Here is a 44,740-nt window from a genome sequence, read left to right on the forward strand (position 1 = left end):
CCGCGCGCGACGCGGCCGGTGGTGATACCGGGCCGGATGTACTTCGCCCTCGAGTCGAAGGTATGGACCGGCGGAATGGCCCTGTACGACCCGCTGGACCCGGGTCGCACACCCGGCCGGGCCTACCTGCTGACCCTCGGGCAGTTCGCCGACCTCGCCGCGCAGGAGATGCACCGCGCCCCCGGGCTCGACCTCGACCTCGACCTCGACGACATGGCGACCACCGGGCGGGTGACCCTCGGCCCGGGCCGCTACGAGACGGTGGTCCGCGTCGGTACGGCCGACGGCCTGCCGATACTCACCCTGACCACGCCGTCCCGCAGCGCCGACGTGCCGTGGAACGCTCCCGCCGCCGCATATCTGCACCACCTGAGCGCCGGTCTCGGCGAGGCGCACGGTTGGTCCCGCCGGCGCGCCGCCCGCTACCTCGCCGGCTGCCCGGGCGCGGCCGGTACCTGGACCGAGGACACGATCGCCGCACTGCCGAGCCCACCGGACCCGCCGAACCCGCCCCGCCCGCCGGGTTGACCGTCCCTCAGCGATAGTCCGGATTCTCGAAGTCGTAGCGGCACCCGGCGTCCCACCCCGCCCGCTGGTTGCCGTACGCCGGCACCCCGCCCGCGTCCTTGAGCAGCCGGGCCAGGTGCAGCAGATTCCAGGTCATGAAGGTGGTGTTGCGGTTGGTGAAGTCGTTGTCCGGACCGCCCGACCCGGGATCCAGATACGACGGCCCCGGCCCGGCCTCGCCCATCCACCCCGCGTCCGCCTGCGGCGGAATGGTGTAGCCGAGATGCTGAAGGCTGTACAGCACGTTCATCGCGCAGTGTTTGACGCCGTCCTCGTTCCCGGTGATCAGACAACCGCCGACCCGCCCGTAATAGGCGTACTGCCCGGCCTCGTTGAGCAGGCTCGAACACGCGTACAGTCGCTCCACCACCCGCTTGAGCACCGAGCTGTTGTCGCCGAGCCAGATCGGCCCGGCCAGGACCAGGATGTCCGCGTCCATCACCCGCTCGTACAACTCCGGCCACTCGTCGCTGGGCCACCCGCGCTCGCGCATGTTCGGCCAGACCCCGGTGGCGATCTCGTGGTCCACCGCCCGGAACTCGTCGACCGCGACCCCGTGTCGGGTCATGATGCCGCGGCTGATGTCCACCAGGCCCTGGGTGTTGCTGACCTCCGGGGAACGTTTGAGGGTGCAGTTCACGAACAGCGCTCGCAGGTCGTCATAACGCGCGGGCGGTGGTCCGAAGTCGGGCATCGAAGGCTCCTCGTGTCTCGTGTCTCGTATCTCTTGTCTCGACGGCGGTGAACGGGGGTGACGCCGGCCGGCGCGGCGGACGATCCAGGACGTCCCGGCGCCGGCCTCTCGCATCCGATCACCCCGGGACGGCATATTCCCCCGCACCTCGCCCACCGCCGCGCCCCGACCCACCCGCTCGGCGCAACACCGGCTCCGGCCGACTCCTCGCCCGCGGTCCCGATCCGGCATCGTCCCTCGCGATGTCCACGGATCGGTTGATCACGGCGAGCCGGTGGTCTTGGATGGCCGTGTATCGCGCATGTATGGCGCGTATCGCATCGGTGACTCGGGGGTTACGGCATGACGACCGATTTCGACTCGATACTCAATCCGGGGCTGCCCCGGGTGAAGGTGGACGGCAGTACGTTCGCCGCCACGAACAGGCCGGACCCGCGCCCGGGTTGCGCACCGCAGGCACCCGACGTACATGTCGAGCCGGGCGCATTGGACACCGCCGCCGGCCGACTGCGGGAGATCGCGGGGGACTTCCGCACCACCGGCCTCAAGGGCGTCACCGCACTCGAACCGGTGACCAAGGCGCTCGACGGTTTCGAGCTGGCCAAGGCGGTGGACGCCGCGCACACCGCGTGGCACGACCGCACCATCGCGGTCGCCGACACCCTCGCCGGCCGGGCCGGGAACCTGAACACCGCGGCGACCACATGGCGCAACACCGAGGGATCCGTCTGCACGACCTTCGGAGGCTGACGTGGTCGATTTCATCCACCTGCGCGACGTCGACCTGGGCACGCTCGTCACCGCGGCCGAGGTGTGGGCCACGCTGCCCGACCGCATGCACACCCGGCACGGCGACGTGGACCGCGACGTGGTCTCCCCGCTCACCGGCGGCGCCTGGAAGGGCGCCGAGGCCACCGCCGCGATCGGCGAACTCCGGGCCATGTCCGGCCAGATGGAGGACGCGCACACCGAGGCGACGGCGCTGCGCACGGTACTGCTCGACGCGGCGAGCGACCTGAGGACCGCCAAGGAGCACCTGACCAAGGCGATCGCCGACGCGGCCGACCAGAAGTTGACCGTGGACGACAACGGCGGCGTGCACTGGACCGCGCCGTCGTACGCGCGCAACCTGCCCCCCGACGACTACGACGCGGTGACCAAACCGCTCAAGGAGGCGGCGCAGGGCATCTCGGACCGGATCGGCAGGGCGCTGACCGAGGCCACCGCCGCCGACCAGCGCGCCGCCTTCGCGCTGAACGCGGACACGCGCGGCGACGATCCGAAGAGGTTCAACGGCAAGGCGGTCGGCGCGGGCCCGGCCCAGGACGCACGCCGCGCGACCGACCTGGTCAATCGACTGATGATGCTCAGCCCGGCCGAGCGCGGCGAACTGCGCAACCTGCTCGCCGCCAACGCCGACGATCCGGCGTTCAGTACCCCGTTCCTGAACCAACAGGGTCCACGCGGCACGCTCTGGCCGGCGGGGATGATCGCCAAGCTCGGCGGCGGCGATGCACCCAAGGGCTTACAGGAGGACCTGAGGGCGATCCAGGCCGACCTCGGTCGGGTGCTGGCCGCCGGTACCGGAAAGGGCCCCGGGCCACACGTCGATCGGGCGTGGGTCGACGAACTCATGCGGGCCGGCCGGGAGAAGACCGACATCGGGCTGTATTCGTTTCGGCCCTACGGATATCAACTCCTGGGCACCCTGCTCGACACCGGGCATCAGGACACCGATTTCCTGCGCCTGATCGGCCAGGACATGCGCGCCATGGAGCGGGACGATCCCGCCGTATGGATGAAGAACACCCCGTCGGGCGCGATGTACAACGGGTTCCGACTCGACATCGCCGACGGACACGGGGCGGGGCTGGACCCGATGACCGGCCTGATGGCCGCCTTCGGCAACAACCCCGAGGCGTCGAAGGAGTTCTTCGACCCCGCCAAGCACCCCGGCGAGGTCGGCTACATGCTCAAGCGGCACTGGTTGCCGGACTGGGCCGGCGCGGGCCCGATCCCGGAGGGGTACAACCCGCCCGGACTCGACCAGTTGGGCCGGGCGTTGGAGGCCGCCGCTACCGGACAAACGCCCGGCGGCGGCTACGGACTGCCCGGCGGCCCGCATCCCCCGCACGACGAGACGATGCGGCAGATCATGCGGGACACGGTCGCCACGCTCGGCGGCGACGACGGCCTGCGCGGCAAGTTCGCGGCCAACCTGCGGGACAGCGTCGGCAACATGGTCGCGTCCTGCATGGGCGACGGCGTGTACGACCAACTGGTCGCCAAGGACGGGCAGAACGGGGCGATGTTCCACGACCGGGACCTGATGCGGGTGATCACCGGCGCGGGCAACGACCCCGAGGCGTTCGCGGTGATGCACGGCGCCACCGTCGAGCACGCCGCCGGCGTGCTGGCCGCACACCCGGTGGTCAAGGCGCCGGGGGCACTGCCGGCGATGGACGTCGAGGCCCGGCAGGCGTTCAACGCGCTGGGCACGATGGACGGTCTGCGCGACGAGTCGATCGTGGCGGCGCGCGAGGCGGGGGTCACCGAGGCGACCTGGAACCGCAAGTACCAGACCCTCGCGAGTGCGCAGATCCTGAGCTACATCCCGCACGTCGGCGTGCCCGCCGGCCGGATGATGGACATCTACACGGCCCACGCCCTGGCCGCCGACACCGCCGCCCTCGAACACGGCTCCGGGCTCAGCCGGACGGAGAACTACTGGAGCGGCTGGTCGAGTTCGCAGGCGATGGCGGAGGAGTACGCGCGGGCGAACACCACCAGCGCGGAGGAGATCGCCGACCTGGCCGAGGACCGCCGGGCCCAGGCGATGGACACCGCCGCCCGCCGGCTGGCCCGCAAGTAGCCCGATCGAGCCCGCCGCCCACTCCCCCGGGCGGCGGGCTCACCCGGGTCCGGCAACGGCCTCGGCTGGTGAGGCGGGCGATCCGGGCGGCACGAGCCGGCCACTCGTGCCGTCGACGCGCACGTGGGGGCGGTCCCAGGGACGGTCGGCGGCCAGGTGCGCGGCCTCGGCCGTGCGCCACAACCGCCAGAACCAGGCAAGCCCCGGCCCGTCGCGCTCCAGCGTGCGGGCGGCGGCGACCTCGGCCGGGGTGTCGACCATGATGCGCAGCGCGGTGACCGTATCGAGTTCCCGGCGGGCCGCGCCGACGCCCTCCAGGATCACCACCGGGGCGGCCGGTATCTCCCGGTAACCGCCGATCCGATAGGCGGGCCAGTCGTAGATGTCGCACCGCGCCGCCTCGTGCCGGGCCAGCGGCGCCAGCAACTGCTCGCGCAACCGCGGCAACCAGCCGAAGAAGTCGCCGGGCCGGGCGAAGTCGTCCAACCGCACCACGGGCGCGCCGGGCAGGTGCGCGGCGAGCGTGTCGGCGAACGTGGTCTTGCCCGAGCCGCCGATCCCGTCCACCACGATCAACCGGGTCCGGCCGACGGACGGCGGGAGCGCCACGGCACACGCGGCCAATCGGGCGGCCGTCGCACACCGGCGCGGATCGAGCCGTTCGGGCCGTTCGGTGGGCATCGGCGCAGCCTACCCACCACCAAGACCAGGCCCGCCGGGGGCCGGCGACCGCGCACCCCGGTCCAGTACATTTGTACTTGTACATCTGTACAACTCGGTGGGGAGGGCGCATGGCCTGGTTGTTCCTGGGGTTGGCGATCTCGTGTGAGGTGATCGCGACCAGTCTGCTCAAGAGCACCGACGGCTTCACCCGGCTGTGGCCGACGCTGGCCTGCCTGGGCGGCTATGCCGGCGCCTTCTATCTCCTGACGCTCTCGCTGCGCCAGTTGCAGGTGGGCACGGCGTACGCAATCTGGTCGGGGCTCGGGACGGTGGCGATCGCCCTGGTCGGCGCGGTGTTCCTGAACGAGCCGATGACGCTGCTCAAGGCGTTCGGGATGGCCCTGGTGATCGCGGGCGTGGTGGTGCTGAACCTGGGCGGTGCGCATTGACCGCGACCCGGGATCCGGAGGGCCGCCGGTTGCGGATCGTCCGCGGCGCCGTCCAGGCCATCGCCGAGGTGGGTGTCGGCAACACCACGCACCGCCTGGTCGCGGCGCGGGCCGAGGTCCCGCTGGGGGCGACCACGTACTACTTCGCGTCGCTCGACGACCTGGTCGCCGCGGCGCTGGAGTACGCCTCGGCGGAGACGGTGCGGATGGTGGACGACTGGGCGGCGCGGATCCGGGGCAGCGACGACGTGCCCGGCGTGCTCACCACGCTCACCGCCGAATACCTCGCGGACCGCCCTCGGGCGCTGGTCGAGTACGAGTTGTATCTGGCGGCGGCACGCAGCCCCGAGTTGCGCGGTTTCGCGCGGGCGTGGGTCGAGGGGATCGGCGGCTTCCTGGCCGACCGGTTCGGACCGCCCGCCGCCGCGGCGGCGGTCACGCTCCTGGACGGCACGATGTTGCAGGTGCTGACCCTGGGCACGCCGCTGGACGAGGAGCAACTGCGCTGGTCGCTGGCCCGCTGTCTGACATCGTGAGCCGGCCCCGGGCCGACGCGGCGATGCTCGGGCGGGTCGTACGCATGCGGTAAGGTCACAGACCAGCGAAGGGGAGTAGCCCCGCGAACCGGTCGTCGACATGCTGGAGCCCTCGGGTTCCCGGTGGCCGGGCCCGATCATCACGGGTGGGCGAGACCTTCGGCCAGGCAACGACGCGTCCGCGAATCTCGCGGACGCACCCCGTCGTGCCGGGCCGAGTGGTCCTCCAATCCGCCGAGCGGCGCTTCGTGAAGACCCGGGGCCCGGCTCTCGCAGAAAGCCACCCGGAATGCACCTCGACCTCCTGGCGATCCTGACCGCCTTCGGGCTGATCTTCCTCGCCGAGCTACCGGACAAGACCATGTTCGCGTCGCTCGCCATGGGCACCCGCATGCGCCCGCTCTACGTCTGGTTCGGTACCTCGACCGCGTTCGCCGTGCACGTCGCGCTCGCCGTGGGCGCGGGCGGTCTGCTCGGGCTGCTCCCCGGTTGGATCGTCAAGCTCGTCTCCGCGGCGCTCTTCGGCTTCGGCGCGTTCATGCTGCTGCGCGGTGGCGCCGACGACGAGGACGCGGACGGCGGCGGTGCGCGGATCACCGGGTTCCGGGCGGTGTTCTCGACCGCCTTCATGGCCGTGTTCATCAGCGAGTGGGGCGACCTGACCCAGATCACCACCGCCAACCTGGCCGCCACCAACGGCACCTGGTCCACCGCGATCGGCTCGGTCGCGGCGCTGATGTCGGTGTCCGCGCTGGCGCTGCTCGCCGGGCGGTTCATCGCCAAGCGCATGCCGTTGCAGACCGTGCAGCGGATCGGCGGGGTGTGCATGCTCGGCCTGGCGATCTGGTCCCTGGTCGAGGTCTTCGCGGGTTGACCCGGCGGGCGTTCAGGCCCGGGCGGCCGGGTCGTCCTCCGACTCGGGGGTGGTGCGGCCGAGCAGGCGTTCGTAGCGCTGGCGGGCCGCCTGCGGGGTGCCCAGGCCCAGGCCGAAGGCGATCTCCTGCCAGGTCATCTCGCGCCCCCGGGCCATCCGGAGCAGCCCCGCCTCCAGGTCGTCCATCTCGCCCCGGGCCATCGGGATCAGGCTCAGCGCGGCGGTGATGTCGGCGTGGTCGACCGCCGGCTCGCCGTCGGCGGGCTGCGCGATACCGCTGAGCAGGAACGACACCAGCCGGATCGCCTCGTGCGGGCCGAGCATGTACGGATGCACCTGCCGCGCGCGCTGCTCGTCGGTGGCCGCGTGCCGCTCGGCGATCCGGAACAGGGATGCGTGTACCCGCCGGGCCCGCGCCTGTTCGGGGTCGGGCGGGCTGAAGGGATCGTGGGATTCGGGGGTCGCGGGCATGTCCGGAGTCGAAGGCATGGTCACAGCATGCCGAGACACACGGATCGATGTCAACAGATCATGTCGCATGATTCGTGTTGAACAACTTGTTCACATGGTGCCGGGGCGTGGGGGCGCGGTGCGGCCGGCCCGATGCCCGGAATGTGATGTAGCCCGCATGGATAAAACGGACATAAATTATATAGCCGACTTCGGGTTGCAATTCATTTCCGGTGACCGGTGACGGATCTCGACTATTTTCCGTTACCGCTCCGTCACGCCACTCTCCGAGATATGCCCTCGTCATCGCGGGTGCTTCCGACCGAAGCCGGCCGAGATGTCGCCTTTATTCCGCCTTTACACTCCGGGCAAACTCTGCGATTCGGTTGTGATCTCCCCATCGCATTGCCTACCTTTCTCGCCGATTCACCTTTCGGGTGAACCCTGCCGCCGGTACGCCGAATCCCGTCGCCGGCAGCGGGATGTCTACAGCGAAGAATCCGACGGGAGCGGGGGAACCAGGTGAATCGCCGTGGCCGGGATCGTTCCGGTGACGGCTAGGGGTGAAGTCGCGTGAAGCGACCGGGCTGCTCCAGTCCGAATCCGACAGCTCACCTCGTAGGCGACAGGAGAGGACCCCATTTCATGCTGTCCGCAAACGCTCGCCACCGAGCCGCCCGCCCCGCCAACGTCCGCCGCTTCGTCGCGGCGGTGGGCATCGCCGGCATGGGAGCCGTCATCCCGGTCGCCGGCGCCGGTGCGGCCCACGCGCAGGTCCCCACCACCGACCAGGCCCCCACCGGCGCCTCCGCCGTGCTGTCGGCCACGCCGACCGCCGCGGTCGACAGTGCCCCGGTCCAGGCCGAGGTCGCCGCGCCCGCGGCCGCCACGGCCGCGGAGAAGGCCCGCTACCTGGTCCAGGCCGGTGACACGCTGTCCCAGCTCGCGCTGACCAACAAGGTCTCCGGCGGCTGGCAGAGCCTGTACCAGCTCAACCGCGACGTGCTCCTGTCCGGCCCGGACCTGATCGAGATCGGCCAGACCCTGCGGCTGACCGGCTCGGCGCCCGCGCAGCCCAAGGCGGAGGCCCCGGCCAAGCCGAGCATCCAGGTCCAGCCGAAGACCACGGTCACCGGCAAGACCGCGCCGAAGCCGACGAGCAAGCCGTCGGTCGACGTCGCCGCCAAGCCCGCCGCCAAGCCCGCCACAGGTGGCTCGAAGGGCAACCAGGCGCCCACCGGCGGTTCCTCGAACGCGTCGAGCAAGGCCCTTCAGGCCGTCGCCTTCGCCAAGGCGCAGGTCGGCAAGCCGTACGTGTACGGCGCCACCGGCCCGAACGCGTACGACTGCTCGGGTCTGGTCCAGGCCGCGTACAAGGCGGCGGGCATCTCGCTGCCGCGCGTGACCAACGACCAGTTCGCCGCCGACCCGCACGTGTCGATCGCCAACCTGCAGCCCGGCGACCTGGTGTTCTTCTACTCGGGCATCAGCCACGTCGGCATCTACATCGGCGACGGCAAGATGGTGCACGCCGCCAACTCGCGCAAGCCGGTGGAGATCGCCTCGATCAACACCATGCCGATCGCCGGCGCGACCCGCCCGAACTGATCGCGCGGCCCGGCCGCGGCGGCGCCCGGGTGACCATCGCACAGCGGTGGCAGTGACAGCAGTGGCTCTGCGCCGTGCCCCCGACCGTGGTCGGGGGCACGGCGCCGCCGCATGTCCGGTGCCCACGTGTGCCCGGTGCCCGCACGTGTGCCCGGTGTCTACGTGCGCGTCCGGTGCCTACTCCTGCGTGGGGCGCGGTCGCGCGGTGAGTACCGCCATGTCCAGCGGCAGCGGTCGCAGGTCGAGCAGTTCGAAGCCGCCCTCGGCCAGCAACGCGCGGTACTCCGCCACCGTGCGCTCGCGGCCTCGGGCGTTGGTCATCATCTGGATGTCGAAGCGCAGCGGCAACACCGATTCGCCCGCCTCGACGATCGGCCGTTCGACGATCGCCAGGCGTGCGTCGACCGGCATCGCCCGGGCCAGGGCCCGCAACACGACCAGGCACTCGGCGTCCGCCCAGTCGTGCAGGATCCGGGCCAGCAGGTACACGTCTCCGCCGCCGGGCAGCGGATCGACGAAGAAGTCGCCGACCACCAGGTCGCACCGGTCCTTGGCGGCCGATGCGGCGAGCAACTCCCGGGCGGCGTCGACCACATGCCCCCGCTCGAAGAGCACCCCGCGTGCGGTCGGATGCTCGCGCAACACGCGTAGCAGCAACTCCCCGTCGCCGCCCCCGACATCGACCACCGTCGCGGCCGGCGGCAGATCCAGGGCGGCCGGCACCGCGTCGAAGACGATCGTGCCGAACGCCATCGCCTCCCGAAACAGCCGGGCGTCGTCCGGGTGTTCCGCGAAATATTCGAACGACTCGCGGCCGTGCACCCGGGTGAACGCGTCCTCGCCGGTGCGCACCGTGTGCTCCAGCCCGAGATACGACGTGAAGAACAGACCGCTGTACAGGTCCGCCAACGCGGCCAACGATCCGTCCCGATCGGTGCGCAGCAGCGCACCGCGCTCGGTGAGCCGATAGTGCCCGTCCGCCTCGGCCCGGAACACCCCGTGCCCGGCCAGCAGGCGCAACAGCCGCCCCAGGCGGTCCGGTTCGGCGCCCGCCTCCTCGGCCAGCGCGGCCACCGACCGGGACCCGTCGCCGAGGTGGTCGGCCAGGCCCAGCCGCGCCGCGACACCGATCGCCTGGGTCACCCACGCGCCGGTGACCAGGTGCAACATCTCCCGGATCGGGTCCTCGCCCGGCGGATCCTCGTGCACCGGCGAACCGACTCGACCGGCCGCCGGGTTCGGAGCCGCATGGCGCCGCAGTACCTCGGGATACGAACCGGTGGCCAGGATCTCCAGGCGGCGCGGCCAGCGGTCCGAGGCCGGTTCGCCGGTGCTGCGGAAGTACAGCACGAAGGTGTCCTCGTGCGGATTGAAGCCGCCGCCGTCCCGCAGTACCTCGTCCCGGGACACCAGCAGGTCGTGCAGATCCAGGAGGGTGACCGGGGTCGGCTCGACCACGCGGAAGGCGAAGTGTGTCTCGCCGTTGCGGGCGCGCTCCTCGGCCCGTAGTCGGGCGAAGTCGGCTCCCGGGACCGGTGCCACGGCGAACAGTTCGAGGTTGCGGCCCTCGCAGGCGGCGACCCCGTCGCCGGGCAGCGAGCATCGCACGATGTGTACCTCGACCGAATCCGCGCGCAGGCCCAGGCGTTCGGCGATGCGGTCGCGAACGACGGTGCTGGGCACGACCTCGGTGGTCCGTAATCCCCAGTGCGGCAGTCGGTCGAGCAGGTCGCCGAGCCGCTCCGGGAAGACGAGCAGCGCGGCGTGGTCGAAGCGGCAGTGCCGGGACACCATGTCCACGACCGCGTCGGGAACTCCCGGCGGCAGCGCGGCGCGGAGAATGTCCGCCGCGCCGTGTCCGCACACGTGGTCGATCAACGCGCGGATACGGTCGGCGTCCGGATCGGACAGGTGCTCGGGGGCGATCCCGGTCGGGACGGCCGTCGAAGGTGCAGGGTTCATCGAAGCTCCGTTTGTCCGTGGTCCGAGGGGTGGTGCGCGCGCGTCCCGAACGGCCCGGCGGAGGTGCGCGGGTCGGGGCGGGGCGCCCTGTGGAGGCTTGGGGATTCGGAGGGGTGCCCGGGGAGGCCGATCCGGGGGCGGCGGGGCGTCACGTCGTCAGGTCGCCGATCGGGTCGTCCCCGGCCAGGGCGCCCCGGACCAGGCCCGGCGGTACGTCCAGCAGGTCGACCAACGCCCGGGCGTGCGGCGCCAGTCGGGCGCACGCGGCGTCGATGCGGACCGACAGGGTGCGTACCTCGTCGGCGGTGAGCAGACCGGCGGCCAGGAGCCGGCCGTCGTGCGCCGCGACTTCCTCCAGGACCCGGACCAGGCACAGGTCGTCGAGCACCGGCTCGGCCACCCGGTGCCCGAACATCGGGCGGGCGTCGCGGATCAGCGCCTCGACGGTGATCCGCGACGCGTGCGCCTCGCCCAGGCGCTCGGCGGCATCGGCGCAGTCGTTGCGCAGGACGAAGGGGTCGATCCCTCGCTCGGCGCCGATCCGCAGCCGCTCGACGAGTTCTTCGTGCAGCAGTCGCTCGCGGGCGCGGAACAGGCCCGCCCAGCCGCCGCGTTCGAGGGGCGCGGTGGAGGGGCCAGGGGCGTCGGGGGCGTGGGGTGCGTCGGGCGCGGCCGGGGGCTCGTAGTCGACGCCGGTCGCCATCGACCAGCCCGCGTCGAGGAGGATCAACTGGTTGTCGCCGCCCGCCGCGTTGAAGGCCATCGCCAGGCCCTGGTAGTCGATCAGCCGGTTCTCCGCGAAGAAGCCGAACGCGCCGCACGCCCGCCGACAGCGCGACACGGCCTGTTCGGCGAGTCGATCGGTGGTCACCTTGAGCAGCGAGGCGGTGCGCATCGTGGCCGGGGGCAGACCCCGATCGGCCCCCCGGTGCACCGGCAACCGCCAGCACAGGTCGGTCGCCGCGCGGGCCAGCACCGTCGCGGTCAAGGCCGCCGCGTGGGCGCCGAACAGTGCGCGCTGCTGGTTGCGGTGGGCCAGCGCGGGGGTTTCCGGATCGAAGCGGCCGACCGTGCGGCGCCGGTGGGCGTGGGCGAGGGCGATCGCGGTCGCGGCGCGCGTGACGGCGGCCATCCCGGTCGCGATCGCTCCCCACGCGAACCTGCTCTGGCCCTGGCTGCGCCGGCTGCGGGCCGCCGGGTCGAGCGGGTCGTGATGGCCGTCCGGTGCGGTGATCGTGGCCCCGTCGCGCAACCAGCGGTCGGCGGGAACCCGAACGTGGTCGAAGCGTACGGCCGCGTAGTCCAGCGGCAACAGACCGGTCGGCGGTCGCGGCGTGATCACCACCCCCGGGCACGGGCCGACCTCGTCCCGCAGCGGCACCAAGAACAGCCCGGTGCCCCGGCCGATGCCGTCCACCACGATCCGCGCGCCGACGACCGCCACTCGGGGCACACCGGAAAGGCCCACGTTGGGCGGGTACTTGCTCGCCTCGGCGTCCGGGGTGTGCAGGTCGAACGCCTCGCCGGCCGGGTCCCAGACCGCCTCGGTGCGGATGCCGGCGGAGCTGTTGCCCCGGCCCACCTCGGTCATCAGCGCGGCGCCGATCGAGGGGCCGAGGGCCAGTTCGGCGATGTCCCGGGGGCTCGCCCCGAAGTCCAGCGCGGGGCCAAGGGTCATGCAGTGGTGCAGGAACATCACGTGGAACACGCTCGGGTCGACCATCGCGGCGAGTTCGAGCAGTTCGCGCAGGTACGCGGGATGGCGCAGGAGCGGATCCTCGCCGGATATGCGCTCGTGCAGCCACCGCACCCGACGATAGGTCAGCGCGTCCCGGACCGGCCCGGCGATCGCCGCGTCGGGTCCCGCCGGCGGATCGAAGAGCACGTCGGCGAACAACTTGGCGGGGTCGGGGAAGGCGGGCTCGGTGGGCGGAACGGGGGCGTTTCCCACGGCTGTTCGCCGGGCGGGCTCGGTCATCCGGGTGGCTCCTGACACAAGGGGTGGCCGCACGACGCCGGGAGCCGGCGGTGCGGTGGTACGACGGGCGGACGGGGTGCGGACGGGGGTGGTCACCGATCTGCCGCGTCGAACGGGAGCCGGAGCAGCCAGGATTCGACCGCCGCGACCACCGGTGCGGAATGCGCGTCGAGCACCGAGAAGTGGTCGCCGGGCACGTCCACGCGGGTGTGCGGAAGCGCCCAGTCGGCGGCCCCGACGAGCGGTCGTTCGGCCCGGAGCAGCAGCGTGGGCGTGCCGATCGGCTCCGGTTGCCGGGTGGTCAGGATGCGGAGGTAGGCCCCGGTCGCGGTGAGCCGGGTCGGGCCGGCGTCGATCGGGTCGGCGGCCTCGGGGCGGGCGTCGGTTCCGGCGTCGGCGTCCGTCCCGGACCCGGCCCAGGGCGCGGCAAGGATCGTCGGCAGCGCCGTGGCGAGGAGGTCGGGATCCGGTCGCGAGGTGTCGAGCAGGACCACCCCCGCGGCCGGCCGGCCGAGCGCCTCCAGGCGGCCCGCCACCGCGTGGGCGATCAGCCCGCCGGAGGAGTGGCCGCACACCACGAACGGCGCCGAACCGTCGCGGCGTTCCAAACCGGCGACGTGTGCCGCGACGAGGGCGTCCAGGTCGCGCGGCAGCGGTTCGCCGGCCAGGAAGCCCGGTTGGGACAGGACGTGGACGGTACGCACGCCGGCCCAGTGGGCCACGAGGCGGGCGTACTCGTGCGGCCCGCTCATCGGCAGCACCGAGGGCAGCCAGATCAGTTCCGGGTGCGCCTCGCCCCGGGCCCGGGTGCGGTCGATCGAGGCGTGCGCGGGCGCGCCAAAGGCGTCGAAGGCGGGTCGCAGTCGCGAAGCGCTCGCGAGGATGTCAAGGGCGACGGCAGCCTGTCCGTCCGCGCACGCTCGGCGCACCAACCCGTCCAGCCCGTCCGGCAGTTCGGCGGAGGCCACGGCAGGCGGAGCGGCGGCCACGACCCGGGTCCAGACGTAGCCGGCGAGTCGGGTCGGGGTGGGGAGGTCGAACACGACTGCGGCGGGCAGCCGGACACCGAGCAGGTCGGTCAGCCGGCGGCGCAGGCGGGCTGCGGCGAGCGAGTCGAACCCGTGTTCCTGGAAGGCACGATCGGCCGGGATCTCGTCGGCGTCGGGATATCCGATCACGTCGGCGGCGATCCGCCGGACCAGGTCCGACACGGCGATCCGGCCCTCGGCTTCCGGGAGGGCGCCAATACGGTCGGCGGTTCCGGCGGTGTCGGCGTCGGCGGGTCGGTCGGGCGTGGGCGGCAACGGGCCGGCGGGCGTGGACGTGTCGGGCAACCAGTACCGCTCCCGCCGGAACGGGTAGGTGGGCAACTCGACCAGGTCCCGCGCCTGCCCGGGGCAGACCGATCGCCAATCGACGGACACACCCTGGACGTACGCGTCGGCCATCGACAGCAGGAACCGACGCATTCCGCCGTCGCCTCGGCGCAGGCTGCCCACGGCCACCACGTCCCGTCCGGCCGCCTCCGCGCTCTCGTGTACGGCGTGGGTGAGCAGCGGATGCGGACTGGGTTCGACGAAGCAGCGGTGGCCGTCGGCCAGCAGCTTGCCGACGGTGGTGTCGAACGCGACCGGCAGGCGCAGATTGCGGTACCAGTACTCGGCGTTCATCCTCCGCGTGTCCAACCGGCCGGGGTCGACCGTGGAGTAGAGCGGGATGTGCCCGGCGCGCGGGGTGATCCCGGCGAGTTCGGCGCGCAGGCGGTGTTCGGCTTCGGCCACGTGTGCCGAGTGCGAGGCGTAGTCGACGGGGAGTCGGGCCACCCGGACGTCCTCGGCCCGCAGTTCGGCCAGCAGCGCGTCCACCTCGGGGGCGTCCCCGGCGAGTACCACCGAACGCGGCGCATTGACGGCGGCGATGCTCACCCGGCCGTCCCGAAGCGCCGCGCGGGCCCGGAGTTCAACGGCGGACAGCGCGACGGAGGCCATCGCGCCACCCGCGAGTTCGCGCACCACCCGCGCCCGTACGGCGACCACCCGGGCGGCGTCGGCGAGCGACAATGCTCCGCATATGTACGCGGCGGCCACCTCACCCTGGCTGTGTCCGACCACGGCGGCGGGTCGTACGCCGTACGCGCGCCAGAGTTCGGCCAGCGAGACCTGCGTGGCGAACAACACCGTCTGGATCACCTCGACCCCGTCCGCCGGCGGACCGTCGGCGGCGCCGCGCAGGACGTCGAGCGGGGACCAGTGCAGGTGTTCGGCCAGGGCCGCATCGCAGGCGGCCATCGAGCGGGCGAACTCCGATGACTCGGCAAGCAGTGCGTCGACCATGCCGGCCCACTGCGACCCCTGGCCGGGGAACACGAACACGGCCTCGCCGACCGGCCCGGCGATCCCGCCGACCAGGTCCGGCGTGTCCTGTCCGGCGGCGAACGCGCGCAACGCGGCGCGGTAGGCGGCCGGTTCGTCGGCGACCACGACGGCGCGGTGCTCGAAGCCGGTCCGGGTGCGGGCAAGGGTGTGGCCGACGGCGGCCGGCACGCAGTCGGCCCGGACGGTGGGGTGATCGGCCAGCCGTTCGGCGAGTACCCGCAGCGCGGCCGGGGTCTTCGCGGACAGGACCCAGGGCACGGGCCGGCCCGGCGCGGCGGGTCGTGCGTGCGGCGCGTCGTCGGCCGCGTCCGCCTCCGCCACCAGCACATGGGCGTTGGTGCCGCTGATTCCGAACGCCGATACACCCGCGATGCGGGGGCGGTCGGGGGACCTCGGCCACGGGGTCGCGGCGGTCAGCAGCCGAACCGTGTCGCTCGTCCAGTCGACGTGGGGGGTCGGCGCGTCCACGTGGAGTGTGCGGGGCAGTACGCCGTGACGCAGCGCCAGTACCGTCTTGATCACCCCGGCGATCCCGGCGGCGGCCTGGGTATGGCCCAGGTTCGACTTGATCGAGCCCAGCCACAGCGGTGCGGGCGCGCGGCGCCCGGTGCCGTAACCGGCCAGGATCGCGCGGGCCTCGATCGGGTCGCCCAAGGGGGTTCCGGTGCCGTGTGCCTCGACCGCGTCCACCTGGTCGGCGGTCAACCCGGCGTCGGCCAGGGCCTGGCGGATCACCTGCTCCTGGGCGCCGCCGTGGGGTGCGGTCAGCCCGTTGCTCGCGCCGTCCTGGTTGACCGCGGAGCCGCGCAACTCGGCGAGGATGGCATGGCCCAGGCGCCGGGCGTCGGAGCGTCGTTCCAGGATCAGTACGCCCGCGCCCTCGGCCCAGCCGGCGCCGTCCGCCGCCGCCGCAAACGCCTTGCAGCGGCCGTCGGCGGCCAGCGCGCGCTGCCGGCTGAACTCGACGAACGAGCCGGGGCCGGCCATCACGGTCACCCCGCCCACCACGGCCAGCGTGCACTCGCGGCGGCGCAGCGCCTGACCGGCCAGGTGCAGGGCGACCAGCGACGACGAGCAGGCGGTGTCCACGGTGAGCGCGGGACCGGTCAGGCCCAGCTGGTAGGCGATCCGGCCGGACGCCACACTCGCGGCGTTGCCGGTGAGCAGCCGACCGTCGAAGCGCTCCGGGGCCTCGCCGACGCGCGGCGCGTAGTCCGCGGCCATCATGCCGACGTAGACGCCGGTGGGTGTGCCGCGCAGGGTCGCGGGGTCGATGCCGGCCCGCTCCAGCGCCTCCCACGTGGTTTCCAGGAGCAGCCGCTGCTGCGGATCCATGGCCAGAGCCTCGCCGGGGCCGATGCCGAAGAAGCGGGCGTCGAAGTCGGCGGCGTCGGCGACGAATCCGCCGTGTCGCACGTAGGAGGTGCCCGGGTGGTCGGGGTCGGGGTGGTACAGCCGCGCCGCGTCCCAGCCGCGATCGGTGGGGAATTCGGTGATCGTGTCGCGGCCCTCGTCGAGCACGCGCCACAGGTCGGCCGGGGAAACGGTCCCGCCGGGGAGGCGGCAGCCCATCCCGACGATCACCAGGGGTTCGTCGTCGTCTGCGGCGGCCGGCTGCGGCCCGGCGGTGTCGTCCGGTTGTGCCTCGCCGCCGAGAGCGGCCAGGTGTCGGGCCAGCGCGCGCGGGGTCGGGTGGTCGTAGACCACCGTGCTGGGCAACGGGATCCCGACCGCGTCCGACAGCCGCAGGGCCAGCCGCACCGCAGCCGCCGAATGCAGGCCGAGCGAGCCGAACGTGGCGTCGGGCGCGATGGGTTCGGCCGGGTCGGCACCGACCGCGTCCGTGGTGAGGTCGAGGACCAGGGCGAGCGCTTCGGCTGATCGCGGCGCCCGAGTCGCGGGGTCGGTTGGGCCGACCGAGTCGGGCGGGTCGGCTGGACCGACTGAATGAGCGGGCTCGATCGAGTCGGTCAAGTCGCCCGAGTCGGGCGGGTGTTCCGAATCGGCCACCGCCGCGATCGGCCGGTCCGGGTCGGTGGCCCCCGTCCGGCTCGCCAGCAGCTCCGCCAGCCGGCCGCGCGCGATCTTGCCGGTCGGGGTGACCGGCACCTCATCGACCACGATCAGCGCCAACGGCCACTTGTACTCGGCGACTTCCCGGCGGGCCAGGTGCGCCCGGATCCCGTCCAGGTCGATCGTGGCGCCCGGGCGCAACGCGGCGACCGCGCACGGGTATTCGCCCAGCCGGGCGTCCGGGCGCGCGCCGATCGCGACAGTGGCGAACTGCGGCAACTCGTCGAGCACCGCCTCGACCTCGGCGGCGCCGAACTTCAGCCCGCCGACGTTGATCGACTCGGCGTGCCGGCCGTGGAAGACCACGGTGCCGTCCTCGGCGAGCGCGGCCCGGTCCCCGGTACGCAACCAGCCGTCGGCGGTCATCGCCGCGCGAGTGAGTTCCGGGTCGCCGAGGTAGCCCCGGAACACATGCGGCCCCCGGTACTGGAGCTCGCCCACCTCGCCGGGCGCGCACGGCGCACCGCTCTCGTCCAGCACCCGTACCCGGGCGTCCTGTATCGGGCGGCCGATGCTGCGCGCGGCGACCTCGGGTGGATCGTCCGGGAGGGTGTACGTGCCGGCCCCGAGTTCGGACATGCCCCACTGGACGATCGTGCGGGCCCCGGCGACGCGGCGCAGTTCCGCGACCAGCCGGCCCGGCACGGCGGCGCCGCCGGTGCGGACCTCGCGCAGCCGGATCGGTGGGTGTGTCCCGGTCCGGCCCACCACGTCGCGCAGTTGTGCCGGGACGGCGAACAGCACGGTGGCGTCGACCCGGGCGGCCAGATCGGCGAAGGTCTCGACGTCCCAGGCGGGGAGCAGCGCCTGACGATGGCCGACCAGCACCGACAGGTGGACCGACAACAGGCCGAACAGGTGGGTGAACGCACTTGCGCTGACGATCGTGTCGTCCGCCCGGATCCGCCCCTCCCGGGCCACCGTCGCGGCGTTCGCGAGCAGCCCGGCATGGCTGTGCAGGCAGAGTTTGGGCCGGGTGGAGGTGGTTCCGGAGGAGGGCAGCAGGACGAACGGCTGCTCCGGGCGCACCGGAACCGGGCGTGGTCGGCGGCCGGCGTATGCGCGCAACAGCCCCGCGAACGATCGCACGTCGGGCGTTTCGGTGACCTCACCGGTCACCAACAGGCGGGTGGGGACGGCCAGTCCCGCCGATATTCGACGTGCGTCACCGAGTTCGTCCCGACCGCGCCACGCGGCCGGCAGCACGAGGACCCGGGGCGTCACCCGTTCCAGTAACGACCGCTGTTCGCGCGGGCCCAGGGCCAGATGCAGCGGCACCATCACCGCACCCAGGTCGGCGATCGCGACATGCGCGAGCAGGAACTCCCAGGAGTTGGCCAGCCGTACCGCCACGGGGTCGCCGGGGCGCACGCCGAGGTCCTGGAGTCCGGCGGCCAACGCGTGTGACTCGGCCCGCCATTCGCGCCAGGTCCGGGTGTGTTCCCCATCGGACACCGCGGGTGCGTCGGCCCACGCGGCGGCGGCCTCGGCGAACAGGTCGGGCAGCGTACGCGGGTCCTCGACCCGGTCGTGCATCGTTTCGTCGATCAGGTAGTCGCCCACCGTGATGGCCATCCGCACCTACCCCCGCACACCGAATGGGCCGCCACACGCCGACCGTTGCGCACACAGGCGGTGACCATGGCGCGCGTATGCGTGTGCATGGTGCGGGTGGGGCGCACATCTTGTCAAGACGAAAGGGTCTTATCGGTCGATCATTTCGATCGGGATGCGAACGCCGGCGTGCGGCGCGCGTTGTCGGGAGCCGGCGGAAGTCGCCGGGCATCGGCCGCAATCGCACACCCGCCGGAACGAATTCGGAGCGGTCGTCGTCCGGGTGGGGACGAATTCCGACGCGCATATCGCGCGTGCCGCGCCCGAATTCGGATCCGGTGTCGAATTGGGGCAGGCGAACCCGGTACCCGTTCCGAATGCGGTCCGGGCGCATTCGGAACGGGTACCGGGCGGATTGCGAGCGCACTCGGTGCGCTCCCGGCCCGCGTGCCGGACCGATCCGGTCCGCAATTCCCCCGTCGTTCGGGCCGATTCCGGGCACGTCGAGCACGTATCGAGCCGAGGCGACCCCTTACGGTCGCCCGGCATTGGAGGTCGCCCCGGCGGTGGCCGTCGGCAGGCGGGGCAATTCGGCGGCGAGCGAGAGGGCGCCCCGCAGGGAGGCGTCCTGGAGGAAGCGGGCCGGGACGACCACCGGCGGGAAGGGCACGGCGGTGCGGATCCGGGCGCGCAGCGCGGCCAGCACACGCGGCGCGGAACGCATCAGGCCGCCGGTGATCGCGATGCGTTCGGCGTCGATCGTGATCGCCAGATTCGCGATGTGGACCGCGAGTTCGTCCAGCGCCTCGTCAACCAGGGCCCGTACGCGCGGATCCGGGTCGGTGAACAGCGCGGCGGCGTCCACCTCACGGCCGAGCAGTTCGCCGCCGCGCCTGCCCAGGCCGCTGCCGGCGGTGTGCTCCTCCAACGGCGCGCGCCCGGCGCCGAATCCGACGTCCGCGCGGTCTCGAAGCAGGTAACCGATCTCGCCCGCCGCGCCGTTCGCCCCGGCCAGGACCCGCCCGCCGAGCACGATCGCCGCGGCGATCCCGGTGCCGAGGGTGAGCAGGATCGCCGGATCCGCGCCGCGCAGCGCGCCCCAGCGGGACTCGGCCAGCGCCGCCGCCTTTCCGTCGTTGCCGACCGCTACCCGCTCGGGGTCCAGGTCGAAACCCTCGGCCAAGGTGGCCGCGAGCGCCAGATCCTGCCAACCGGGCACGTTGGGCGCGAGCAACACCCGGTCGGGCAGCACGATTCCGGGGCTGACCGCGCCCACCGCCGAGCAGTGCCCGCCGGTATCGGCCGCGGTCCGTGCGACCAGGTCGCGCGCCGCGTGCATCGCACGCCGCACCGCCTGCTCGGCGCCCTCGCGGGCGTCGGTTTCCAGCCGTTCGCCGGCCAGCACCGTGCCGTCCGGCCGCGCGGTCGCCACCGCGATCTTGGTGCCACCGAAGTCGATGCCACACACGAACGACTCCCCCACCCCCGCGCCGAAGCGGGCGAACACCCGCTCCGGCGCGGGAAGGGCGGCGGGAGCTTCCGGAGCGCCGAATCCCTCGGCGGCAGCGGGATTTCGATCACCGCCGACCGCCCTCATGCGGGCTCCGCGACGCCGCCGCCGGTCGCACCGGCTCCACCCGGCCCGACCTCGCTCGCCGCCGCACCGGCCGGTGCCGGCTCACCATCGACCTTGCCGTCCACATCCGCCTCGTTCCGGTTCAAGTACACCTCGTCGATCTCCCTCGGCCCGAACGGCCAGGTCCGCTCCACCTTCGCCCAGATCAGGAACGCCAGACACCCCAGCGCCACCCACGCCAGCGACCACTCGATCGGATGCCGGTCGGGCGAATTCTTGTCCGCGTAGCAGAAGATCGCTATCCAACCGACCAAGGAGACCACGGCCGGTACCGGGTAGAGCCACATCCGGTAGGGCCGGCGCAGCCCGGGTTGCCGGCGGCGCAGCACGATCAGCGCGGCGACCTGGGACACCGCCTGAACGATCACCATCACCGCGGTCAGCAGCACGATGATCGTGTTGAAGTCGGTGTGGTTTCCGATCAGGAAACCGGCCGCGGTCACCACGCCCATGGTGACCAGACCCACGGTCGGGAACCGGTGGCGCGGGTGCAGCCGGGCGAACTGCTTGAAGAACACCCGGTCACGGGCCGCGTCGAAGGGCACCCGGGAACCGCCGAGCAGGCCGGCGAACACCGACGCGAAGGCGGTGATCAGGATCAGCACGGTCACGGTCTGTGCCGCGCCCTTGCCCCACGCCTTCTCCAGGACCAGCGAACCGATCGACGAGGAACCGGAGATGGTGTCGGTGTCGGTCACCCCCAGTACGCCGATCTGCATGATCAGGTAGATCCCCATGATGCCCACGATCGAGTAGACGATCGAACGCGGCAGTACCCGGCCGGGGTTCTTGATCTCGGCGCCGAGGTAGGCGGTGGTGTTGTACCCGAGGTAGTCGTAGATGCCGATGTTCAGGCCGCCGACGAACGCCAGCCAGAAGGCCGTGGTGCCCATGTCGAACGCGCCGTCGGGGTAGGTGAAGGCCAGGTCGGCGTCGAAGTTGGTGTAGCACGCGATGATCACCGCACCCACGCTGATCAGCATGACCACCCACATGATGGTGCTGAGCAGCCCGATCGACTCGATCCGGCGCCACAGCAGCAGCACCACGAGCACCACCACACCGACGCCGACGACGTCGCCCTCGGTCTGCGACATCGAGGGCCACAGGTATTGCAGGTACTGCACCATGCCCAGCACGCCGGTGGACATGATCAGCGGGATGAACAGGATGGCCGTCCAGACGAACAGGAACGGCATCAGCCGACCCGTGCGGTACTGGAACGCCTCGCGCAGATAGATGTACGTGCCGCCCGCGCCCGGCATCGCGGCGCCGAGTTCGGCCCAGATCAGGCCGTCGGCGAGGGCGAGCAGCGCGCCGGCGAGGAAGCCGAGGATGGCCTGCGGACCGCCGAAGGTGCCGACCATCAGCGGAATCGTGACGAACGGTCCGATGCCGCACATCTGGCTCATGTTGATCGCGGTCGCCTGGAACAGGCCGATCCGGCGGACGAATCCGCCGTCCGACGTGGTCGTTCTCGGGCCGGCGCTCATCGTGGACCTCCTGCAGAGGGGTACCCCCGGGGGAACGCCGGGGGTCGGAACGATGGTGCGGAGAAAGGGACTTCGGACAGCGGCCGAGTGCTCGGGGCCGTCGGTTTGTTAAGTAAAATTCCTTAACTAATCCTCGTCAAGAGCGCCCGGGGATCGAGGCCACATCTTTGCCCTTCCGTGGCGGTTACAGTGGCGCGACTACCTTCGATGCCGCTGACGGAGAGCCGATGACCCCAGGAGGTATCCCGCCGGAACCCGACGCGCCCGCCGTGGCGCACTGGAACCGGGGCGTACTGCGCAGTCACAACGAGCGGGTACTCCTGGATCGGGTCCGCGCCGCCGCGCCCATCTCGCGCGCCCAACTCGCCCGCGACACCGGCCTGTCCAAACCGACGGTGTCCACCGCCCTGGAGGCGCTGGAACGCGCGGGGCTGGTGCGACCGGTGGGCCTGGAAACCGGCGCGCGGGGCCGGGCCGCGCTGCTGTACGAGCCCGATCCGACGGCGGGCTACGTGGTGGGGATCGACGTCGGGCGGTCCTGGATCCGGGTCGCGGTCGCCGACCTGGACGGCCGGCTGCTGGCCCGGCAGGACCGGCACAACCGGGCCCGTACCTCGGCCACCATGCTGGCCACCGCCACCGACCTGGCGCAGACCGTGGTCGCCGACGCCGGTCTGGAGCCGACCGCCGTGGTGCACACCGTGATCGGCTGCCCGGGCGTGTACGACCGCGCGGCCGACCGGATCCGGTACGCGGTCAACCTGCCCGGATGGGGCCGCCCGGGCCTGCGCGGCCGGATGGAGGCGGCGCTGGGCACCACCGTGGACATCGTCAACGACGCCAACCTGGCCGCGCTCGGCGAATACCACGGCGGCGCCGGCGCGGGCTGCCCGCTGTTCGTGTACGTCACCGTCGGCACCGGCCTGGGCATGGGCATCGTCGCCGACGGGCGGCTGTTCCCGGGCGCGGGTGGCGCGGCGGGCGAGATCGGCTTCCTGCCGCTGTCCCCGCGCCCGTCGGACCGGGTCGGGCACGGCGCGAGCGGCCCGGTGCCGCGACGCGGCATGCTGGAGGACGCGGTGTCCGCCGACGCGGTCGTGCGCGGCGCGCGGGCGCTGGGGATGACCGGGCCGCTCACCGCGAAGGCCGTCTTCGACGCCGCCCGCCGCGCGGAGGAGCCGGCCGCGAGCGCGGTCCGGCACGAGGCGCAGCGGCTCGCCCACGTGGTGGCCTCGGTCGCCGCCGTGCTCGATCCGGAACTGGTGGTCCTCGGCGGCGGGATCGGCGCCAACGCGGACCTGCTGCTCGGCCCGATGACCGCCGAACTGCACGAGTTGACCCCGCTGCGCCCGCGGGTGGCCGCGAGCGGCCTCGGCGAGGAGGCGGTCCTGCTCGGCGCGGTGGCCACGGCCGTCGCCACCGCCCGTGACCGTGTCTTCACCCACCACACGATGGGCCAGGGCTGAGGGACGCCGGCGTCAGCTCGGGCCGACGACCAGCGGTCGCGGTTGGCGGGCCACCTCGCCCAGCCGGCCGATCAGACCGCGCAGCACCTCCGCGTCGTCCCCGCCGGCCGCCTGAAGGCGGTCCTGCAATACCCGGACGGCCGCCGCCCACGTGCCGTCGGCGACCCAGCGACGCCGGCACGCGGCGACCGTCCGCCACGGCCCGAACCGGGGCGGCAGGTCGGCCCAGCGCACACCGGTCCGCATCCGGTACAGCACACCGTCGACGACCTGTCGCAGACCCGGCCCCCGGTCGGTGGACGACCCGGAAGCCGGCCAGAGCGGTGCAAGCAACGCCCATTCCCGGTCGGTGAGTTCGGTGCGATCGGCGACCACGGACAGGGTGATCAACCGGTCTGTGTCGGCGCTGTACCCGGACGTGTCGCCCAGGAGGTTCGCCCGCCCCCACGCGCCGAGCGGTCGCAGTGCCTCGTTCAGCGACGTGCCCAGCGGAGTGAGCGAATACTCGACCCGCAACGGCAGTTCGTCGAACTGCTCACGATGCACGATGCCGTCCAGTTCCAACTCCCGCAGATGCGAGGCCAGTACCTTCTCGGTGATCCCGGGTACCAACCGGCGCAGCTCGCCGAAGCGGCACGGGTGCTCGTTCAGCGCCCACAGGATGAGCACCTTCCACTTCCCGCCGACCACCCCCATGGCCGCGTCGATCCCGCAGACGTACGCCCCCGGCCTGCCCCTGCTCCTGCCCGTGCCAGTTCCCGTTCCCGTGCCCGTCATGTCCGTCCTCCGCCCGCTCGTCGCCCGAGCACCGCCCACGTGCCGCCCACGTGCCGCCCCCGCTGCGGTGCCGCTCGGGCCGTACCGGCGGCCGGGGTCGCACGAGTACCCACTTCCAAGTGCGTACTTGTCCGCCCGGACGCCGGTGACCAGCCTAATCGGCATGGAACCCGACACCCGAACGACCGATCCCACCATGCCCGCATCCACCCCCAAGCCCCCGCTCGCCGTACTCGGCCTGGGCGCCATGGGCGGCGCACTGGCCCGCGCCTGGCTCGCCGCCGGACACCCACCGACCGTCTGGAACCGCACCCCGGGTCGGGCCGCGCCGTTCGCCGCCGCAGGCGCGACCGTCGCCGCGAGCGCCGCCGAGGCGGTGGCCGCGGCCGAGTTGGTCGTGGTGTGCCTGCTCGACCACGCCGCGGTCGAGGAGACCCTGGCCGGTGTCGACCTCGCCGGTCGGGACCTGGTCGACCTCACCACGACCACCCCCGCCGAGGCCCGCACCGCCGCCGCCCGGGCCGCCGAGCGTGGGGCCCGCTTCCTGGCGGGCGGGGTGATGGCGATCCCGCCGATGATCGGCGTACCCGGGGCCGGCGGCTACGTCTTCTACAGCGGCTCCCGGGAGGTCTTCGACACCCACGGCGACACCCTGGCCGTGCCGGCGGCCGGCCGCTACGTGGGCGCCGACGCCGGTTTCGCCGCGCTGTACGACGTGGCCCTGCTCAGCGCGATGACGGGGATGTTCGGCGGCATCACCCACGCCTTCGCACTGGTGCGCGAGGAGGCGATCGCACCGACCGCCTTCGCCCCACTGCTGGCCGAATGGCTGACCGCGATGGCATCCACGGCGCACCGCACGGCGGCCCAACTGGCCGCCGACGACTACGTGTCGGGTGTGGCCTCCCCGCTCACGATGCAACTCGCGGGCGCCCCGACCCTCCTGCGTACCGCCGCCGAGCAGGGCGTCAGTCCCGAACTGCTGTTGCCCTACCTGGCCCTGATGGAGCGTCGGGTCGCCGACGGGCACGAGAGCGGGACGGGGTTGATCGACCTGCTCCGCGGCTGAGCCGGGCCCGGATCCCCCGCCCGATCCCGGCTGCGGGGATCCGAGCGGGCCCGGATGCGAGCCGGCCCGAATGCGCGGATTCCGGCCCGGATGCGCGGCGCCCGACCCGGATGCGCGGAGCCGCTCCCGGCTCGAGTTCACGCCCCCGAATCCCGTCGCCCGACTGCCTGTTCGATCATCCCGATCGTTAACACCCGGTTGGTATTCGGGCCGGTCCGTTCCGTTCCGCTTGATTCGAGGTCTGGACCAATAGTCGGTTTGGTATAGACCATTGACACTGCGTCGATGGCACTCCTAGCGTTGCCGACGCACGCCACGGGGGCGGACTTCGATCGGGCGACGACAGGTCGTCCGACGCGCCGCCGTGCCGCGAGCCGACGCGCGCGTCGGATCGCGGAAACGGGATGACGGCACGGCCGTTCGGTCGGCGCGTGACGTCCCTCGGGCGATGGTGGCGAGGGGGTCGACATGGACGACGAACACACGCTTTCCCGAACCGGTTCCCGGGAGCGGATCGAGCCGACCGGGGCCGCCGAGCAGCGCACCGGGGAGCGGGTCGGCGGGTTGTCCTTCGGCCAGGAACGCCTGTGGTTCCTCGACCGCTTCGCACCGGGCGACGCCGCCTGGAACATCCCGTGGTTGTTGCGCCTGTCCGGCCCGCTGGACATCGAGGCGCTGCGTGTCGCCTTCGCGGGCGTCGTCGCCCGACACGACGCGCTGCGCACCCGATTCCCCGACGACGAGGGACGCCCCGTCGCCGTGGTGGCACCGCCCGGCCCGGTCCCGATCGAGATCGTGGACCCGGCCGGGCCGAGTGCCGACGCAGCCGACCGCATCCTCGCCGAGCGGGTCAACGCCGGCTTCGACCTCGCCGCCACACCGCCGCTGCGGGTGACTCTGGTCCGGCTCGACGACCGTGAACACGTGCTGTGCGTGGTGCTCCACCACATCCTGGCCGACGGCTGGTCGCTCAATCTGCTCCGCCGCGAACTGGAACTGCGCTACAGCGCGCACCGCGACGGCGTACGACCCCTCTTCGCCGAACTGCCCTCCTACCTCGACCACGCCGCCCGGCAGCGGGAGCACGACCCGGACACCGAACGGGCCGTCGACTACTGGCGCCGGCAACTCACCGACCTGCCCACGCTCGACCTCCCACTGGACCGCCCGCGCACCGCCGCGCCGTCCTCCGCGACCGCGTTCCACACCCGACGCCTGACCGGCATCGGCCCCGCCCTGGACCACGTCGCGCGAACCCGGCGCTGTACCCCGTTCATGGTCCTGCTCGCCGGCTACCAGGCACTGCTGCATCGGCACGGCGGGCAGCGCGACTTCGCCGTAGGCGCACCGATCGCCGGTCGTGGTGAGGTCGAACACGAGGGCCTGATCGGCTACTTCTCCAACACCCTGGTGTTGCGCGCCGACCTGCGCGGGGAGCCGACCTTCGGCGAACTGCTGCGCCGCACCCGACGGACCGCGCTCGGCGCGTACGGCCACGACCGCATCCCCTTCGAGCGACTGCTCGCCGAACTGCGGGTGGACCGCGATCCGGCGGCGCCCGCCCCTCTGTTCCAGACCCTGCTCACGGTGCACACCCAGGACGCGGACACCGGACCCACCCGCCGCTTCGCCGACCTGGCGGCCCGCGAGGTGGACGGCGGCCACCGCGCGGGCAAGTTCGACCTCTCCCTGGACATCCGACGCGACGGCGACGACCTGGAGGCGGTCTTCGGCTACCGCACCGCGCTGTTCGACGAGGCGACCGCGATCTCCTTGGCCGCCCGCCTGGAAACCCTGCTGCGCGGTGCCCTCGCCGACCCGGACACCCCGGTACACCTGCTGCCGCTGCTGACCGACGCCGACCGGGACCGTCTGCGCATCCGACCCGAACCCGTCGACGAGCCCGCCGAATCGGTCCTGGCGGCCATCGCCGGGGTCCCGGGCGACCGTATCGCCCTGCGCACCCCCGACGGCTCCGTCACCTACCGCGAACTCGCCCTGCGCGCCGACGCCCTGGCCGCCCGACTCCGCAGCGCAGGGGTCGAACCCGGCGCCGTGGTCGGGGTGTTGTGCCCACGCGGCGCAAACGCCGTCGTGGCCATGCTCGCCACCTGGCGCGCGGGCGCCGCGTATCTGCCCTTGGACCCCGAATACCCGTCCACACGCCTGGAGTTCATGCTCGCGGACAGCGAGACCCGAGTGGTGGTCACCGATGCCGCGCTCGCCGAAGGGCTGCCCGCGACGATCACCCCGGTATTCGCCGAGGCGGCGCCGGAGAGCACACCCTTCACTCCCGTCGAACCCACCGCCCAATCCCCCGCGTACCTGATCTACACCTCCGGCTCCACGGGCACCCCCAAGGGTGTCCTGGTCCCGCACGGCGCACTCGCCGCCCGGGTGCGCTGGATGCGCACCGGCTACCGGATCGAGCCGAGCGACCGGGTCCTGCAGACCGCTTCGCTCAGCTTCGACACCCATGTCGAGGAGCTGTATCCGACCCTGGCCGGCGGCGCCACGCTGGTCCTGCCCCCGCCCGACGCCACCCTGCCCGACGTACTCGCCGCCGGCGACGCAACCGACGTCACCGTGCTCGACCTGCCCACCCCCTACTGGCACGAGCTCGTCGAGACCGGCGCCGACACCATCGCCTGGCCGCCCGCGCTGCGCCTGCTCATCCTCGGCGCCGACCAGGTTCGCCCCGGCGCGGTCGCCGCCTGGCGCGCCCGCTTCGGCGACCGGGTCCGCCTGGTCAACTCCTACGGGCCGACCGAGACCACCGTCATCGCCACCACCGCCGACCTCGGCGCCGCCGACGCCACCGCACGCCCGCCGATCGGCACCACGATCGACGCCACGCACACCGTCGTCGCCGACGCGCACGGCAACCCCGTGCCGCCCGGCGTGCCCGGCGAACTGCTGATCGGCGGCGCCGGCGTCGCCCACGGCTACCTCGGCCGCCCCGGCGCCACCGCCGCCGCCTTCCGGCCCGACCCCGACGGCCCGCCCGGCGCCCGCCGCTACCACACCGGGGACCGGGTGCGGCTGCGCGCCGACGGGCGGTTGGAATTCCTCGGCCGGCTCGACGCCCAGGTCAAGGTGCGCGGCTACCGGATCGAGCCGGGCGAGGTGGAGGTCGCGCTCCTGGCCCACCCCGGCGTACTCCAGGCCGCCGTGGTCGCCCGGGACGAGGCACTGGTGGGCTACGTGGTCACCACCGCCGACCTGTCCGTGCCCGAACTGCGCGCCGACCTCGCCGGCCGACTGCCCACGCACCTGTTGCCCGGCGCACTGGTCCGGCTGGACCGGCTCCCCCTGACCCCGAACGGCAAACTCGACCACCGCGCCCTGCCCGCCCCCGACCGACGCGCCGAACAGACCCACGGCTACCTCGCGCCGCGCACCGACGCCGAGGAACTGGTCGCCGAGATCTGGATCGATGTGCTCGGCCTGGACAAGGCCGGCGTGCTCGACGACTTCTTCGAACTCGGCGGCCACTCGCTCCTGGCCACCCGCGTGGTCGCCCGGATAGCCGCCGCCACCGACCTCGTCGTACCGCTGCGCACCCTGTTCACCCACCGCACCCTCGCCGGATTCGCCGCCGCGGTCGAGGAACTTCTGGTCGCCGACCTGGCCGCGCTCGACGACGACACCGCCGAGCAGCTGCTCTCCGCCGAGAGGAACCGTTCGCAGCCATGAGCACCGAGTCCCCCGCGCGCGACACGCCGCTGTCCGCGACCAAACGCGAACTCCTGGAACGCCGGCTGCGCCGCCGCGTGCCGACCGGCCCGGTCATTCCGCGCCGGCCCGAGGGCACCGTGCCGCCGCTGTCCTACGCTCAGGAACGCGTCTGGTTCATGGAGCAGTTCGCGCCCGGCACGGCCGCGTACACCATCCCGGTCGCCCGCCGGCTGCACGGTGCGCTCGACGTCGACGCCCTGGAACGCGCCTTGGCCGACCTCGTCGCCCGCCACGAAACCCTGCGCTCGCGCTACCTCGTGGACGAGGACGGACAGCCCCGCCTGGACATCGCCGCGACCCTGCCGTCGGTGCTCACACGCGTCGAGGCGGCCGACCGGGCCGAGGCGGAGCGACTGGTCAACGCGGGCGCCGCGGCGTCCTTCGACCTGGCCGAGGGACCCCTGATCCGGGCCCTGCTGATCCGCCTGACCGACACCGACCACGTGTTGCTGCTGACCGTGCACCACAGCGTCAGCGACGGATGGTCCAGCGAGATCATGGTCCGCGAGGTACTGGCCGGCTACGCCGCGCACGCCGCCGGCAGCGCGCCGCGACTTCCCGAATTGGCGGTCTCCTATGGCGACTTCGCCATCTGGCAGCGGGAGCGGCTGACCGGCGAGACACTGCTGCGCGAGACCGCGTACTGGCGGACCGAGCTGGCCGGCGTCGAACCACTCGAACTGCCCACACGCGGACCACGCCCGGCCCGACAGACCTTCGCCGGCGCCGGCCACGCCTTCGAGGTCGACCGCGAACTTCTGGACCGGCTCGCCGCGTTGGCCCGCGAGCGCGGCGCCACCCTGTACATGGTGCTGCTCGCCGCCTTCCAACTCATGCTCGCCCGGCACAGCGGGCAGCGCGAGTTCGCGGTCGGCTCGCCGGTGGCCGGTCGCCCGCATCCCGAGGTGGAGAACCTGGTCGGGATGTTCGTCAACGTGGTGGCACTGCGCGCCCGCACCGGGGGCGATCCGACCTTCGCCGAACTGCTCGACCGCACCCGGGAGACCTGCCTGGAGGCTTACGCACACCAGGAGTTGCCGTTCGCCCAGCTGGTCACCGAGCTGAACGTGGCGCGCGACGTGTCCCGGTCGCCGGTGTTCCAGGCGGTGCTCGCGGTGCAGAACTACGCCACGGCGAACGCCCCCGACGCCGGGTCCGGGTTGACCGCCGAGGCGTTCGGCCTCGAGGCCGGCGGCACCCGGTTCGACCTGGAACTGTTCCTGATGGAGTGGCCGGACGGCCTGTACGGCGCCTTCAACTACAACACCGACCTGTTCGACGAGACGACCATCGCCCGCCTGGGCCGGCATCTGGGTCGGCTGCTCGCGGTACTCGCCGACCGGCCCGACGTACCGGTGTCCACCCTCGACGGCCTCGACCCCGACGAACGCGACCTGGTCCTGATTCGCTGGAACGACACCGCCGCGCCGGTCCCGGAACGGTCAACACTGGTCGACCTGATCGCCGACCGCATCGCCCGCACCCCCGACGCCACCGCCGTGGTCCTGGACGAACACACCCTGACCTATCGCGAACTCGACGCCGCCGCCGATCGGGTCGCCCACCGCCTCCGCGCCGAGGGGGTCCGCCCCGGCGACCTGGTCGCGGTCGGCGCGGAACGCTCCCCCGAGCTGGTCGCCGCCCTGCTCGGCGTGCTGCGCACCGGCGCCGGGTACACCCCGCTGGACCCCGAATACCCCGCCGAACGGCTGGCGTTCATGCTGGCCGACTCGGGCGCGCGGGTATTGCTCAGCCACCGGCGACTGCCGATGCCCGCCGACTGCGCGGCCACGGTGATCGCCCTGGACGACCTCGCCGACTGGCCCGACCCGGCACCCGGCACCGACGCTCGCGCCGATGTCGCCGCACCGACACCCGACGACGTCGCGTACATGATCTACACCTCCGGCTCCACCGGCCGGCCCAAGGGTGTGCCCAACACGCACCGCGGCATCGTGAACCGGATCGCGTGGATGCAGGACACCTACCGACTGGGCCCCGACGACGCGGTGTTGCAGAAGACCCCGGCGAGCTTCGACGTGTCGGTCTGGGAGTTCTTCTGGCCGCTGACCGCGGGCGCCCGGCTGGTCCTGGCCCGCCCGGGCGGGCACAAGGACGCCGGATATCTGCGCGACGTGATCGCCGAACAGGGCGTGACAGTGACGCACTTCGTGCCCGCGATGCTGACCGTGTTCCTGGCCGAGGAGGGCGTCGAGCGCTGCACGACGCTGCGCCGAGTGGTTTGCAGCGGCGAGGAGTTGGCTCCGGACAACGCCCGCGCCTTCCGCGAGCGGCTGCCGAATTGTGCGCTGGCGAACCTGTACGGGCCGACCGAGGCGGCCGTGGACGTCACCGCGTGGGAGTGCGCGGGCCCGCTCGCCACCGTGCCGATCGGCGCGCCGATCCACAACACCCGGGTGTACGTGCTCGACGAGGCGATGCGACCCGCGCCGCTCGGCACGCCCGGCGAGCTGTATCTGGGCGGGGTCCAGGTCGCGCTCGGCTACCACCGGCGGCCCGGCCTGACCGGGGAACGTTTCGTCCCGGACCCGTTCGGCGCGCCGGGCGCCCGGCTGTACCGCACCGGCGACCTCGCCCGGTGGCGACCCGACGGCACCCTCGACTTCCTCGGCCGGATCGACGGCCAGGTCAAGCTGCGCGGCCTACGGATCGAACTCGGCGAGATCGAGGCCGCGTTGCGCGCCCGCCCGGAGGTGGACGAGGCCGCGGTGGTAGTCCGCGAGGACACCCCCGGGGACAAGCGCATCACCGCGTACGTGGTGCCCACCGCCGCAGGGCGGGCCGTGGGTGCCGCCGGCAAGGCAAAGAGACCGGGCTCGGGTTCCACCGCCGAGGTCGCCGGCCTCGACCCGAGCACCGGGGCCACGGACTCCGACTCGGGCACGGGAGGCGCGGACCACGACCCGGACACGGTCGTCACGGACCCCGACCCGGATCGCGGCACCGAAGACTTCGACGCCGACGACATCCGGGCCGCGCTCAAACGCACCCTGCCCGACTACATGGTCCCCGCCGCGTTCGTCGCGCTGCCGGCGCTGCCCCTGACCCCCAGCGGCAAGCTCGACCGCAAGGCTTTGCCCGCGCCCGCCGCGCGCCGCTCCAAGGGTGCCGCCGCCGCGCCGCCGACCACCCCGGCGGAGCTGCTGTTCGCCCGGATCTGGTGCGACGTACTCACGCTGCCCGAAGTCGGCGTCGACGACGACTTCTTCGACCTGGGCGGCCACTCCCTGCTGGCCACCCAGGTGGTCGCGCGAGCGCGCAAGCAGCTCCCGGAGATCGGCGGCCGGGCGGTCAGCGTCATGGACGTCTTCACACACAAGACGATCCGCGAGATCGCCGCCCTGTCCACGCTGTCCGAGGCCGAACGCGGCCCGGCGCAGCTGCTGTACCGGCTGAGCAAACCCGTACCGGTGGCGCGGCGCACCCTGTCCCTGGTCTGCGTGCCCTACGGTGGCGGCAGCGCGGTGGTGTACCAACCACTGGCCGACGCGCTGCCGGACACCCACGACCTGTGGTCGGTGGCCATCCCCGGACACGACGTGGGCGTGACCCAGGAGCGGCTGCCCTTCGACGAACTCGCGCGGCGGATCGTCGCCGAGGTCCAGGAACGGGTCGAGGGACCGATCGCGCTCTACGGCCACTGCGGCGTCGGCAGCGCGTTGATCGTCGCCGTGGCGCGGCAACTGGAGTCGGCCGGCCGTGAGTTGGATGCGGTGTACATCGGCGCCCAGTTCCCGTTCGCCCGCCCTCGCGGGCGGGTGTTGTCCACGCTGAGCAAGGTGGCCGCGCTCGAACCGCTGCTCGGCGACCGGGTGTACGCCAACTGGCTGACCTCGATGGGCGCCGACATGGCGGACCTGGACGGCGACCAGATGAAGTTCATCATCGGCAACATGCGACGCGACTCGGTAGCGGCCGAGGAGTACTTCACCGAGGCGCTGTCCGACAACCGCCCCCGGCTGCGTGCGCCGATCGTCTCGGTGATGGGCGACCGGGATCCGGCCGCCGACTTCTACCAGGAACGCTTCCGCGAGTGGCGCACCATCGCCGACCGGGTGGCGCTGGTGATGCTGGACGAGGCGGGCCACTTCTTCCTCAAGCACCGCGCGAACGACCTGGCCGAGGTGATCACGCGCGTACATCCGGCGGTGGCCGCGGGCCGCACCGACGCGCTGCCCACTCGCGAGGCGGACGGCCCGTGGTGGTTCCACGGCACCGCCGGACCACCGGACGACGACCCCGGACCGGACCGCACCGGGTCCGCCGCTTCACGAGGCGGCGAACCCCAGCCCGGCATGGGCCGGTTCCTCCTGGTGGCGTTCAGCCAACTGGTCTCGATCACCGGCTCCGCGCTGACCGAATTCGCGTTGCCGATCTGGATCTACCTCCAGACCGGCTCGATGGGCCGTTTCGCGCTCTACGCGGTGATCGGCATGTTGCCGGGCATCCTGATCGGCCCGCTCGCCGGGGCGATCGTGGACCGGATGGACCGGCGCAGGGTGATGCTGCTCGGCGACCTGACGGCCGGCGGCACCCAGGGGGTGCTGTTGTTGCTCCTGGTCTCGGGGTCGCTGCATCCGTGGCACATCTATGTCCTGTTGGGCGCGCTGTCCGTCGCGCTCACCTTCCAACGCCTGGCCTACGCCTCGGCGGTGCCGCAACTGGTGCCCAAGCAATACCTCGGTCACGCCAACGGCATCGTGCAACTGGCGGGCGGGGTCGCTCAGTTCGTCGTCCCGCTGATCGCGGTGGGGCTGATGGCCGGCATCGGCCTGCGCGGCATCCTGATCCTGGACGTGATCAGCTACACGATCGCGATCACCATCATCGCCTTCGTGAAGTTCCCGCGCACCCTCCCCTGGCGGCGGCGCGAATCGCTCACCGCCGAGATCAAGCACGGGTTCACCTACTCGTGGCGCCATCGCGGCTTCCGGGCCATGCTGCTCTGGTTCGCCGTGCTGAACCTGTTCCTGTCCCCGCTGTTCCTGCTCACCACGCCGCTGGTGTTGTCCTTCGACTCGCTCGGCGGCGCCGCCCGGGTATCCATGGCGGCCGGTGCCGGGGTGATCGTGGGCGGCATCGCGATGGGCTTCTGGGGCGGTCCGCGCCGGCAACGGCTGCGCGGCATGTTGTGGCTGGCCGCCGCCCTGGCCGGGGCGTCCGCGTTCACCGGACTGCACGCGAGCCTGTGGGTGGTCGGGATCGGCGCCTTCGGCATGTCCTGCGCACTGTCCCTGGTCAACGGCGTCTACACGACCATCGTCCAGGTCAAGGTGCCCCAGCGGTTCCACGGCCGGGTATTCGCGCTGAACACCCTGGTCGCCTGGTCCACGCTGCCGATCGGACACGGCATCATCGCGCCGCTCGGCGCCAAGCTGTTCGAGCCGCTGATGACCGACGACGGGCCGCTCGCGAGCTCGATGGGCCGGCTGATCGGACACGGCGAGGGACGCGGCATCGGCCTGCTCTACCTGGTGTTCGGCGCCGCAATGCTCGCCCTCGTGCTGATCGGCCTGCGGCTGCCGGTACTTGCCCACTTCGACCGCGATGTCCCGGACGCTCCCGCCGACGACGAGGTCGGCATCCAGGAACGCGAACGCCGGATCCGGACCCGGGCCGCCGGGTCGGCGCCCGCCCTCGCGGAGGTGTCGAGATGAGCTTCGGAACCCGACCCCGGCCGACACCTGCCGGCCGCCGCGCACCGGAGACCCTGTCCGCGCTGCTCGCGCATCGCGCCGAGATCGAGCCGGAGCAACCCGCGATCCTCAGCGGACGCGAGAAGTTGACGTTCGGTTCCTGGCACTACCGCGCGGACGCGGTGGCCGCCGGGCTCGCCGAGCGCGGCATCGGCGCGGGCGATCGGGTCGCGCTCCTGTACGGCAACGGCGACTGGATCGACTACGCGACCGCCTACCTGGGCGTACAGCGCACCGGCGCGGTCGCGGTGCCGATGTCGGACCGGCTCGCCCCCGCCGAGGTGCGGCACCTGCTCGCGCACAGCGGCGCGGCGGCCGTACTGCACCGCGCCGAGTTGGTCCCGCCGGACGCCGGCACCGGCGCCTGGACCGCGCCGGTCGAGGACATCGAGACCTACCCCGCCGGCGGCCTGCCGACCCCAGCCCCCGGCGACCTCGCGCAGATCCTGTACACCTCCGGAACCACCGGCACCCCCAAGGGTGTTGCCGCGACGCATGCCAACCTGGCGTACGGCTGCACGCTGGACGCGCGCCGCCGCCCGCTCGGCCACTCGGCGCACTTCCTGCACGCGTATCCGGTGGGCACCAACGCCGGGCAGACCATGCTGATCAACGCGCTGGACGCGAAGGCGACCGCCATCGCCGCCCCGCGCTTCACCCCTGGACACTTCGCCCGGCTGATCGAACGGCACGCGGTGGGCAGCGTGTTCGTGGTGCCGGCGATGGCCGTCGAACTGCTCGGCGCGGACCAGGCACACCGCCACGACCTGTCCAGCGTGCGACTGCTCGGCTCCACGGCCGCCGCCCTGCCGCGCCGGGTCGCAGTGGGCCTGGCCCGGCTGTTCCCCCAGGCGCAGATCGTCAACTACTACACCTCCACCGAGGCCGCGCCCGCGCAGACCACGATGTTGTTCGACCCCGAACACCCCGGCTCGCCCGGTCGACCCGCGTCGTTGCGCGACCTGCGGGTGACCGACGACCGCGGGCGGGTGTTGCCGGTCGGGGAGACCGGAGAGGTCTGGCTGCGCACCCCGACCACGCCCCGCTCGTACTACAACGAGAAGGCCGACTCCCGGGTGTTCTCCGGGCGTTGGGTGCGCATGGGCGACCTCGGCTACCTGGACGCCGAGGGTTTCCTGTACCTGGTCGACCGCGAGCGGGACGTGATCAAGTCCGGTGCGTACAAGGTCTCCACGTTGCAGGTCGAGGACGCCCTGCACGAACACCCGGGCGTGCTGGACGCGGCCGCGTTCGGCGTACCGCACCCCGTGCTCGGGATGACCGTCGCGGCCGTCGTGGTGCCCCGGGGCGAACTGACCGCGACCGAGCTGCGGGTGTTCCTGATGGAACGGCTCGCCGCTCACGAACTGCCCGGACACGTGGTGTTCCGGGAATCCCTGCCGCGCAACGAGGGCGGCAAGATCCTCAAGCGCGAGCTGCGCCGGCTCCTGGACGACGAGGTCCGACCATGACTGTGACGAACGATCAGATCCCCTGGAACGATCGTATTCCGCCGAACGATCATCCGACCCCGACGGCCGCGAGCGCCCACGTCGAAGCCGAGCCCGGGGCGGGGCTCGACACGCTGCCCTTCGCGCCGTTGTCCGCTGCCCAGTTGGGCGTGTGGGTGACCGAGCGCACGTTGCCCGCCGAGTCCGCCTACCACCTCTCGGTGCTGCTGCGCTTCGACGGCCCGCTCGACCCGGACGCGCTGGCCCGCGCGTGCGCCGCCACGATCGAGCGGCACCCGATACTGGCCGCGGCGGTCGGCGAGGCGGACGGCACGCCGGGCCTGGTGCCCACCACGCCCGCGCCGATGCGCCGGGTGCCGGCCGACGAGGCGGACCTGGACGCGCTGATCCGGGCCGAACTGGGCCGCCCCTTCGACCTGTACGCCGGTCCGCTCGCCCGCTTCACCCTGTTCTCCCTCGCGCCGGACCGGCACACGCTCCTGGTGACCGCGCACCACGTGATCTTCGACGGCACGTCCAAGGAGATCGTGGTGGCCGCCCTGGCCCGGGCCTACCGCGCGGCCCGCGAGGGCGGGACTCCCGCGACGCCGGCATCGGACGGCCCGGGATCGACCGACGTGTTCCGGGCCGGACCGGCGTCGGCCGATCATCCCGACCCCACCGGCGTCTGGGCCCGGCACCGCGAGGAACCCGGTCGGGCGATCCTGCCGGGGCTGCTGCCCACCACGCGCGCCGGCGGCGAACCGGCGCCGGGCACCACGATCCCGTTCACCCTCGGGCCCGAGACGGTCGACGCACTGCACGAGACGGCCGTACGACTCGGCGTCACCCACTTCGAACTGCTGCTGGCCGCCTGGCACACGCTGCTGTTCCGCTACGGCAACGCGCGGGTGCGCACCGCGCTCGAACTCACCACCCGCACCCCGGTCGAGGCACGCCGGGTCGGGCTCTACGTCAATGAGCTGCCGGTCTCCTCCCGACCGCGCGCGGGACAGGGATTCGGCACGTTCGTCCGGGCACTGCGCGCCGAACTGCGGGCGATCTACGCCTTCCGCGACGTGCCGTACAGCCACACCGTGCGCGGTCTCGGGCCCAGGACCGCGCTGACCGAGCTGACCGTGAGCTATCGGCGGCGCACGCGCGTGGTCGAGCCGGTCTTCCCCGGGGTGGAGACCCGGGTCGAGTGGATCGTGTTGCCGCCGACCGCGCGCAACACCGCGCATCTGCAACTGGTCGAGGGCCGGGACCGGATCGACGGCGCGCTGCACGTACCGACGGACGGCTTCGTCCCGGAGGTGGCCGCGCGTATCCCGGGCCACTTCGCCACCCTGCTGAACACCGCGCTGGCCGACCCCGAACTGCCGCTCGGCGACCTGCCGTTGTTGTCCGAGCAGGAACTGGTCAGGGTCCTGCACACCGACAACGCCACCGACACGCCGTATCCGGCCGAGGAAACCGTGGTCGAGTTGTTCGCTGCGCGCGCCGCGGCCGCACCCGACACGGTCGCCGTCGTGTGCTCGGGCCGGTTCCTGACCTACCGCCAGGTGGCCTCGGCCGCCTACGTATTCGCCGAACGCCTGCACCGGGCCGGGATCGGCGCGGGCGACCTGGTGGCGATCGAACTGTCGCGCACCGGCGAACAGGTCGCCGCCGTCCTCGGCGTGCTCGCCGCGGGGGCCGCGTATCTGCCGCTCGACCCGGGTTATCCGGCCGAACGGCTGGCGTTCATCCGGTCGGACGCGCGCATCGCGGCGATCGTGCGGGACGAGGATGCGCAGGGCGGTGAACCGGGCGTCCCCGGCGCGGACTTCACGCCCGACCACGTTCCGGACGTGTCCGGGGAGTCGGCCCGGCTCCACCTCCTCGCCCCCGCCGAACCGCCGATCCCCGATGCCCCCGCCGCACCGGCCCGGCTCCGCCTCGTCACCCCCGTCGAACCGCTCGTCCTGGCCGCCCCCGACCTGAACGGGCCCGACCTGTTCGGAACCGAGCCCGGACGGGTCCGGCCGCCCACCCGGCCCGCGCCGAGCGATCCGGCGTACGTGATCTACACGTCCGGCTCGACCGGTCGGCCCAAGGGCGTCCAGGTACCGCACCACGCGCTGGCCAATCTGCTCGCGAGCATGCGCGACCGGCTCGGCGCCGGGCCCGGCGACCGCTGGCTCGGGTTGACCTCGCTGTCCTTCGACATCTCCACGGTCGAACTCCTGCTGCCGCTGACCACCGGCGCCCGGGTGGTGCTGGTGCCCGACGACCGGCACCGGGACGGACCGGCGCAACTGGCCCTGCTGGAGCGGCACGCCGTCTCGCACGTCCAGGCCACCCCGAGCGGCTGGCGGGTGCTGCTCGCGGCCGGCCTGCACCGTCCGGGGCTGACCGCGATCACCGGCGGCGAGGCGCTGCCGGCCCCGCTGGCCGCCGAACTGCGCGACGCGGTGGGCCGGTTGGTCAACGTGTACGGGCCCACCGAGACCACGGTGTGGTCCACCTACGCCGAGGTCGACTCCGAGGCCGCGCCCGGAATCGGCCGGCCCCTGGCCAACACCCGCGCGTACGTACTCGACGGCCGGCTGCATCCGGTCCCCGAGGGCCTGGTGGGCGAGTTGTTCCTGGGCGGGGACGGCGTCGCACACGGCTACCTGGGCCGCCCGGGGCTGACCGCCGAGCGTTTCGTGGCCGACCCGTTCGGGCCGCCCGGCGCCCGCCTGTACCGCACCGGCGATCTGGTCCGGCACGCGCCCGGCGGCGGCCTCGACTACGTCGGGCGTACCGACGCGCAGGTCAAACTGCGCGGACACCGGATCGAACTCGGCGAGATCGAGAGCCGGCTCGCCGCACACCCCGGCATCGCCCAAGCGGCGATCCGACTGCTCGACCCGGACGGCGAACACGCCCGCCTGATCGGCTATGTGGTTCCCGAGCCCGGACAACCCCCCATTGCCCCGGACGAGTTGCGTGCCTTCCTCGCCCGCACCCTGCCGAGTGCCATGGTGCCTGCCGGCTTCCTGGTCCTGGACGCCTTCCCGCTGACCCCCAACGGCAAGCTGGACCGGGCCCGCCTGCCCGAACCGGCACCCACCCGGCCCGAACCGGGCCAGTCCGCCGACCCGTCCGGTGCCGCCGGCGGCCCGGCCGACGAACTCACCGAGACCGTGCGGGCCATCTGGGCCGAGGTGTTGCGCCTGGACGACATCGGCGTGGACGAGGACCTGTTCGACCTCGGCGGCCACTCGCTCACCATCACCCAGATCGCCGCCCGGATCCGCAAACGCCTCGGCGTCGAGGTCCCGCTCGACGTCTTCTTCGACACACCCACCGTCGGCGGCGTGACCGACGCCGTCCGCGACCTCCAGGAGCCGTGATGCGCAACGATCCCGAAACCACCGACCCCGAGACCGACCAGGAGACCTACCGCGTGGTTGTCAACGACGAGGAACAACACTCGTTGTGGCCGCTGCGCACCGACCCGCCCGCCGGCTGGGTGCCCACCGGATTCGTCGGCACCCGCGAGGAGTGCACCGCGCACATCGACCGGGTCTGGCCGGACATCCGGCCGCTGAGCCTGCGTCGGCGACTGGCGGGGGACGCGGCATGAGGGCGGACCCGCTGCGCGAACGGGTGGCCACGCTGATCGCCGACGTGAGCGGCGGCGAGGTGAGCGCGCACGAGGTGTTGGAATCGACCGGCTCGCTGACCGCGTCCGGGGTGAGTTCGCTGACCTTCCTGCGCCTGATCGACGCCCTGGAGGGCGAGTTCGACGTGTTCTTCGACCTGGACGCCGACCTGGACTTCGTCGAGGACCTGGACTCGCTGGTGGCGCACCTGACCCGGCAAGGCGTGGCGGTGGGCGATGGTTGAGGACGAGTCGGCGAGAGCCCGGGTCGCGGCCGAGGCGCCGGTCGCGGCCCCCTACGAGGTGCCGGCGCCCTTCGCGGTCTCCGCCGACGACCCGGTCCGAGCGCCGCTGACGTGGGGTCAGCGGGCCATCTGGCAGGCCATCCGGCGCACCGCGCCCAGCGACCACTACTTCAACATGACCCGCGTATTGCCGATCGCCGACCGCGGCCGGCCGGTGGACGTGACCCGGGCGAGCGCCGCGCTCGGCCGGCTGATGGAGCGTCACGACGCGTTGCGCACCCGTCTCGTGCGCACCGACGGCGAGCCCCGGCAGGCCCGCCACTCGGTGGGCACGCTGCCGGTGGAGGTGTTCGAGGCGGCGTTGATCGAGGACGCGGACACGGTCGCGGCGGCGGTGGCCGAACGCCTCGGCGCCACCCGCTTCGACTACTTCGACGCCTGGCCGATCCGGGTCGGCCTGGTGGTGCACGGCGGCCGGGTCCGCTACATCGCGCTGGCCCTGTGTCACGTGGCCACGGACGGGCACGGCGTCGAAGTCCTGGTCCGTGACCTGCGGTTGCTGATCCGGCGCGGGTCGGCGGGCGGCCCGGCGGCGGGTGGGCCGCTGGACCTGGCCCACGAGCAGTCCACGACCACGGGCCTGCGCCGGGGCGAATCGGCGCTCGCGCACTGGGAGACGCACTATCGGCGGATCGCGCCGACGGTGTTCGCCGACGTGATCGCCGAACCGGCGGCGCCGCGTTTTCGCACCGTGCGCCTGGTCTCCCCGGCGCTGGCCCGGGCCGCCGACGCGGTCGCGCTGCGCCATCGGGTCAGCCCGTCGGCGGTGTTGCTCGCGGGCGCGGCCGTATTGGCGGCGCGCGCGGGCGGGCGGGACACCGCGGTGATGTTGCCGATCGTCGCCAACCGTTTCCGGGCGGACAGCCGCGATCTGGTCACCACGCTCTCCCAGGAAGGGCTGTTCGTGCTCGACCTGGACCTCGCCGCGCGCTTCACCGACCTGCTGCCCGCCGCGTGGCAGGCGTCGCTGCGCGCGTATCGCAGCGCGGGCTACGACCCCGACCGGTGGAACGCGCTGATGTCCAGGATCACAGCCGAACGCGGCACGCCCATCCGGCCGTTCTGCTGCTTCAACGACATGCGCCTGGTGGACCGGCCGCCGGAGCCGGGGCCCGAGCCGACCGCCGCCGAACTGGACGTGGCGCGCACGCGCAGTCGGGTGGAACCGGCGGGCGGACACGAGTTCATCGCCTGCCGGTACTGCATGCACGTGGTCGCCGAGGGCGACGCGCTGGTGGTCAGCGTCACCGGCGACACCGCCTATCTGCCCGTACACGCGCTGGAGGCGCATCTGGTCGCGCTGGAGGATCTGCTGGTACGCGCCGCCGCCGGGCGGGAGGTGCCGATCGGCGCGCTGACCGGCTTCGCGGAGCGGGTGGCGGAGCCGGTCGCATGAGCGTCCTGGCGTATGCCGGTGCCACGTCCGTCGCGGCGGGTGACCGGCTGCGCTTCCACTTGGCCTCGACCGACGACGGCCCGGTGCGCGGCGAGGTCACGATCGTCGACGCGACCACCGACCACGTCCTGGCCCGGGCCCGAGTGAGTGGCGAACACTGGGAGTTGGCCGTCCCACCGGACTGGCCCAGCTCGCTGTACCGGGCCGTGTTCGACGACGGCACCCCGCTCGCCGGGGACGAACCCCTCGACCACGAGGTCTGGTTCGTGGTCCGCTCGGCGCAGCCCGGGGTGGCCGCGCCGATCCTGGTGTCGGTGCCGTTCGCCACCTGGCAGGCGTACAACCGCTCCGGTGTGCCCGGGCGGGGGCTGTACTACGCCGAACAGCCGGACCGGGCCGCCCGGGTCACGTTCGACCGACCCGGTGGCGGGCCCCCGCCGGAGCGCTGGGAGGAGGGCCTGCTGCGTTGGTTGCGGGCCACCGGCCGGCCGGTCGAGTTCTGCTCCGGCCTGGATCTGCACGGCGGGACCGAACTCCTGTCGCACTACCGGCTGTTGGTGATCAACGGGCACGACGAGTACTGGTCGCGGGAACAGCGCGACACCGTCGAGGGATTCGTGCGGCGCGGCGGCAACCTGGCCATCTTCGCCGGGAACACCGCGTGGTGGCAGATGCGCCTGGAGGACGACGGCCGCACCATGGTCTGCCATCGGGACGCGATCGCCGACCCGATGGCGGCGATCGATCCCGAGCGGGTCACCGTGGAGTGGTCCAGCGCTCCGGTGCACCGGCCGGAGAACACGATGACCGGGCTCAGTTTCCGGCGGGGCGCGGGTGCGTGGGGCGAGGGGATGAAGGTGATCCGCGAGGAGGCGTACATCGCCCGGTTCACCGACCACTGGGTGTTCACCGGCACCGGTCTCGCGGACGGCGACAAGTTCGCCCAGGGCGCGCTCGGCTACGAGACGGACGCGGCCGAGCTGGACTGGAGCACGGGTGTCCCCCGCGCCACCGGCCGCGACGGCACCCCGCCGTCGTTCGTCGTGCTCGCCACCGCCGATCTGCGGCACTGGGCGCGCTACGGGCAGGGCGGCGACGCGGTGATGGGCACGTTCCGGCTCGGCGCGGGCACGGTGTTCAACGCGGGCACCATCAACTGGGGCAGTGCGCTGGCCGATCCGGTGGTCGACCGGGTCACCCGCAACGTGCTGGACCGGCTCGGCGCCGCCACACAGCCGCAGTGGGAGGTGATCGGCCCCGCCGCCGACATCCGCGCACTCACCGCCTGCGAGGACGTGCTGTTCGCGGTGGACGTCGAGGGGGCGCTGCTCTGCCGCGACACCGGCGGGCAGAACCTGCCCTGGCGGGCGATCGGCGCCGCGCCGGCGGTGCGTGCCCTGGCCGCGGCGCGGGAGGCGGCCGGTGCGCTGCCGCTGGAGGTGTACGCGGTAGGCGCCGACGATCGGCTGCTGCGCCGGCGGCCGGTGACTCGGCCCGCGCCGTGGACCCCGGTCGCCCGACTGCCCGAGGGCACCCTCGCGCTGGCGCTGTGCGACGGCGGCGTCTTCGTGGTGGACGCCGCGGACACACTGCACCACGTGTACGCGACCGAGCTGCCCGCCGACCCCGAGGCCCCGGCGCCCTGGCGCGTACTCGGCCCGGCGGGTGGCGTGATCGCCCTCGCCGCGATGAACGGCCGGCTGTACGCCGCCGACGGCACCGGCCGGCTGCGCACCCGGCTGCCGATCGTGGGGCCGGCCGCGTTCGTCCCGCTGCCCGGCGAATCGGCCCCGTCCGACACCTGCCGCACGCTCACCGGCCACGCCGGGAGCCTGATCGTCACCGCACCGGGTTGCCGGATCCGCCGCCGCTCGGCGGTACCGCCGCCGACGAGGGGTTGAGCGCGCGCCTACCCGCCGAGATCGACCCAGTGGTTGTCGTGGCGGAGGAAGAACCGGGCGCGTTCCTTGTCGGTGAGGTGTTCCAGCTCGGGGATGCCCTCGAAGTAGGCCTCCCGGGGCGCCCCGGGGGCGAACTGGAGCAGCATCGAGGCCGGCTCGCCGGATTCGTTCCGGAACGCGTGCAGACCGCCGACCGGGACGTACAGGAAGTCCCCGGCCCTGGCGTCGCGCCAGTCCCGGCCGTCGAACAACCGGATCGTGCCGGAGAGCACGAAGAACGACTCGGAGATGGTCCGGTGGAAGTGGGTGCCGGGCCCGCTGGGCACCGCGTGCATGTCGACCCGGTACAGGCCGTACTCGCCGTCGGTGGAGTCGGTGGTGGCCAGGTAGTGGTAGGTCGCACCGGCGGTGATCAGCTCGGGCGGATGCTCGGCGGGGCGGAACCGGGCGTTGACCTCGCCGGAGTCGCCGCGGTAACGGGTCCCGGGGTAGCCGAGGCTCTGCGGATCGTCGGGGACGTCGGGGAAGGACATCGCGGGCTCCTCGTCGGACGTGAGGCAGGGTCGTATCGCGTGTGGTGGTGACGCATGCGGGTGGATCGGGGCGGGAATCGTCGGGGATCGATCGAGGGATCGCTCCCGGACCGATGAGTTTCCGGTGGACGCGCAGTCGAAGCATGTGTCGGCTCGAAAACCACGGGACCACCACGGCGACACCGCAACGAAGGGCAGCGCCATGAAGATCACCCTCACCACCTTCCTCACCATCGACGGGGTCTACCAGGCCCCGGGCGGCCCGGAGGAGGATCCCGGAGGCGGCTTCGAACACGGCGGCTGGTCGGCGCCGTACGGGGACGACGACTTCGGCCGGTTCATGGTCGGGGTGATCGGCCGTGCGGAGGCGTTCCTGCTCGGGCGGCGGACGTACGACATCTTCGCGTCCTACTGGCCCGCGATCACCGACCCGGCCGACCCGATCGCCGGGCCGTTGAACACGCTGCCCAAGTACGTGCCCACCAACACCCTCACGTCGGCCGATTGGCACAACACCCGGCTGCTGCACGGCGACCTGGCGGAGGAGGTCGGCGCGCTCCGGAAGCAGGACGGCGGCGAACTCCAGATCCACGGCAGCGGCGCGCTTGCCGGGGCGCTGCTGCGGCTCGGCCTGATCGACACGATGCACCTGCTGACGTTCCCGGTCGCGCTCGGCACGGGCAAGCGCCTGTTCGAGCCGGGTGTAGTGCCGACCGCGTTCGCGCTCACCGGCTCGGAGGTCACCGGGAAGGGCGTGGTGATCACGTCCTACGAGCGCCGGGGCGCACCCACGTACGGCAGCTACGAGCGTCCGGAGCAGGGGTAGGGCCACGGGCCCGAGCGGGGGTGGCCGCAGGTCCGGGAGCGCGGCGGAGAGCCCGGGAGCGCACATACCGACGGCGCGTCCGACACCCACGGGGGGGGGGGGGCCCGCCGGCGGGGGGTGGGGGGGGGGGGCGACCCGCCGGT

The 44,740-nt window shown here is 72.8% G+C and carries 28 protein-coding genes, 1 pseudogene and 1 riboswitch (1 of these 30 cut by a window edge); of the genes and pseudogenes, 18 read left to right on the forward strand and 11 right to left on the reverse strand.

The features are described 5' to 3' along the window. On the forward strand, positions 1-528 hold the 3' portion of the coding sequence (locus ACWGR4_RS25410) for a histone deacetylase (RefSeq protein WP_452132585.1). It extends 132 nt beyond the left edge of the window; 528 of the gene's 660 nt are visible here — the last part of the coding sequence; the start codon falls outside the window, past its left edge; it ends in the stop codon at positions 526-528. Positions 529-535: 7 nt separating this feature from the next. Here ACWGR4_RS25410 and ACWGR4_RS25415 read toward each other — a convergent pair whose 3' ends face one another. Beyond that, on the reverse strand, positions 536-1,261 hold the full coding sequence (locus ACWGR4_RS25415; RefSeq protein WP_380014489.1) for a flavodoxin family protein: 726 nt from the start codon (positions 1,259-1,261) through the stop codon (positions 536-538). A 342-nt stretch (positions 1,262-1,603) separates the two neighbouring features. Here ACWGR4_RS25415 and ACWGR4_RS25420 point away from each other — a divergent pair, with 342 nt between their 5' ends. Next, complete coding sequence (locus ACWGR4_RS25420; RefSeq protein WP_452132586.1) at positions 1,604-2,011, forward strand: WXG100 family type VII secretion target; 408 nt, start codon at positions 1,604-1,606, stop codon at positions 2,009-2,011. Position 2,012: 1 nt separating this feature from the next. Beyond that, on the forward strand, positions 2,013-4,133 hold the full coding sequence (locus ACWGR4_RS25425; RefSeq protein WP_452132587.1) for a hypothetical protein: 2,121 nt from the start codon (positions 2,013-2,015) through the stop codon (positions 4,131-4,133). 39 nt (positions 4,134-4,172) lie between these two features. Here ACWGR4_RS25425 and ACWGR4_RS25430 read toward each other — a convergent pair whose 3' ends face one another. Further along, positions 4,173-4,814: a uridine kinase family protein gene (locus tag ACWGR4_RS25430; protein ID WP_452132588.1), complete on the reverse strand. Its 642-nt coding sequence runs from the start codon at positions 4,812-4,814 to the stop codon at positions 4,173-4,175. A gap of 110 nt (positions 4,815-4,924) precedes the next feature. Between ACWGR4_RS25430 and ACWGR4_RS25435 the strand changes: the two genes are divergently transcribed. The 3 genes from ACWGR4_RS25435 to ACWGR4_RS25445 all read left to right on the forward strand — a co-directional run bounded on the left by ACWGR4_RS25435 (position 4,925) and on the right by ACWGR4_RS25445 (position 6,655). Beyond that, on the forward strand, positions 4,925-5,245 hold the full coding sequence (locus tag ACWGR4_RS25435) for a DMT family transporter (RefSeq protein ID WP_380014501.1): 321 nt from the start codon (positions 4,925-4,927) through the stop codon (positions 5,243-5,245). Then, entirely contained in the window at positions 5,242-5,781 is a 540-nt protein-coding gene (locus ACWGR4_RS25440; RefSeq protein WP_380014504.1) for a TetR/AcrR family transcriptional regulator, read from the forward strand. Before ACWGR4_RS25435 ends, ACWGR4_RS25440 begins: the two co-directional genes overlap by 4 nt. Before the next feature lie 289 nt (positions 5,782-6,070). Then, positions 6,071-6,655: a TMEM165/GDT1 family protein gene (locus ACWGR4_RS25445; protein WP_126642227.1), complete on the forward strand. Its 585-nt coding sequence runs from the start codon at positions 6,071-6,073 to the stop codon at positions 6,653-6,655. Positions 6,656-6,667: 12 nt separating this feature from the next. Here the strand turns inward: ACWGR4_RS25445 and ACWGR4_RS25450 are convergent, their stop codons facing one another. Continuing rightward, positions 6,668-7,144 (reverse strand): DNA-binding protein, encoded by a 477-nt coding sequence (locus tag ACWGR4_RS25450; RefSeq protein WP_380014507.1) that lies wholly within the window; start codon positions 7,142-7,144, stop codon positions 6,668-6,670. A gap of 443 nt (positions 7,145-7,587) precedes the next feature. Continuing rightward, positions 7,588-7,744: riboswitch (cyclic di-AMP (ydaO/yuaA leader) on the forward strand. A gap of 6 nt (positions 7,745-7,750) precedes the next feature. On the opposite strand from ACWGR4_RS25450, the gene ACWGR4_RS25455 reads away from it, so the two are divergent. Continuing rightward, positions 7,751-8,713: an NlpC/P60 family protein gene (locus tag ACWGR4_RS25455; protein ID WP_380014510.1), complete on the forward strand. Its 963-nt coding sequence runs from the start codon at positions 7,751-7,753 to the stop codon at positions 8,711-8,713. 177 nt (positions 8,714-8,890) lie between these two features. Here the strand turns inward: ACWGR4_RS25455 and ACWGR4_RS25460 are convergent, their stop codons facing one another. The 5 genes from ACWGR4_RS25460 to ACWGR4_RS25480 all read right to left on the reverse strand — a co-directional run bounded on the left by ACWGR4_RS25460 (position 8,891) and on the right by ACWGR4_RS25480 (position 21,784). Next, a complete protein-coding gene (locus ACWGR4_RS25460) occupies positions 8,891-10,675 on the reverse strand; it encodes a methyltransferase (RefSeq protein WP_452133805.1) in 1,785 nt (594 codons plus the stop codon). A gap of 148 nt (positions 10,676-10,823) precedes the next feature. Further along, the gene (locus ACWGR4_RS25465; protein WP_452133804.1) at positions 10,824-12,653 is read right to left on the reverse strand and encodes an acyl-CoA dehydrogenase family protein; all 1,830 of its coding nucleotides are present in this window, start codon (positions 12,651-12,653) and stop codon (positions 10,824-10,826) included. Positions 12,654-12,745: 92 nt separating this feature from the next. After that, positions 12,746-18,676, reverse strand: a complete 5,931-nt coding sequence (locus ACWGR4_RS25470; protein WP_452133803.1) for a type I polyketide synthase — start codon at positions 18,674-18,676, stop codon at positions 12,746-12,748. Between the two features lie 511 nt (positions 18,677-19,187). Beyond that, positions 19,188-20,252: an ROK family protein gene (locus ACWGR4_RS25475; RefSeq protein ID WP_452132623.1), complete on the reverse strand. Its 1,065-nt coding sequence runs from the start codon at positions 20,250-20,252 to the stop codon at positions 19,188-19,190. Next, positions 20,249-21,784, reverse strand: a complete 1,536-nt coding sequence (locus tag ACWGR4_RS25480) for an APC family permease (RefSeq protein ID WP_452132622.1) — start codon at positions 21,782-21,784, stop codon at positions 20,249-20,251. The genes ACWGR4_RS25475 and ACWGR4_RS25480 overlap by 4 nt, the downstream gene beginning before the upstream one ends. A 227-nt stretch (positions 21,785-22,011) precedes the next feature. Here ACWGR4_RS25480 and ACWGR4_RS25485 point away from each other — a divergent pair, with 227 nt between their 5' ends. After that, positions 22,012-23,250 carry an ROK family transcriptional regulator gene (locus tag ACWGR4_RS25485; protein WP_380014528.1) on the forward strand — a complete coding sequence of 413 codons (1,239 nt, stop codon included), beginning with the start codon at positions 22,012-22,014 and terminating at the stop codon, positions 23,248-23,250. 12 nt (positions 23,251-23,262) lie between these two features. Here the strand turns inward: ACWGR4_RS25485 and ACWGR4_RS25490 are convergent, their stop codons facing one another. Beyond that, entirely contained in the window at positions 23,263-23,625 is a 363-nt protein-coding gene (locus tag ACWGR4_RS25490; protein WP_452132625.1) for a transposase, read from the reverse strand. Between the two features lie 54 nt (positions 23,626-23,679). Continuing rightward, positions 23,680-24,027 (reverse strand): annotated as a pseudogene (locus tag ACWGR4_RS25495) (winged helix-turn-helix transcriptional regulator); the annotation flags it as partial. A 196-nt stretch (positions 24,028-24,223) separates the two neighbouring features. Between ACWGR4_RS25495 and ACWGR4_RS25500 the strand changes: the two are divergent. The 9 genes from ACWGR4_RS25500 (at position 24,224) to ACWGR4_RS25540 (ending at position 43,238) form a co-directional block, all read left to right on the forward strand. Continuing rightward, entirely contained in the window at positions 24,224-25,096 is an 873-nt protein-coding gene (locus ACWGR4_RS25500) for an imine reductase family protein (protein ID WP_452132624.1), read from the forward strand. A 468-nt stretch (positions 25,097-25,564) separates the two neighbouring features. Continuing rightward, positions 25,565-28,792 (forward strand): amino acid adenylation domain-containing protein, encoded by a 3,228-nt coding sequence (locus ACWGR4_RS25505; protein WP_452132621.1) that lies wholly within the window; start codon positions 25,565-25,567, stop codon positions 28,790-28,792. Beyond that, on the forward strand, positions 28,789-34,512 hold the full coding sequence (locus ACWGR4_RS25510) for an amino acid adenylation domain-containing protein (RefSeq protein WP_452132620.1): 5,724 nt from the start codon (positions 28,789-28,791) through the stop codon (positions 34,510-34,512). The genes ACWGR4_RS25505 and ACWGR4_RS25510 overlap by 4 nt, the downstream gene beginning before the upstream one ends. Further along, positions 34,509-36,023 (forward strand): class I adenylate-forming enzyme family protein, encoded by a 1,515-nt coding sequence (locus ACWGR4_RS25515; protein WP_452132619.1) that lies wholly within the window; start codon positions 34,509-34,511, stop codon positions 36,021-36,023. The genes ACWGR4_RS25510 and ACWGR4_RS25515 overlap by 4 nt, the downstream gene beginning before the upstream one ends. Then, complete coding sequence (locus ACWGR4_RS25520) at positions 36,020-39,385, forward strand: non-ribosomal peptide synthetase (protein ID WP_452132618.1); 3,366 nt, start codon at positions 36,020-36,022, stop codon at positions 39,383-39,385. The genes ACWGR4_RS25515 and ACWGR4_RS25520 overlap by 4 nt, the downstream gene beginning before the upstream one ends. After that, positions 39,385-39,618, forward strand: coding sequence for an MbtH family protein (locus ACWGR4_RS25525; protein ID WP_380014546.1), 234 nt, complete (start codon positions 39,385-39,387; stop codon positions 39,616-39,618). The genes ACWGR4_RS25520 and ACWGR4_RS25525 overlap by 1 nt, the downstream gene beginning before the upstream one ends. Then, positions 39,615-39,881 (forward strand): acyl carrier protein, encoded by a 267-nt coding sequence (locus ACWGR4_RS25530; RefSeq protein WP_380014549.1) that lies wholly within the window; start codon positions 39,615-39,617, stop codon positions 39,879-39,881. Before ACWGR4_RS25525 ends, ACWGR4_RS25530 begins: the two co-directional genes overlap by 4 nt. After that, positions 39,874-41,337, forward strand: coding sequence for a condensation domain-containing protein (locus ACWGR4_RS25535; RefSeq protein WP_452132617.1), 1,464 nt, complete (start codon positions 39,874-39,876; stop codon positions 41,335-41,337). The genes ACWGR4_RS25530 and ACWGR4_RS25535 overlap by 8 nt, the downstream gene beginning before the upstream one ends. Continuing rightward, a complete protein-coding gene (locus tag ACWGR4_RS25540; RefSeq protein WP_380014555.1) occupies positions 41,334-43,238 on the forward strand; it encodes a N,N-dimethylformamidase beta subunit family domain-containing protein in 1,905 nt (634 codons plus the stop codon). Before ACWGR4_RS25535 ends, ACWGR4_RS25540 begins: the two co-directional genes overlap by 4 nt. Before the next feature lie 8 nt (positions 43,239-43,246). Here the strand turns inward: ACWGR4_RS25540 and ACWGR4_RS25545 are convergent, their stop codons facing one another. Then, positions 43,247-43,771, reverse strand: a complete 525-nt coding sequence (locus ACWGR4_RS25545) for a cupin domain-containing protein (RefSeq protein ID WP_078979929.1) — start codon at positions 43,769-43,771, stop codon at positions 43,247-43,249. 202 nt (positions 43,772-43,973) lie between these two features. Here ACWGR4_RS25545 and ACWGR4_RS25550 point away from each other — a divergent pair, with 202 nt between their 5' ends. Beyond that, the gene (locus tag ACWGR4_RS25550; RefSeq protein ID WP_452132616.1) at positions 43,974-44,597 is read left to right on the forward strand and encodes a dihydrofolate reductase family protein; all 624 of its coding nucleotides are present in this window, start codon (positions 43,974-43,976) and stop codon (positions 44,595-44,597) included. Positions 44,598-44,740: the final 143 nt, after the last annotated feature.

The sequence above is a fragment of the Embleya sp. NPDC055664 genome, from assembly GCF_053618075.1.

Bases quoted from the DNA above. Each gene is read 5' to 3' on its own strand.
- ACWGR4_RS25415 (WP_380014489.1), bottom strand. From the start codon at position 1,261: ATGCCCGACTTCGGACCACCGCCCGCGCGTTATGACGACCTGCGAGCG.
- ACWGR4_RS25420 (WP_452132586.1), top strand. From the start codon at position 1,604: ATGACGACCGATTTCGACTCGATACTCAATCCGGGGCTGCCCCGGGTG.
- ACWGR4_RS25430 (WP_452132588.1), bottom strand. From the start codon at position 4,814: ATGCCCACCGAACGGCCCGAACGGCTCGATCCGCGCCGGTGTGCGACG.
- ACWGR4_RS25435 (WP_380014501.1), top strand. From the start codon at position 4,925: ATGGCCTGGTTGTTCCTGGGGTTGGCGATCTCGTGTGAGGTGATCGCG.
- ACWGR4_RS25445 (WP_126642227.1), top strand. From the start codon at position 6,071: ATGCACCTCGACCTCCTGGCGATCCTGACCGCCTTCGGGCTGATCTTC.
- ACWGR4_RS25450 (WP_380014507.1), bottom strand. From the start codon at position 7,144: ATGCCTTCGACTCCGGACATGCCCGCGACCCCCGAATCCCACGATCCC.
- ACWGR4_RS25455 (WP_380014510.1), top strand. From the start codon at position 7,751: ATGCTGTCCGCAAACGCTCGCCACCGAGCCGCCCGCCCCGCCAACGTC.
- ACWGR4_RS25460 (WP_452133805.1), bottom strand. From the start codon at position 10,675: ATGAACCCTGCACCTTCGACGGCCGTCCCGACCGGGATCGCCCCCGAG.
- ACWGR4_RS25465 (WP_452133804.1), bottom strand. From the start codon at position 12,653: ATGACCGAGCCCGCCCGGCGAACAGCCGTGGGAAACGCCCCCGTTCCG.
- ACWGR4_RS25470 (WP_452133803.1), bottom strand. From the start codon at position 18,676: ATGGCCATCACGGTGGGCGACTACCTGATCGACGAAACGATGCACGAC.
- ACWGR4_RS25475 (WP_452132623.1), bottom strand. From the start codon at position 20,252: ATGAGGGCGGTCGGCGGTGATCGAAATCCCGCTGCCGCCGAGGGATTC.
- ACWGR4_RS25480 (WP_452132622.1), bottom strand. From the start codon at position 21,784: ATGAGCGCCGGCCCGAGAACGACCACGTCGGACGGCGGATTCGTCCGC.
- ACWGR4_RS25485 (WP_380014528.1), top strand. From the start codon at position 22,012: ATGACCCCAGGAGGTATCCCGCCGGAACCCGACGCGCCCGCCGTGGCG.
- ACWGR4_RS25500 (WP_452132624.1), top strand. From the start codon at position 24,224: ATGCCCGCATCCACCCCCAAGCCCCCGCTCGCCGTACTCGGCCTGGGC.
- ACWGR4_RS25505 (WP_452132621.1), top strand. From the start codon at position 25,565: ATGGACGACGAACACACGCTTTCCCGAACCGGTTCCCGGGAGCGGATC.
- ACWGR4_RS25510 (WP_452132620.1), top strand. From the start codon at position 28,789: ATGAGCACCGAGTCCCCCGCGCGCGACACGCCGCTGTCCGCGACCAAA.
- ACWGR4_RS25515 (WP_452132619.1), top strand. From the start codon at position 34,509: ATGAGCTTCGGAACCCGACCCCGGCCGACACCTGCCGGCCGCCGCGCA.
- ACWGR4_RS25520 (WP_452132618.1), top strand. From the start codon at position 36,020: ATGACTGTGACGAACGATCAGATCCCCTGGAACGATCGTATTCCGCCG.
- ACWGR4_RS25525 (WP_380014546.1), top strand. From the start codon at position 39,385: ATGCGCAACGATCCCGAAACCACCGACCCCGAGACCGACCAGGAGACC.
- ACWGR4_RS25530 (WP_380014549.1), top strand. From the start codon at position 39,615: ATGAGGGCGGACCCGCTGCGCGAACGGGTGGCCACGCTGATCGCCGAC.
- ACWGR4_RS25535 (WP_452132617.1), top strand. From the start codon at position 39,874: ATGGTTGAGGACGAGTCGGCGAGAGCCCGGGTCGCGGCCGAGGCGCCG.
- ACWGR4_RS25540 (WP_380014555.1), top strand. From the start codon at position 41,334: ATGAGCGTCCTGGCGTATGCCGGTGCCACGTCCGTCGCGGCGGGTGAC.
- ACWGR4_RS25545 (WP_078979929.1), bottom strand. From the start codon at position 43,771: ATGTCCTTCCCCGACGTCCCCGACGATCCGCAGAGCCTCGGCTACCCC.
- ACWGR4_RS25550 (WP_452132616.1), top strand. From the start codon at position 43,974: ATGAAGATCACCCTCACCACCTTCCTCACCATCGACGGGGTCTACCAG.